Source organism: Paenibacillus sp. 22594 (genome assembly GCF_052044425.1).
Classification (GTDB): Bacteria; Bacillota; Bacilli; order Paenibacillales; family Paenibacillaceae; genus Paenibacillus_AQ.
In genome coordinates, this window is record NZ_JBQENA010000002.1 from 517,539 (window position 1) to 573,686 (window position 56,148).

The window sequence follows — 56,148 nt, forward strand, 5'->3', positions numbered from 1 at the left end:
TGCATACTGACCCGCATACTTGGGTAAGTCCGAAGTCAGCGCTTATCATGGCTGAGAATATAAAAGAAAGTCTTCAGTCCGTTGACCCTTCGCATAAGGATGGTTATGAAGAGCGTTATAACAAGCTTGCCGAACGTTTAGAGGCGCTGGATCGTAAATTCACCTCGGAGCTGACCAAACTTCCCAATCATGAGATTGTGGTATCCCATCAGGCCTTTGCTTATCTGGCCCGTGACTACGGTTTGACGCAGCATGCCATTATGGGGCTGTCGGCTGATGCCGAGCCGCGAAGTCAGGACCTGCTTAAGCTTGCTGATTTGGTGAAGAAGGAGGGTATCCGCTACATTTTTTTCGAGGAGCTGGTGTCTGATAAACTGGCGAAAACCCTCGCAGGGGAAGCTGGGGTATCCACTATGGTGCTCAATCCAGTCGAGGGACTGACAGAGGCGCAGGAGAAGAATGGGGACAACTACTTTACACTGATGGAGAAAAATTTGCAAAATCTGATTCTGGCCTTACAATAAAAAGGAAAGTACAAGTGAAAGGCGGTACTCACATGCAATCGGTATCCCTGGACTGCCATCAGCATATGATCGAAATACAGGATTTATCCTTTTCCTATGGAGAACAGAAAGTGATTACAGACCTCAATTATACTGTGAAGGAACGGGATTTCCTGGGCATTATTGGTTCAAACGGCGCCGGTAAAACCACTCTTCTGAAGATGATTGTCGGCCTGCTGCCTGCAACTAGCGGTGAAATCAAGTTGTTCGGACAGCCGGTCAGAAAGTTCAAGGATTGGGAACGGATCGGCTATGTACCGCAGAAGAATGCATTCAATCCTCTGTTCCCTGCGACGGTGCGGGAGGTAGTGTTGTCCGGACTATACAATAATAAAAACCTGATTCGCAGAGTATCCAAGGCACAGCAGCAGAAATGCGATGATGCGCTGGAAGTGATGCGGATACAGGACATTGCGGAGAAAAGAGTCGGTCAGTTGTCCGGCGGCCAGCAGCAGCGCGTCTTTTTGGCCCGGGCGCTGATCAACCATCCCGATCTGCTGATTCTGGACGAACCTACGGTCGGTATTGACGCCGAAACTCAGGCCGGATTCTTCGAATTGATTATGCATATGCATGCACATCACCACATGACATTCCTGATGGTGTCGCATGACATCGACATGATCAAGAATTATCTGGGTAAGGACCCTGTGCAAAAAAACGGCAAAATCAATTTCTACTGCCGTCACTCTCATGACGCCCAGGATTGCGCAGTAGATAACCTGCAGCATACACTTTCCTAGACCGTGTTCTTTTTCACAGGATAATCTTCTATGCCCAGGTCGTCCATAGTACAACATAGGACGACCTGGTCTTTATTCTAGTCTTTTGCATTTACGTTCTTAATCTTTAATTCAAATCTTTATGCTCTAATCTTTAAGCGCTATCTTTAAGCTCTTAGTTTTTACTCGAACCTAAATCCCGAATGGGTATAGCGTGTCCCGTTCAGGGACGAAAAGCGATCCTTCCTCTCACGTTCTAAGCACCATCTAACTGTTCACTTACGCCAGTTGCACTTAACCGGGTGTCCAGAGGGCAGAGCCCTTGGGGCCCTCCCTTGGAAGGGAGGGTTTGGGAGGGATCGAAAAGGGGTTTGAAACGCCTCATACGATATTCAGAGGAGATACTTATCTTGGACATTCTATTCAGTGATTTTTTTCAGCGGGCGCTTGCAGGCGGGCTCATGATTGGCATTACCGCTCCGCTCATTGGTGTGTTTCTGGTGCTGCGCCGCCTGTCCATGATCGGTGATACACTGGCGCATGTGACGATCGCCGGGGTAGCACTCGGGTTCTTGACTGGATTCTACCCGCTTGGAGCGGGGCTGATCTTTGCGGTTATGGCGGCATTCGCCATCGAGAAGCTGCGCAAAGCTTACAAAAGCTATGCTGAGCTATCGATCGCCATCATTATGTCAGGCGGTGTTGCGTTGGCCTCGCTTTTTTTCACCTTGGGCAAAGGGTATAATGCGGATGTGATGAGCTACTTGTTCGGCAGCATTTATACACTCGATAATACCGATCTCGTAGTAGTGGGTATTGTGACCCTTGCGGTGGTGGTTGTGGTGACCCTGTTCTTCAAAGAATTTTTCCTGCTTAGCTTTGAAGAGGATGCGGCCAGCGTGAGCGGTCTGCCTGTAAAGCTGCTTAATATGCTGATTACAGTTTTAACAGCGCTTGTCATCAGTACAGCTATCAAAATTGTCGGCTCATTGCTGGTGTCGGCCCTGCTGACCATTCCTGTGGCAATCAGCCTATTGCTCTCTCGGAGCTTCAAGTCCTCGGTTATGCTGTCGGTTATCATTGCTGAAATCGCGGTTGTGGGGGGGCTGGTGGTTGCGGGAATTTGGAATCTTGCACCTGGTGCGACGATTGTCCTGCTGCTGATTGCGCTGCTGACCTTGACCCTGATCGGTAAAAAAGGGCTGCCGGCGTAAACCAGCTTGTGAGAGTATCCGTTCATACGAAGTGACCCCTAACCCGGAAGGAGAGAAGCCACTTTGTCCAACCTGAATGCCGGAATTGCTTTTGCCGCTGGGGTTGCGTCGTTTATATCTCCATGCTGTCTGCCGCTATACCCGTCTTATCTGTCCTATATTACCGGTTTGTCCGTTCAGGAATTAAAAGCAGGCAGCAATACCCGGAAGGCCCGGTTCCGCACCCTAAGCCATACGTTGGCATTTATTCTTGGATTGTCTGCGGTGTTCTATACGATCGGTTTTGGAGCAGGTTTGTTTGGAGAAGTATTCCAGGAACAGCGCGACCTGATCCGTCAATTATCGGCTATTCTTGTGATACTGATGGGGCTGTTCCTATTGGGCATCTTTCAGCCGAAGTTTCTCCTCCGCGAACATAAACTTAATATGAAGTGGAAACCCGCAGGATATTTAGGTTCATTCATTCTGGGAATTGGCTTCTCGGCAGGCTGGTCTCCGTGCATTGGGCCGATCCTGACGCCAATCATTGCGCTTTCAGCCAGCGATCAGGGGGCCTGGTTTACGCTGATTACAGCCTATTGCATCGGGTTTGCGCTTCCTTTCTTTGTACTGGCCTTTTTCCTCGGGGGAGCCCGGCGGATTCTCAAATATTCCAATCTGCTTATGAAGTCAGGCGGTGGACTCATGATTTTCATGGGACTCCTGCTGTTCACGGATCAGATGTTCCGCATCACCATATGGCTGCAAGGAATCACACCTGACTGGTTGAAATTTTAGGTGAAATAATCGATCCCCGCTTCCGGAAAATGTTCAAAAATCCGCTCTGTGATAAATTCCCGCAGGGCGGTTTGCTGTTCATCGGGATAAACGTATTTATGCTGGCCCCAGCGGCCCCATTTCTTTTTGCGTTTCTCGATGTCCATTTCCAGTTTCGATTTCGGATAACGCTTCTCGATGACGGTCTTGGCCGTCTTGGTGAACCGGTGCTGAATCATCTCAAAAGTGAGGCCTTTGCCCGTCTCTGGCGGCAGCGTCTTAGCCAGCTTCTCAAGCAGTTCGGCATAGCCTTCCTGCCAGCCCTCATGCCAGATGATCGGAGCGATGATGAAACCAAGCGGATACCCTGCACGGGCGATTTTTCCGGCAGCTTCAATCCGTTCCTCGAAGCGTGAGGTCGCCGGCTCGAAATTTTTAATTACATAATCGGCGTTTACGCTGAACCGGACCCGGGTATGTCCGTTATGCTTCAAATGGAGCAACGGCTCGACATGCTGGTATTTGGTAACAAAACGCAATCTGCCCAGCGGCTCTTCTGCCATGAAGTTGATCAGTTCTGCAAGAGAACCTGTGATATGCTCAAGCCCCAGTGGGTCTGAGGTACATGCTGCTTCAAAAGAAGTAATCTCTGGAGCGCGCTCCTCAATATACTTTTTGGCAGCGCCGATGATATCCTCTGTATTTACATAGACACGGATATACGGCTTGGCGCCCAGCGTTGTCTGCAGGTAGCAGTAATGACAATGCCCCATACAACCGGTGGCAATAGGAATTGCATAGTCGGCAGAGGGCTTGGACTGGTCGAAGGTTAAGGTTTTACGGATGCCCACTACGAGGGTCCGTTTGGCAATTTTATATTGCTCGACCTCCGTTTCTCCCGGAAGATTCGTGATCCGGTTGTGTGAGGTAGTCATGCGGTATGGGATATTCTGTGATTTGACCCATTCCATAATCCGCGCGCCTTTGGGGAACTTTAGTGCCTCCGGCTCAAAAAAAACAAGTTCTGGAATAAACAGTCCGGTGGGCTTTCTTGGTTTCTTGGCGGAAGGGCGTTCAGGCACTGCTAAAGTCATGAATTCACGCTCCTTATGAATGAGGATATGATTATTGTGCCGAACAAGGGCCAGCGGAAACCGTGGTAAACTTCGCTAATGGTTGCGGGAACTGTGCCGCAGGACTTGCCAAGGAGCGGCAGAAACATGTATCATTGTTAGAGCAAGGTTGGCCCCCGCGCCACGCTCATTATAGAAAAGAGGTAAAGTTTAATGCCAACACCCAGCATGGAGGATTATTTGGAGCGCATATACAAGCTCATCGACGAGAAGGGTTATGCGCGGGTCTCGGATATTGCCGAGGGACTGGAAGTACACCCCTCCTCTGTGACCAAGATGATCCAAAAACTGGATAAGGACGAATATCTCATCTATGAGAAATATCGTGGGCTTGTCCTAACAAGCAAAGGGAAAAAAGTGGGAAAACGTCTCGTTGACCGTCACCAGCTGCTGGAGGAATTTCTCGGCCTCATCGGAGTGCAGCAGGAGCATATTTATAAGGATGTCGAAGGAATCGAGCATCATTTGAGCTGGGACTCCATTACGCGTATTGAGACGCTAGTGGAGTATTTTCGCCGTGATGAAGCGCGCCTGCAGACCTTATACGATATTCATCTTGAACTCGTCAGCGACTCATAAATGATGCAGTTTTTGTATGTATACCGCAACCTTTCCATTTTTTTTACGTCATAACGGGTACCGTTCTTTTTTTGTTTTCAGGACTCCGTTTGACAAGTGAAACGGCCGTCTCCCTTTAACAAGGACGAGAGGGCCGTTTTCTTTTTTATACAATAAATTTATATTATACCGGGGAGGAATTATGAACTACCGTAAATGGATGCTAGGAGTGTTAGTGTTGTTGTTGTGCCTGCCTATAGGGATGACTGGCGTTAGAGCGGCGGCCCTGCAAATCACGATTGAGCTGGATGGCGAGACGCTAAGCCCTGATGTGCCGCCTTATATTACATCATCGAATGTAACTATGGTGCCTGCAGGTGTAGTCAGCAAGGGGCTGGGTGCAGCAGTAGAATGGGATCAGAACACCAGGACGGCGACAATCAGCAAAGGGGAGAACGTGCTTAAACTGACCAGCGGCTTAAAGACTGCACTTGTCAATGATAACGCAGTAGGCCTGGATACCTCGGTACAAATTGTGCAAGGACGGGTAATGGTTCCTCTGCGCTTCGTGAGTGAACAGCTTGGGCTGCAGGTGGTATGGAATCAGGCTGCTAAACATATCGCGCTATATTCTAACGCTGAGATTGGCGGACCCTCCACACCGTCAGTACCTACAGTACCAACACCAAGCGTACCCACACCGACCGTGCCGAAACCGACGGTACCACCAACACCGGCGGTTCCTTCAATTCCTGGGGCGAAGACGTCCAAAGAAATGAAGGGTGCCTGGATCTCTACAGTGTTCAATCTGGACTGGCCGTCTACATCTTCAGCAGGCAATGAGACCAAGCAGAAGAAGGAATTCGACACTTTGCTGGACAAGCTGCAAAGTGCCGGATTTAATGCCGTATTCGTACAGGTTAGACCCTCTGGTGACAGCCTGTATCCTTCTGTGCTCGTTCCCTGGTCCAAGGTGCTGACCGGGACGCAGGGTAAGAATCCGGGTTATGATCCACTGGAATATATGGTCAGCGCCACCCACAGCCGAGGCATGCAGTTCCACGCCTGGTTCAATCCGTTCCGTGCGACTACAGATGCCAGCACGTCAGGCCTGGCCAGTAATCATGTGGCGAAAGCCCATCCGGAGTGGGTCGTCCCAGCAGAGAACAAGCTCTACATCAATCCAGGTATTCCTGAGGCGCGTCAGCATATCATCGATACCATAATGGAAGTGGTAAAAGGATATGACATTGATGGCGTTCATCTGGATGATTATTTTTATCCATCCGGTGTATCTTTTGCCGACGATGAGGCATTCAAGAACTTTAATCCCAAATCGATCAGCTCCAAAGGTGATTGGCGCCGGGATAACATCAACGATTTCATCAGCCGCCTGGGTCAAGCGATTCATGGAGTGAAGCCCAATGTCTCCTTTGGCGTCAGCCCGTTTGGGGTCTGGCGGAACAAGAAAGCTGACAGTACCGGTTCCGACACCACGGCAGGTGTATCTGCTTATGATGATATGTATGCAGATACGCGGACCTGGATACGCAGCGGCTGGATCGACTATATTGCACCGCAAATTTATTGGAGCTTGTCCTTCAGTGCCGCCCGTTATGATAAGCTGGTGGACTGGTGGGTGAATGAGGTGAAGGGTACGGGAGTCAAGCTGTACATAGGACAGGCCACCTACAAAGTAGGAACCGACAAAAGTGCTGAATGGCAAAGCGGAGAACAGATTATCAACCAGCTGAAATATAATGAGAAATATGATGAGGTAGCCGGCAGCATTATGTTTAGAGCGAATGATATTGTGACCCGTGATCCATTTGGGTTAGCCAGTTTACTGACCTTTTATTTCAAGTCATGAAAATTCCCCCGTGCTCATAGATAAGCTATAGGATCTATGGAACGGGGGATTGCTGTCTATGGAGATCAATGCCGTGTTTGAAGGCGGGGGTGTCAAAGGGATCTCGCTCGCTGGCGCGGTTCAGGCTTCTGAGCGGGCGGGGGCGGTGTTTAAGCGGGTGGCAGGAACCTCTTCAGGCTCCATCATCGCCTCGCTGCTTGCGGCAGGTTATGACGGGGAGGCGATGAGCCGGATCATAAAGGGAACTAGCTTTTCCTCTTTTCTGAAACGGGGAGCGCTGTACAATACGGCTTATGTGGGCCCTGCAGTGCGCGTGTTAATCAAAAAAGGGCTGTATTCCGGAGAGGTGCTGGAGTCGTGGATACGGGGGATTTTGAAGGAAAAGGGGCTTGTCACCTTTGGGGATTTGCCCCGCGGCAAGCTATCCATTATCGCTTCCGATATTACAAACGGGCGTCTTATTGTACTGCCTGACGACTTGGAGCAGTATGGCATATCACCGGAAGGGTTCGAGGTATCCAAAGCAGTGCGGATGAGCTGCAGTATTCCGTATTTTTTTGATCCGGTGAGGCTGAGGATGAACGGTGAAGCAGCCAAAGGAAAGCCATTTGCCGAGCAATTTGTCTATATGGTGGACGGGGGCCTGCTCAGTAACTTTCCGCTGTGGCTGTTCGATGAGAAAGAGGAAGGCTTCAAAAGCCCGGGACACAGAGTTCCAACTGTAGGTTACCAGCTGATCGGCAAAACAGAGCCGCAGCCTCATCGGATTACCGGGCCTTTCAGCATGCTGCAGGCGATGGTGGGCACTATGCTGTCCGCCCATGATGAACGATACATTGAAACTGAGAAATTCGTGCGTACGGTCAAAATCCCCACCTTGGGCATCTCGATGACTGAGTTTAATATTTCAACAGAGAAAAGTGACCAGCTTTATACCGCAGGGTACAAGGCTGGGGAGGATTTTTTCAAAAATTGGCGGCCGATTCCGAAGCCAACGATTTTCTAATAGGCTTATTTGTATAAAAAAAGGCCTTCCCACATTAGCTGTAACGTGGGAAGGCCTTTTGAAATCTATCTTTTAGCGGACGGCGGAGCTTCTAATGATATTTGGGGAGCTGCTCGTCGTTCTTGCCCTTACTGCCTTCAATCACCTGGAACGGATAGGTCTTGCGTTTACCAGTAGAAACTGGCTGTGTCTTGCGAAGACCGGCGACCTTGGCCATGGTTTTTTGTGAAGGTTTTACTTTGGTTTTGGATCTGCCAGGACCCTGTCCATAGCCCGCCTTAGCTGACCGGTAAGCATAAAACACAATTCCTAAAAGCAGTAACGGTATAATCAAAGACGTCAGTGCCCGGAAGCCAAACATCATAAACTGTGTTACTAGACCCAGTACCGCAAGTGATACTGTTATCCAAAAAATCAAAGCATGCTTGATCATAGACCACTCATCCTTTCGCAGGATCCAAAATTCCGCCTGACACATTTGCTTCCGTATATGCCCCTGCTTCGATTGCGGCATCCAGCTCCCGCATCCGGTTGAACGAGGCGATGGAGACTTCGACCATTTCATCTTTGGGTTCTTTGGTGGTGAGCAGCTGCAGCCACAATCCGGGATAGCCCAAATATTTCAGTCCCGGAATATCTCTTACGGCATTGGTTCCTTTCAGAACTTCAAAAGAGATACCAATTACGACAGGCAGCAGAACAATACGCTGTACTACACGTTCCACCAGGTTATCCCAAGGGAACACCGAGTAGATGATGACCCCCAGGATGATCGTCAGCATCATGAAGCTGCTTCCGCAGCGGTAATGCAGACGACTGTATTTCTGGACATTCGCTACAGTGAGCTCTTCACCGGCTTCAAACGCACTGATGACCTTGTGCTCGGCACCATGGTACTGGAACAACCGCTTGACCACAGGAGTCAGGGAAATGGCCCAGAGATAGACGAGCAATAGTATCAGTTTAATTCCGCCTTCTACGAGGTTGTGCAGAATGTAGTTATCAAATGCATCCTTAAACAAAAAAGTTTCTACAAAGACAGGAACAAGAGTGAAAATCAGCTTGCCGAAGAGGAATGATAAAATACCCATAACCGCTACGCCAAAAATCATCCCCAGGCTCCAGCCCTCTTCCTTCTTCTTGGCTTTCTTCTCTTGCTCAGCCAAATCTTCAGGCTCTGTCTCATCCTCTGCATAGGATTCTGCGGAGTAATTCAAGTGTTTGGAGCCTTTGGCGCTGGAATCTATAATACTGACAAGGCCGCGGAGAAGCGGAATCTTGCGCAGCTTGACAACCCAGCTCTTATCGCTTCTCGGCACCTCCAAAAATGTGATTTCCTGATTCTTCCTTCTTACGGCTGTTACGTTAATATGCTTGCCGCCGAACATAACGCCTTCAATGACGGCCTGCCCGCCGTAACTTGGAGTTTCCTGGGACAACCAATTCACCTTCCCGTATATTAATGTGATTTATATAATACATTGTAACTAATTTATGCTGACATTGCTAGTTGGATTGCCTTTTGCTGTACATACTAGGAACTGGGAGCAGAGAGACAGCAAAAGTATTTCATCCATTGAAAGTGAGGCAGTAGAATGAGCAAATCCTATACGCAAAAATCGGAGCATACCAACCTCTGGACTTTCTCCTTGGAACTGGGTTATTTCGCCGGACTGATCTGGGGAGGAGCGCGCTGGCTGATGTATGCCATGCATTTTACAAAAGTGCTCCCGGGATTTTTAGCCGAGCCTTTTTTTAAACATGATTTTTTGAAGACTTCGGCGGGAAATCTTATAGGGTATCTATTTTTTATTGCCTGTTCGGTTATAGCGACCCTGCTCTATGTACTGCTCTTCCGCAAGCTGAAGGGGCCGTGGCCGGGAATGATATACGGGGTGCTGTGGTGGTCGGCGATCTTCCTTGCCGGATCATGGCTGTTCCTGCAGCAGCGGCCATTTCGGCTGCCGTGGAACTCCGTAATCAGTGAGTTCTGCATCTTTTTACTCTGGGGATTGTTCATCGGATATACAGCGGCAATCGAGTATACGGATGAACGAAAACGTGAACAGCAGACAAAGCTTGCCTGAACGCCCGAAAAAACTTCTCAAGGGCATGACCCTATGTTAAAATACAATGTGGCTATTTCGAGAGGAGAATGAAAATGGGCAACAAGCGTGTCTCCAAGCTGCGGAAGGTTTTGCAGGAACAGGGATTGGATGCAATCTTAATAACCAGCGGCATTAACCGCCGCTATTTGAGCGGATTCACCGGTTCTTCCGGTTATGTTCTGGTTACCGGCGATGACAGCTATCTGCTGACTGACTTCAGGTATATGACACAGGCGGCGGAACAGGTAACAGGCATGAAGGTTGTTCAGCACAGTTCGAAGTTTATTGACACTGTCCGTGAGCTGCTACAGGGTGCAAATGTCCGTATCGGCTTCGAGCAGGATGATGTGACTTTTAGTGCCTATACAGCCTATGCGGCTGCATTGCAGCCAGCGGTGCTGGTACCGGTTACCAAGGCTGTAGAGAATCTGCGGGCGTTCAAGGATGAAGACGAACTGGCGGTTATGCAGCGTGCTGCCGATCTGGCGGATGCTACGTTCAGCCACATCCTAAATGTGATCAAGCCCGGCATGACCGAACGTGACGTGGATCTTGAAATGGAATTCTACATGCGCACCCACGGCGCAACCTGTTCTTCGTTCGATACGATTGTCGCTTCCGGTGAACGGTCGGCGATGCCGCATGGTGTGGCAAGCAGCAAGGTCATTCAGAACAATGAATTCGTAACCTTCGATTTCGGTGCGCTGCTGGACGGCTACTGCTCAGACGTAACACGTACCATAGCTTTGGGCTCTCCGGACCCCAAGCTGAAAGAAATTTACGACATTGTGCTTGAAGCTCAGCTACATACGCTGGCAAATATCAAGCCGGGGATGACCGGACGGGAATGCGATGCATTGGCGCGTGATATTATCACCCGCTATGGCTATGGGGAATATTTCGGACACAGTACAGGGCACGGTTTGGGTATGGAGGTTCATGAATACCCTCGTTTGTCCAAGCTGGCTGATGAAATTATGCAACCGGGCATGGTCGTGACTGTGGAGCCGGGCATTTACTTGTCCGGACTTGGCGGTGTGCGGATCGAAGATGATATCGTAATCACCGAGAGCGGCATTTCGCTGCTGACTCACTCTTCAAAGGATTATTTGGTGCTGTAAGAATGCTTTAATCGGGTAAATTATTGATTCCAGGAGGGATTTTTAGTGATTTCAGTTAACGATTTCAAAACAGGCTTGACCGTAGAAGTAGAGGGTGATATTTTTACTGTCATCGATTTCCAGCATGTTAAGCCAGGTAAAGGTGCCGCATTCGTGCGCTCCAAGCTTAAGAACCTGCGCAACGGTAACACCGTTGAGCGTACCTTCCGTGCCGGTGAAACCATTGGCCGCGCCATCATCGAAAACCGTGGAGTACAATATCTGTATGCAAGCGGATCGGAACATGTATTCATGGATAATGAAACCTACGATCAGTTCGAGCTGTCCGCCAAACAATTGGAATGGGAGCTTAACTTCCTCAAAGAAAATATGACCGTAAATATCGTCAGCTTCAAAGGTGAAATCCTCGGCATTAACCTGCCTACCAGCGTTGAACTGAAGGTTACAGAAACAGAACCGGGCGTTAAAGGGAACACAGCTCAAGGCGCAACCAAAGCGGCTGTGCTGGAAACCGGCCATACGGTTCAGGTTCCTCTGTTTATCAATGAAAACGATGTTCTGCTGGTTGATACACGTGAAGGCAAATACATTTCCCGCGCGTAGAATTTGCCGGAGCAGTGATGCAATTTTTCTACACCAGCCTCCCCGCATATGCGGCGGGGCTTTTTTGGTACTTTTCGGTTCGCCAGAAACTATATTGAGATTATAATTTTTGTGAAACCATTAACGCATGAGGTGTTTTTCGTATTATACTGGTTTAAAGCACGAAATTAATTCTAGGCTGTTACATAGACCGAAATAGGGAGTGAAATGGACTTTGTCACTTTATGTCATGAAATTCGGAGGCAGCTCCGTCGGCGACATTGAACGAATGAAACGCGTTGCGGGGCGCATCGCAGCCAAACAGGATGAAGGTCACCGATGTGTTGTGGTTGTATCCGCTATGGGAGATACTACGGATGAACTGATCGATCAGGCCAAGCAGCTGAACGGGCAACCGCCTGCACGCGAAATGGATATGCTAATGACCACCGGAGAACAAATCTCTGTAGCACTGCTCTCCATTGCCCTGCATGGGATTGGCCGCAGCGCTGTATCCTATACGGGATGGCAGGCAGGCTTTCGGACGGACGAGACACATGGCCGGGCACGGATTAATGAAATCGTTCCACGCCGCGTTCTGGAGTCTCTGGAGCGTGAGCAGATCGTAATTGTGGCCGGTTTTCAGGGGATGACCCTGGACGGAGAGATTACCACACTGGGCCGTGGAGGCTCGGATACCACAGCGGTAGCGTTGGCCGCTGCCATCAAAGCGGATGTCTGTGAAATCTACACGGATGTGGACGGCATTTATTCCACAGATCCGCGTATTGTGAAGACAGCGCGCAAGCTGAAGGAAATCTCTTACGACGAGATGCTGGAGCTGGCCAATCTGGGAGCAGCTGTGCTGCATCCGCGGGCTGTAGAATATGCAAAGCGATATCAAGTGAAGCTGGTCGTCAGATCGAGCTTTAATCATAATGAAGGTACTGTTGTGAAGGAGGAAGCAAGCATGGAGCAGGGTGTGGTAGTTAGCGGAATAGCTTATGACAAGAATGTGGCGCGGATTAGTATTTTGGGCGTGCCCGATGAGCCTGGTGTGCTGGCCCAGGTCTTCGGCAAGCTTGCCGAAGAAGGGGTGGACGTCGATATTATTGTACAGAGCGGTGTTCAGAACGAGAAGGCTGACTTTTCCTTCACCGTCGCACTGAGCGAGCTGGCGCATGCTAAAGAGGTGATCGAGGGGCTCCACAGCGTGCTTCCTTACCGCGAAGTCACCTCTGAGGATAATCTGGTCAAGGTATCGATTGTTGGCGCGGGTATGGTCAGCCATCCTGGTGTAGCCGCGCAAATGTTCGAAGTGATCTCCAAGGAAGGTGTGAGCATCAAGATGGTCAGCACCTCCGAGATCAAAGTGTCGTGTGTCATTGAGTCCAGCAATCTGCAAAAGATCATCCAGGCGCTACACACCGCCTACAATCTGGATACAGAAGAGCAGGCATTTGTGGGTGGACCCAAAGACCGCCGCTAAAAGCCTTACTCATATGAAATGCCCCGAAGCCTAATTGGCCTCGGGGCATTTTTTTTATCCCAATCTTCTGAACCGGCCAACGATCTCTACGGTCTCCAGCACGTTGACGAACGATTTGGGGTCTGTCTCAAGGATCGTTTTGCGCAGCTCAGCTAGTTCATAGCGGGTGGTTACGGTCATGAGCATGGTGTTGCCCTCGTGGCTGTATCCGCCTTCCGCATTGACTACAGTGACGCCATGGGGCAGACAAGTGAGACGGCTCAGCATCTTTTCGCGCTCCTTGGTGACAATGAAGCAGGTTAGCTTGATATGGCGGATATGGATCATATCGACTACACGGCTTTTAACGAAGATACAGAGCATGGCGTACAGGGCGGAGTCCCAGCTTTTGAAGAAGCCCAGGCTCAGTATGACCAGTCCATCCATTACAAACAGTACTGTGCCCATCGGAATATCGCGTTTGCGGGTAATGATGGAGCCCAGGATATCAAATCCCCCGGAAGATCCTCCGGCACGAAGTGAGAAGCCTACCCCTCCTGCGATGATAACTCCGCCAAAGATACTCGCCAGAATAGGGTCTTTGGTCAGCTTGATTAACGGAATAATGTTGAGAAACCACGTGGTCGATACGACCGACAGCAGACTATAGCAGATGTATTTTTTTCCCACAGCAACAAAACCCCAAATCAGGATGGGAAGATTGATGGCGAAATAATACAGCGAAATGTACTTTGGATGGGTCAGATAACCGATGACGGATGCCGTTCCCGCAACCCCGCCGCTCAGTAGCTGATGCGGAATGAGGAACAGGCGCAGCCCGCTCGCTAACAGAAAGGCCGAGAATATAATGATGGCGACTTCTTTGACTTGCTTGGCTACGGGCCCTGAAACGAGCGGCACTACAACATTGCGAACTTGCATGACATAAATCCCCTTTTCTTCTGATGTCTTAATAGTCTGTCCAACAACCAACACATGTATTTTCCAAATGAACCTGTTCAAAACGTGCAAAATTTATTTTATCATACCGATGATATTTTTTTATAGAGGGGTACACTATGATTTCTTTCACACTTGGATTGGTATAGTGTCCATTTCTTCTTGTCTAAAGCGAGCCCGTCCCGCATATCCATGGATAACAGCACGAAATATCGCGAGAATCCTAGAAAAGTTTTTTTGAAAGGAGTGAAACGGGTTGGACAAGTATGTGAGCTGGATGGCAGCGCTGCGGCTGTTCTCGGGCAGTGTGGAAATCGCGGCGGCCCTGATCATGCTGAAGCTGAACCAGGTGGACAAGGCACTGGCGGTCAATTCCGGATTGGCTCTCGTAGGGCCAACCATTCTGATTCTGACTACGGCGGTCGGTTTGACGGGGATGGCGCAGGAGCTGTCGTGGGGCAAGCTGGGCTGGATTGGCTGCGGGGTAGCCTTTCTCTTAATCGGAATTCTAAAAAAATGATAGATGATAGTCATAAAGCTCGCGTACAAGCATAAGTATGGATTAAAGCTATTAAAGAAGAGGACAACTTGGGGGTACTCTGTATGGCTAATGAATGGCTGCTATTGTTTCCTGAAAAAGTAAGAGCGCTACTGAGAGGCTTGCCTGCTCAGCTGCTTCAAAAAGTAGAAGAGATCCGCGTCCGCGAAGGGCGTCCGCTGGAAATCAATTATTCCGGGGGTAAATACCATTTTCTCGGTGCAGGCGGAAGCCTGACGCTGAACCCCGAAGAAGCGTACAAGCCGGACCGGGAAGATGCGCACCGGCTGCTGGACCTGATCAGCAATCATTCGCTCTATACGATGGAAGAGGAGCTTCGCAAGGGGTTCATTACGATCCCCGGGGGACACCGGATAGGATTAGCCGGGCGGACCGTGCTAAGCGGCGGGGGGGTGGAGCATCTGCGGGACATTACCGGCTTCAATGTACGGATCGCACGGGAGGTGCCGGGGATTGCCGACGGCGTTCTGCCTTACCTGCTCGATAAGGGACGGCAGCGGATCATGCATACGCTGATTCTCTCACCCCCGCAGCATGGCAAAACCACCCTGTTGCGCGATCTTGCCAGACAGATCTCAGCAGGTGGAAAGAACATGAGAGAGGGCAACCGGCCCGGCCTGAAGGTCGGCATCGTTGATGAACGCTCCGAAATCGCCGGCAGCCGCCGGGGCATCCCTGCTTTTGATGTTGGGCCCCGAACAGATATCCTCGACGGGTGTCCCAAAGCCGAAGGCATGATGATGATGATCCGGTCGCTCTCGCCCGATGTGCTGATCGCCGATGAGATCGGCCGCCTCGAGGATGCCGAAGCGGTGACCGAAGCGCTGCACGCGGGCATCTCGGTTGTTGCTTCGGCCCACGGCAAGGAAGTGTCCGAGCTGGCCCGGCGGCCCGGCCTAGGCGCACTTTTGGAGCACCAGATGTTTGAGCGCTATGTCATCCTGCACCGGACAGAAACGGGGTTGACCTTCCGGATATTGGATGGGCAGAAGCGCAGCCTGCTGCTGGTCTCGCCTGGGGAAGCGCTGGGCGGTGAGCGCCATGCTTAAGCTCTTCGGAGCGGTGCTTATCGTCCTGGCAGGCACGCTGGCCGGCTTCAAGCGGGCTGCACAGTATGCAGACAGGCCGAGGCATATCAGAGGCCTGATCGCAGCTTTGCAGCGGCTGGAGACCGAGATTCAGTACGGCTATACTCCGCTGCCGGAAGCGCTGCGCCGGATCGGGATGCAGTCGAAGGAGCCGCTGAAAGCTTTTTTTGCCACTGCGGCCGTGGAGATGAGCCCCCCGCTGGACCGCAGTGCCGAAGAAGCGATCTCGAAGGCGATGGAGGAGCACTGGAAGGCGGCTTCGTTGAAAGGCACGGAGAAGGAAATACTCCGGCAGCTCAGCTGCACGCTGGGCACAAGCGACAGATCGAATCAGAGCACTCACATCGCGCTGGCTTTGCAGCAGTTGAAACAGGAGGAGACAGTGGCCAGAGAAGATCAGGGCAAATATGAAAAAATGAGCAAAAGCCTGGGTCTGCTGCTTGGAGCATTGATCGTCATATTGATCTTTTAGCGAGGTGCCAGGAATGAATATTGAAGTCAACGCAATCTTCCAAATAGCCGGCATCGGCATCATTATCGCCATGATCCACACGGTGCTAAAGCAGATGGGCAAGGAAGACATCGCCCACTGGGTAACCATTGTCGGCTTTATCATCGTGTTGTTTATGGTTATCCGCATGCTGGACGGCCTGCTCCAGGAAATCAAAACGATTTTTCTTTTTCAATAGGCCAAGGCTATGGAAATCATTCAAGTGGTGGGAATTGGGCTCTTGTCGACGGTCCTGATACTCGTACTGAAGGAACAAAAGCCGATGTTCGCCTTCCTGCTGACCACTGCCGCAGGCATTCTGATCTTCCTGTTCCTGATCGGCAAGATTGGAACGATTCTGGGGACGCTGGAGCGGGTGGCGGAGTCCTCGGGAATGGAAATGATCTACATCAAAACTGTATTCAAAATTATCGGGATTTCCTACATCGCAGAGTTTGGGGCGCAGATTGTGCGCGACGCCGGGCAGGAATCCATTGCTTCCAAGATTGAGCTGGCCGGCAAGGTGCTCATTATGGTGCTGGCTGTGCCGATCATCAGCATTATCATCGAGACGGTGATGAAGCTTCTGCCGGCATGAGCAAGCACATGGACGGCAGGAAAAGTTAGAAGCAGAGCGGGGGAAAGGGTATGCGTGCGCGCAATGTTTTTCGGCCACCAAAACTAAAAAAAATCCTGCTCCTCTTGCCCTGCCTACTACTGCTGTGGTGCTCAGGAATGGCCTTCGCAGCCCAAACAGCACCTTCATCTTCACCTTCGCCGCAGCCCTCAGCTCAGGGAGGTTCTTCCGCAGTAGACCACTGGGTGAAGGGGCAGGTGCAGAATCTGCCGACAGGCGAGGTAGAGTCGTACTGGAATCAGCTGATGAAGGACTATGGGGGATTTTTTCCGGAAGGCAAAACGCCTTCGCTGATGGATATGCTGCTGCCGGGAGACAACGGCCTAAGCTTCAAAAGCGTAATGTCCGGACTGACCTCCTACATGTGGCATGAGGTGCTTTTCAATGGCAAGCTGCTGGTAACGATCGTTATGATCAGTGTCCTGAGCATGATTCTCGAGACGCTGCAGACCGCTTTTGAACGCAAATCGGTTAGCAAAATCGCCTATATGCTCTGTTACATGGTTGTGCTGGTCATTGCCGTGAACAGTTTCAACGTAGCTATAGGATATGCAAAGGATGCCATCGACCACATGACTGACTTCATGATGGCCATGATTCCGCTGTTGTTCGCGCTGCTGGCGTCCATGGGTAATATCGTGACAGTCTCCGTCACCCATCCGCTGATTGTATTCATGATCCATACCGTGAGCACGCTCATTCATACCGTGATTTTCCCGCTGTTCTTCTTCTCGGCGGTGCTGCATCTGGTGAGCGCGATGTCGGAGAAATACAAGCTGACCCAGCTCGCCAATCTGTTGCGTAATGTCGGTGCCGGACTGCTGGGCGTGCTGCTCACTGTGTTCCTCGGAGTCATCTCGGTCAGGGGAATTACGAGTTCAGTGACGGACGGAGTGACTCTTCGCGCTGCTAAATACATTACAGGGAATTTTGTGCCGGTCATCGGCAAAATGTTCGCGGATGCCACCGACACGGTGATTTCTGCATCGCTTCTGGTGAAGAACGCCATTGGGCTATCAGGTGTCATAATCATTTTGTTCCTTTGCGCATTTCCGGCCATTAAAATACTCGTGCTCGCCCTCATCTACAACGTGGCTGCGGCCGTAATGCAGCCCTTGGGCGAGACCCCGATTGTAACTTGCCTGCAGACGATCGGCAAAAGCATGATCTATGTGTTCGCGGCACTGGCCGCCGTATCGCTCATGTTCTTCCTGGCCGTCACGATCATGCTGACCGCCGGAAATGTCACCGTCATGATGAGGTGAGGTACAAACTATTAGGAGGAAAGACAATGACCTGGTTGGGTGGTTGGCTTAGGGAACTTATTCTGGTGGTGCTGCTGGCCGCTTTTGTGGAAATGCTGCTGCCTAGCAAATCCATGGAGCGGTATGCCAGGCTGGTTCTCAGCCTTCTGGTGCTGCTGACCCTGCTTAGCCCGATTGTGGCCCTGCTGAAGGGGGATGTCACCGGAGAGCTTAGCCTGGCCATGAATCAGCAGGAGAAGGAAGGAGGAGTGTTCTCGGAAGCCGGAAAAGGAGCCGGTTCTCTGGAGAAGATTCTGGCAGACGGCCGGGTGCTGGCGGCAGGAGCGCAGGAGCAGAGCCTGAAGCTAGCTGCTGAAGAGGTAGCCGGGCAGATGCGTAACCAGATTGCCGGGATCACCGGTGTGCAGGGTGCCAAGGTTACGGTGACGCTGGGGATGGGAAAAGCCTCTGATACCACTCAGGGTGAAGCTGTGCCGGTGATAGCTTCGGTGAAGGTTTCCTTTCCACCTGCTGCCTCTGGCGCAGGAACTGGCAGCGGCGGCGGGCCAGCGGCGGGCACAACAGCAGGTTTACCCTCGGAGCCGATTGTTATCACGCCAGTGGAGCCGGTACAGGTTAGCTTGGGCTCTGATTCCGATGAGGATTCCTCCGCTGCATCCGCGACATCCTCACCTGACATACCGGAGGGTGGCAGTGCCGCTGCGGGAATCGGGACGGACAAAGAAGAAGCCGAGTCGATCATCAAGCTGTTGGAGCAGAACTGGAATCTGAGCCGGGATGTCATTCAGGTGCAGAAGAGCAGTGCCGGAGAAGCAAAGCTGTAAACCTAACCAATCACGCAACTGCAGGAGGGATAAGGGATGGGCAACTGGCTGAAAAAACTGGAGCAATGGGCAGGAGGCGGCGGTTCAGGCAGTCCGAAACGGAGTCATACTTTCCGCTGGCTGATCATTCTTGGGCTGCTCGGCGCGGCGATTATGCTGTTCAACTCCTTTGTGAATGTGAAGAAGCTGGACAGCGAGAATACGGGGCGTGAGCCGCCGCCAATCGAAAGTTCACAGGCGACCCTGCAGCAGGGGGATGGAGCAGGTTCCGATTCTTTTGACAGCATTGAACAGGCGATGGAGAACCGCACCAAAGAGATTCTGGAGAAAATCGTCGGTGTCGGCACAGTGGACATCATGGTTACCGTGGATTCTACAGAGGAAATCGTAGTACAGCGCAATATGAACGATTCGCAGCAGCAGAGCGAAGAAACGGATGCCAGCGGCGGCAAACGTCACACCACACAGTACACAAGGGATGGCGAAATCGTCACTTACAGCCAGTCAGGCGATGAAACCCCCATTATTACCAAGCGGATTAAACCCCAGGTGCGTGGTGTGCTGGTTGTCGCCAAAGGCGCAGAGAACAAAATTGTCAGGGGTCTGATTGAAGAGGCGATTGAGAAAGGCCTGAACGTGCCAAGCTACCGTATTTCCGTAGTTCCGCGCAAGCAGGAATAGCCGATTCATTCGTACTGAAGTTCATGCTAACAAAACTAAGCGTATGCTTCCGGAGTGAGGTTTTGTACAAAGGGAATCCAGGGAGTAAATACTAACAAAACTTTTAGGAGGAATTTAAAAATGAAGGGCAAACGACAGACAATTTGGTTGGTTTCCATGCTCAGTTTGATGGTGGTTCTCTCCGCTTACTATTTATTCACGGAAGACTCGGGAGTCTCCGTTCCTAAGGAAACCGCTGGCAGTATGCAGGTCGATAATATTAAAAGCGGAGCCGATGGAGCCCAGTCTCCTGCTCTGGACAGCGGACTGGTTATCAACGAAGTATCTACGCAAGGGGTTACCGGGGATGCAGGAAATGCCTCAGTGAAGGAAGACAGCAGCACAGCTGCCGTTACAGATGACAGTGACAAGGTTGCTACATCGAATGATAAAGAAAAGGCAGCCACTGCTGTAACCGATGAAGACAGCAAATCCGCAGAAAAAGAAGTTACAGCAGAAGCCGATAAGACACCAGGTCCGACTTCAGACCAAACTGCAAATAGCTCCAAAACAGACAAAAATGACACGAAAGCAGGCAAAGACACCGCAGCCGCCAATACGGAGAAGACGCCAGCCAAAGACGACGCCGCAATCCTTGACGAAGTAGCCTCACAAAGTGTGTCGGCCAGCAGCCTGTTCACCAATTACCTGTATGAACGGGAGCAGAAGAACCTGAAAGATCAGAACGATCTGCTCGCCACGATCAATGACATGGATAAGACCCCTGCAGAGAACGCGGCGGCCAATGAGCAACTGAACAAGCTAGAGGAAAAGGAATCCAAAATTACCAGCATTGAAGGTCAGCTGCAGCAAAAGTACGGTGAAGCTATCGTCAAAGAAGAATCGGCTGATACCTATACTGTGGTTGTCCTCAGCGACAAGCTTGATGTGAAGCAAGCGGTTGGAATTGTAGACCTTGTCATGAAGGAACTGAGCGTCACACAGGATAAGATCAGAGTCCAATATGTATCCGAGCAATAATATCCACTTGAGAATAATAACAGAAAATGCCGAAAGAGCTCGGGTTATCCCGGGCTCTTTCCATTTCTAGCGTTTGTGATATAATACATAAAGTTATCTTGGAATATAAGAAGAATAAGTGACACATTGTTTTTCTTTATTATATTTCTTGCAAGAAGCGGGTATCTGAAAGCGTTTCGGGTAAAACTGCATGTCATTTGAAGCATACGCTTCCTGAGAAGAACGGAGAAGCCTTTTTTGCTTGTGGCTTCGAGAGAAAGCTGAAGGAGTGAACTATTGAATGTTCAAGTTAAGCGAGATTAAGGAATTAATTAAATTGCTGGACCAAACTTCCTCCGTACACGAACTGGAGATTGAAAGCGAAGGAATGAAGCTTGCTATCCGCAAACCGGATCGCTCTGAAGCGGATGGAATGGCGATTCAGGCGACTCCTTACGTCTATCCTTTTACGCCAGCCCCTCAGCCGCAAAGCCAGCAGTATGCTGCACCTGCGGCAGTGACCGAAATTCCGGCAGCACCTCAGCAGCCGGTCTCTACGGAAGGCACACTGCATAAAATTGTCTCTCCGATGGTAGGGACCTTTTATAGTGCCGCTTCTCCAGAAACCCCATCCTTTGTCAATGTAGGCGACCGGGTCAGTGAAAAGTCAACGGTCTGCATCATTGAAGCCATGAAGCTGATGAATGAGCTGGAAGCGGAAGTCAGAGGCGAAATCGTGTCCGTACTCGCGGAGAATGGCCAGCTTGTTGAATACGGCCAGCCGCTGTTCCTGGTGAAACCGGAGTAACAGCTGCGAGAATCATGAGGAGCTAGCAAGCTTCGTTAAACTTTGGGAGGAAACGCATGAACATTCAAAAAGTGTTGATTGCCAACCGCGGTGAAATCGCGGTCCGCATTATCAGAGCTTGCCGTGAACTGGGCATATCCACCGTTGCGGTATACTCGGAGCCTGACCGGGATTCATTGCATGTCCGGCTGGCTGATGAAGCGTACTGCATTGGCCCGATGCCAGCCAAGGACAGCTATCTGAACTTTACCAATATTATGAGTGTGGCCACATTGACGGAATGCGACGCCGTTCATCCCGGTTACGGATTTTTGGCCGAGAATGCGGATTTCGCAGAGATTTGTGAATCCTGCAATATCACTTTTATCGGACCTTCGCCGGATGCTATCACCCGCATGGGTGACAAGGCTGTGGCTAAGGAAACGATGAAGCTGGCAGGTGTTCCGATTATTCCGGGCTCTGACGGTCTTGTGGGTGATGTGGAGGAGGCAGTCATGCTGGGCCGCGATATCGGCTACCCGATTATCGTCAAGGCTACTGCAGGCGGCGGAGGCAAGGGCATCCGCATTGCCGAGGATGAGGAATCCCTGGTGAAGCAGATTACAGCTGCCCAGCAGGAAGCGCAAAAGGCCTTCGGCAATGCCGGGGTTTATCTGGAGAAATTCCTGACGGGTATGAAGCATGTGGAGATTCAGATTATTGCCGACAACCATGGCAATGTAGTGCATCTGGGGGAACGGGACTGTTCTGTGCAGCGCCGGCGTCAGAAGCTGATTGAAGAAGCACCTTGCTCGGTTCTGACTCAGGATATCCGCGATGCTATGGGCCAGGCTGCCGTACGTGCTGCACAAGCCGTGAATTACTCGGGTGCGGGCACACTCGAATTCCTGCTTGGACCGGATGGCCAATTTTATTTCATGGAAATGAACACCCGGATTCAGGTTGAGCATCCGGTAACAGAAATGGTCACGGGTGTCGACCTGATCAAAGAGATGATTTCTGTTGCGGAAGGCAACCCGTTGTCCTTTACCCAGGAAGACATTCATATCAATGGCTGGTCTATTGAATGCCGGATCAATGCGGAAGATCCGGAGAAGAACTTCATGCCTTCACCGGGCAAAATCGGCTTTTATCTGCCGCCGGGAGGTTTGGGTGTACGGGTGGACAGCGCAGCATATCCGGGGTATACAATCTCCCCTTTTTATGACTCGATGATTGCCAAGCTTATTGTATGGGCTCCGACCCGCCAGGAAGCCATCGCCAAGATGAAGCGGGCGCTCTCCGAATTTGCTGTGGAAGGCATACATACAACGATTTCATTCCACCAGAAATTGCTGGAGCACCCGGTGTTTTTGGACGGTAATTTTGATATAAAATTCCTGGAGGAATATGAAATTTAGGACGACTTTGCTTTGTTTGTCATAAAGTTCGCCAAATGATATAGTATGTTTAATAAGAGACGTGCTTTGCGCTTGAAATATTGAACAACTTTTTTTTGAAAGGTGTGAGTCCACAATGAGTACATTGCCGACAGAATACGAACGTACGGAAATCGGTGAAATCCAGATCGCTCCAGAAGTGATTGAGGTAATCGCAGGTTTGGCAACCGTGGAAGTTAAAGGCGTGGCAGGCATGAGCGGCGGTTTTGCCGGAGGCATCGTTGAACTTCTTGGCCGCAAGAACCTCTCTAAAGGTGTAAAGGTAGAGGTTGGGCAACGCGAAGCTGCAGTGGATGTGTCCGTGATTATTGAGTACGGCAACCGTCTCCCGGAAGTGGCTGCAGAAATTCAGCGCAACGTGAAGCGTTCGATCGAGACCATGACCGGTCTGACCGTAGTTGAAGTGAATGTGCATATTCACGATGTTCAGTTCCGCAGCAACACTGCTGTAGACAAGAACGAAGAAACGGACGCGGTTCTCCGCGTGAAATAAAGCCAGCTTTCTTCCATAAACCCCCGACAGCACCGTCGAGGGTTTACTCTAATTTAAGGAGGTTATGAGACTCGTGGCAAAAATTTTGGACAGGCTCCTGCTGTTCCTCTACAGCCTATGCATCGGAATATTATCTGTAATTGCCATCCTCCTGTTAAGCGGTGCAATTCCGGACTCCTTTGAAATGCTGGACAGACCTGAGGCATATATTGCTGCCATAGCTGTTGCAGTCATTTTGTTCCTGCTCAGCATCCGTTTCTTCTACATTTCACTGCGCCGTGACCGGGCATCCTTGCCTTCGGTCGATCAGCGCACGGAGTACGGTGATATTCAAATCTCCATGGAAACCATTGAGAATCTGAGCCTGAAGGCTGCCGGCAAAGTCAAGGGCATCAGAGATCTGAAGTCGCGAATCCGGGTTTCACAGGCTGGCCTTGAGATCATGATCCGCGCAGTTGTGGACGGGGAGCATTCCCTGCCGCTGCTGACTACCGAGGTTCAGCGCCAAGTGCATGATTTTGTGCAGGAAACGACCGGAATTCCGGTAGCGGACGTCTCGGTATACATTGCTAACCTCACACAGTCTCCAAGCTTCAAAAGTCGAGTGGAATAGAGGTGAGTTTCCCTTATGTTGTGGAAAGCAGTATGGGAAAGTCACGGGGGTAGAATTGCCGGAGTCACCTTCGGTGTCGTTCTCGGGTTGATTTATTTGATTAGCGGTTTTTGGGATATGCTGTTCTTTGCACTGGTTGTGTTCATAGGTTATACGCTTGGCAAGAGAAAGGACACCGCTCAGCCCCCGCTGTTTCAGTGGCAGGAGCTGGTAGGACGGTTGTCCGGACGCTGGCGTCCCTTCAAATGAACCGCGATAGTTTTTCTTCCGGAGCCTGGAACCCGTACGTATGAGTTGCCTGATGCTTGGAGGAAGGGCTGCGCGGTTTTTTTTGCAGTTGCTGCTCTCTGAGAGGATAGAACCTGCTCCATTAAGCTTACAATAGTTGCAAGAAGAAACAATGAAACACCCAATATAAGCAAACAAGATATGTTTGTAGGAGGAACACATGAAAAGACGTTTAGCAAGAGAAATTATTGTCCAAAGCCTGTACCAGATGGAAATGAATGAAGTGGAAAGTGCGGAAGCGGTGGAAATGCTGATAGCCGAGGCTTCGGAAGAAAATGAGACCGAACGAGTAATTACAGATGAAATTGAGCTGAAAGCTTATGTAGTAGCGCATGTAAACGGTGTGTGGGAGCATAAGATGGCCATTGACGATATGCTGGAACATTACCTGAAAGGCTGGCAGATGAGCCGGCTCTCGCGGGTCGACCGCCAGATTCTGCGTCTCGCCACTTATGAGATGGTCTTTGCGAATGATGTGCCAGCTAAGGTTTCTGTCAATGAAGCCATTGACCTGGCCAAACATTTCGGCACCGAAGATTCCGGGAAGTTCGTTAACGGTGTGCTCGGTAAGATGATTCAGGAGATTGATACGCTTAAAACAGATCTGTAAGAGTTATTTTTTTGAAATATAGTTTATAGGTTTCACGTTTCAACCAAACTTTCAAAGCAGATAAAAGGGGAGAGAATTACATGACAGCAGCAATTATCAGCGGTAAACAAGTATCTGACGAAATTCGTATCGACATTGCCCGGGAAGTTGCCTCATTAGCCGAACGGGGCGTAAAGCCTGGTCTTGCTGTTGTGCTCGTTGGTGAAGATGCTGCATCTCAGGTCTATGTACGCAATAAAGAGAAATCCAGCACCGAACTGGGCTTCCATTCCGAAGTGCACAGACTGGATGCTGCGACAAGTCAGGAAGATTTGCTGGCGCTTGTAGCTGAACTGAACCGCAGAGATGAAATTGACGGTATCCTGGTTCAGCTTCCGCTTCCAAATCACATTGACGAGAAGGCTGTAATTAATGCCATTGCTGTGGAAAAAGATGTGGACGGCTTCCATCCGATTAACGTCGGCAATCTGGTTATCGGGGATGACAGCCTCTTGCCCTGCACGCCTGCGGGTGTGATCGAACTGATCAAACGCACAGGCACCGGAATGTCCGGCAAGCATGCGGTCGTGATTGGACGGAGCAACATTGTCGGCAAACCAGTATCCTTGCTGCTTCAACGCGAGAATGCTACGGTAACGATGTGTCACTCGCGGACCGCGAACATGGCTGAACTTAGCCGTCAGGCAGATATTCTGGTTGTTGCTATTGGCCGGGCCAACTTCATTGATGGCTCTTTTGTGAAGCCAGGCGCGGTGGTTATCGATGTCGGAATGAACCGTCTGGATAACGGCAAGCTAGCCGGAGATGTGGACTATGAAAGCGCGAAGGAAGTTGCCGGATACATTACTCCGGTACCTGGTGGCGTAGGACCGATGACCATTACCATGCTGATGGCCAATACGCTGACTGCAGCCAAACGCCGCCGCGGCCTGGATAAGGAATAGGTAGCGCCCATGGCGGCAGAACGGCAGGTTTATTCGATTAAAGAGCTTAACCGTTATATCCGCATGAAGCTCGATTCGGATGTAGTGCTTTCCGATGTATGGGTTCGCGGGGAAATCTCGAATTTCACCCACCACGGCAGCGGTCATATGTATTTTACCCTTAAGGATGAGAGCAGCCGGATTAAGTCCATCATGTTTGCTTCCCATAACCAGCGGCTGCCCTTTGTGCCGAAGGAAGGGACCAAGGTGATCGCAAGAGGCAATGTGACCGTCTACGAACGGGACGGGCAGTACCAGTTTTATGCCACGCATATGCAGCCCGATGGTATCGGCAGTTTGTATCTGGCATATGAACAGCTGAAGAATAAGCTGGAGCTGGAAGGCCTATTCGCGTCGGCACGCAAACGGCCGCTCCCGCGGTTTCCCCGCTGCATCGGGGTGGTGACTTCCCCGACGGGTGCGGCCGTGAGGGACATTATCATCACGCTACAGCGGCGGTTTCCGCAGGTTGCAGTTGTGCTGTATCCAGTCCTGGTACAGGGGAAGGGTGCAGGGCCTTCCATTGTGAAGGCCATCGAGAACCTGAATGCCATGGGCGAAGCCGATGTGCTCATCGTCGGCCGCGGGGGCGGCTCCCTGGAGGAGCTGTGGGCCTTCAATGAAGAGGCCGTAGCCCGCGCAATTGCGGCCTCCCGTATTCCGGTCATCTCGGCTGTCGGCCACGAGACCGACTTCACGATCGCCGACTTCGCCGCCGATCTTCGGGCGGCAACCCCGACGGCGGCGGCCGAGCTGGCCGTGCCGAATGCCGCGGAGCTGGCGGTGCAGCTCCGCACAGCGCAGCAGCGCCTGCGCCAGGGGCTGCTGCGCCGCTCGCAGCGCGGCGGCGAGCGCCTGGCCTCGCTGCAGCGCTCGCTGGCGCTGGTCGGCCCACGCCGCCAGCTGGCCCAGCACGCGCAGCGGCTGGACATGCTGCGCGGGGGCCTTCTCCGCGCAGCGAGAGACCGGCACGGCCGCGCGCGGGAGCGCCAGGCCGTGCTGCACCACAGCCTGCAGCGCTTCCACCCGCAGGCGAGTGTCAGCGCTGCGCGGCGGCGCACCGAGAGCATCACCCGCGAGCTTGCGGGTGCCATGCAGGTGCGCCTGCAGGAGAAGCGCTCGCGCTTCGCTGCCGAGCTGCGCCATCTTGATGCGCTCAGCCCGCTTAAGGTGATGTCGCGGGGGTACAGTCTCGTCTATGACGAGAAGGAAGAGCACTTAATCAAATCGCTGAGCGAAGTAGAGCTAGGCGATATGGTCAACATAAAGCTGAATGACGGACAGCTAAGCTGCCAGGTATGGGGAATGAAGGAGGATGGCATAACGAATGGCGAAGGAAGCTGAATTAGACTTTGAAGGAGCCATGGAGCGGCTGGAAGAAATCGTGCGTGAGCTGGAGCACGGCGACGTTCCCCTGGAAAAGGCAATCGATTTGTTTCAACAGGGCATGAAGCTCTCGCAGCTCTGCGGAAGTAAGCTGGAGCAGGTGGAGCGGAAAATCGAAATGATCACCGAGATGGATGGAGAACTGCGCAAGAAACCGTTCGGTGCCCGGCTGGAAGGTGACGGCGATGAATCGCTTTGAGCCCAAACAGGCAGCAGAATTTGCGGGGGATCTGCAGCGTCAGCCACTGAGTGAATATATTACGGAGATCAGCGGCCTGGTTGTGAAGGAGCTGGAGGCGGCCTTGCCTGAGCATTGGAAGGTCCCTGGCAATCTGAAGGATGCGATGAACTATTCACTGCAAGCCGGTGGCAAACGTCTTCGTCCGCTGCTGGTGGTCGCCGCCTGTGAGGCACTGGGAGGCAGCCGTGAAGCGGCTCTGCCGGTAGCAGCTGCTATCGAGATGGTACATACCTACTCGCTGATCCACGATGATCTGCCCGCTATGGATAATGACGATTACCGGCGCGGCAAACTGACGAACCACAAGGTGTTTGGCGAGGCTACGGCGATTCTGGCCGGGGATGCGCTGCTAACACATGCCTTTTTCAGCGTTGTCCAGTCTTCACGGAGACATGGAATTTCAGCGGACAGAGCCCTTTCCGTTGTTGAGGATCTGGCAGAAATGGCAGGCCCGCGGGGCATGGTTGGAGGACAAATCGCCGATATGGAGGGCGAACAGGGGCTTACCGATCTCCAGCAGCTTCAGTACATCCACCAACATAAGACAGGGGATCTGATCATATTCTCCCTTGTGGCAGGCGGACGTATCGCAGGGGCAGACAGCAGACAGCTTGAAGCATTGCGTGATTTCGGGACACATATCGGACTGGCCTTTCAGATTCAGGATGATATTCTTGATCTGGTCGGGGACGAAGGCAAGCTCGGCAAAAAAACAGGCAGCGATGTCAAGCAGCAGAAGGTGACTTACCCGTACTTTATCGGGCTGGATGCCTCCCGTGAAGAGGTCCGGCGGCTGACAGAAGCCGCTCGTAATGCTGTACTTGAAGGCGGTTTTCAGGACAGTACACGCCTCATGGACATTGCGGAATACCTCATGAAGCGTGATCACTAGCATGAACTCCGGAACGGCTGTGTTTCGGCAGCCGTTTCGTTTGTGTTATAATGGGGTTTATATATATTTTACAACATCTAGGAAAGCGGGGAATACTCGTGCTGCTTCCACAAATAAATGATCCTCAGCAACTTAAATCTTTGTCAGTCGAGGAGCTGGCTACCCTTGCGGAGGAAATCCGCCGGTTTCTGATCGAGAAGCTTACTCTAACCGGCGGGCACCTTGGCTCCAACCTGGGGGTAGTGGAGCTCACGCTGGCCCTGCACTACTGTTATGATAGTCCCCGGGACAAAATGATATATGACGTAGGGCACCAGGCATATGTCCATAAGATATTGACCGGCCGCCAGGACCGTTTTGACACGCTGCGCAAAAAAGATGGACTGTGCGGCTTTGTTAAGCGTTCAGAGAGTGAGCATGATGTCTGGGAAGCCGGGCACAGCAGTACTTCTCTGTCAGCGGCAATGGGGATGGCTATGGCCCGTGATCTGAAAGGCGAAGACAACAAGGTTATCGCTGTGATCGGGGACGGAGCACTGACCGGTGGGATGGCGTTTGAAGCGCTTAACCATATCGGCCATGAACGCCGCAAGCTGATGGTTATTCTGAATGACAACGAAATGTCTATTGCGCCGAATGTGGGGGCAATGCACAACTATTTGAGCAAAATCCGTTCGGACCGCCATTATCTGCGTGCTAAGGATGAAGTCGAAGGACTGCTGAAGAAGATTCCTGCCATCGGTGGAAGGCTTGCCAAGACGGCCCAGAATGTGAAGGACAGTCTTAAATATATGATGGTTCCCGGCGTGTTGTTCGAGGAGCTTGGCTTCACGTACCTTGGACCGGTCGACGGCCATGACATGGAGAAGCTGATTGACACCTTCCATCAGGCGGATAATGTATCCGGTCCTGTACTGGTGCATGTTCTGACTACTAAGGGCAAGGGGTACAAACCTGCTGAAACCGATTTCTACAAATCACATGCCATTTCTCCTTATAAAATAGAGTCCGGCCAGTCCCTGAAAGCAGTCGGGAATCCTATGTATACTGAAGTGTTTGGTCAGACGTTAATCGAGCTTGGCCGTCAGGATAAGCGGCTAATCGCAGTGACTCCGGCGATGCCTGGCGGCTCAGGGCTGTTCCCGTTCGCCAAGGAATTTCCCGACCGGATGATTGATGTCGGCATTGCCGAGCAGCATGCGGCTACTTTATGCGCAGCTTTGGCGATGGAGGGAATGAAGCCGGTGTATGCAGTGTATTCTACCTTTATGCAGCGGGCTTATGATCAGATTGTGCATGATATCTGCCGTCATAACGCCAATGTTATGTTTGCTATCGACCGTGCAGGCTTTGTCGGTGCAGACGGTGAGACACATCAAGGGGTATATGATATAGCCTTTATGCGCCATATTCCGAATATGGTGATGATGATGCCGAAGGATGAGAACGAGCTGCGCCATATGATGAAGACAGCACTTGAATATAATGACGGGCCGATCGCTTACCGGTATCCACGGATTGACGGCACCGGGGTGGAAATGGATGCCGAGCTACAGGTGCTTCCAATTGGTTCCTGGGAGCGGCTGCGTCCGGGCGATGACTACGCTGTACTCGCCTGCGGACCTATGGTTCAGGTGGCTGAAGAAGCGGCGGAGCAACTGAAGCGTGAAGGCATTCAGCTAAGTGTTGTTAACGCCCGCTTCCTGAAGCCGCTTGACAGCTCCATGCTGCTGGATCTGGCTCATGCGGGCACTGGCATGATTGTACTGGAAGAAGCCAGCCAGGCGGGAAGTCTGGGCAGCGCGGTGCTTGAATTTTATGCGGAGCATGAAATTTATGATGCCCGGGTTCATTTGATGGGCGTGCCGGATATCTTTGTAGAGCATGGCTCAATCAAAGAACAGCGCCAGCAAACCGGATTGACCGTTGAAGCAGTAGTCAGCCGGATCAAGACGATGAAGGCATCGAGCTCATTTGCCTATAAGACGACTTCAACCTCCTGAACAGGACAGTTGGAGCGGCAAGCCTAAGAACAATCGGGAGATGACCATGGAACACCCTAAGGAACGGATCGACGTATTGTTAGTGGAACAAGGATTTTACGAGAGCCGTGAGAAGGCCAAGGCTGCTATCATGGCCGGGCTGGTGCTTGCGAATGAGGAACGGATTGAGAAGGCCGGGATGAAGGTGCTGCGCACAGCCGTCCTGAGGGTGAAAGGTGCGGTGCACCCTTATGTCAGCCGTGGCGGGCTGAAGCTGGAGAAGGCGCTGCGGCAGTTTGGCATTGACCTGAATGGGCGCATCATGCTGGATATCGGTTCTTCTACAGGAGGCTTTACCGATTGTGCACTCCAGAACGGAGCGAGCCATGTCTACGCTATTGATGTAGGCTATAATCAGCTGGATTGGAGTCTGCGTAATGACGAACGGGTAAGTGTGATGGAGCAGACGAACTTCCGCTATATGACCCCACCCGATCTGCAAGGCCCCGTTCCCGATTTTGCCAGCATAGATGTATCATTTATTTCTTTGAAGATTATTTTGCCGCCGCTGATGGCGCTTCTTGAACGCCCTGCAGATATTGCCGCGCTGATCAAGCCGCAGTTCGAAGCCGGGCGGGAAAAGGTTGGCAAATCCGGCGTGGTCCGCGAACCGGCTGTCCACAAAGAGGTGCTCATGAACGTTCTCGGCATGGCTGCAGAGCTGGGCTACCGGCTGAACGGCTTAACCTTCTCCCCCATCACCGGCGGTGAAGGCAACATCGAGTTTTTGGCCCACTGGAAGCTCCTGCCTGAAGCAGTGGAGTCCGGCGATGAACAGTCTTCAGAAGAACTACAGCCGGACAATTTCGCAGCGCTCGCCGAGGCCGTGATCAAGGAAGCGGCAGCAACCTTCAAAGTCAGCAAATCCGGAAACTCATCTAAGTGATGAGTTTCTTTTTGAAAATATAAGAATATATACGTTTAGCACAATAAATTATCCTTATATTTCACTGAAACGGCTACTATCCTTAAAAGGACGGCGTAGCCGTTTCTACTTGCTGTACTAAAGCTTTTTTGCAATATACTGAGGAATAAGGTAGTCTAGCCTTATATTTCCCCTAATGTGGAATTGCTACAATCACTTTCAGCCGCGATTTGGGCGGTCAAAGCAGGATTTTAGCGGGCTTCACGCGAATTAATCACCGAGGTGATGAAGTTGGCGGGCTCTGATAAAGCCGTAATGGTGCTAATTGGACTGGCAGTCGCAATATTTATCATTTATCGGATTTACATATGGCTGCAAAGCTCTCCGCGTTCGTTCATTAAGGACAGGCTGCCGTTGAATAAAGTCATTTTGCCTCATCCTTCCATTGATTTGCTGGAAGCAGCGGGCTACGAAGTGATTGGAGGCAAACTGAAGATTCCGCTGTCTTTTAATGTAGACGGGGCATCCATGTACAGCAGACTGTTCATTGATTATGTTGCGAGTAAGGAAGAGGACTCCTACTATTTGGTCATTCTATCCCGCCCGCGCAAAACGCTCGACTTTACCGGAAGCAGCCTCCGGGATTCACTTTTGCCGTACCTGCTGATTTATCCGGACTGCAGCGGAGTGCTATATGTCAATACCGTCACTTCCGTGATTCATGAGATCAGGCTTGGCAAAGATGACGGCGAATCCACTTAGAAAGTTAACTTAACCATACGGGAGGCAATAATGAAGGGTCACAGGCACATTAAGATACGTGAAATCATTACACAACAGGAAATTGAGACGCAGGACGATTTAGTGGAAGCACTGCGCGAGGCCGGTTTTCAGGTTACCCAGGCTACGGTGTCGCGGGATATTAAGGAGCTTTTGCTGATAAAAGTTCCTATGGACGATGGGAGATATAAATATTCCCTGCCTACAGATCAACGCTACAACCCGACACAGAAGCTGAAGCGTGTGCTGGTGGACAATTTTGTGCATATTGATTCCTCCGCAAACCTTGTGGTGATGAAATGTCTCCCGGGAACGGCTAACTCTGTCGCAGCCCTGATCGATAATATTGATTGGCCGCAGATTATGGGCACCATTTCCGGTGACGATACGATTCTCATTATCTGCCGCCAGCCGGAGAACAGCAAAGACGTAATTTCGCAAATCATGGGATATATATCCTAGAATCATAGATGTCGCAATCATCTTTTCGGAGGTGCTGTATTTGTGTTAGACACATTGTCGATCCGTAATCTTGCCGTTGTTGAAGCGGTGGATGTGCATTTTTATCCCGGTTTTCATGTGCTTACAGGGGAGACCGGTGCAGGGAAATCAATCATTATTGATGCGCTTGGGCTTGTCGTTGGAGGCCGTGGCTCAGCCGATTCCATCCGTTATGGCACGGACAAGGCCGAGATGGAAGCGCTCTTCAGCCTGCCTACTTCGCATCCCGTATGGGAGACGCTGGAGCGTCTTGGCATCACGGCAGACCCGGAGGAGCATTTGATTATCCGCCGTGAGATTACCTCTCAGGGCAAAAGCACCTCGCGTGTCAACGGGCAGATGGTGAATCTCAGCATGCTACGGGAAATCGGTGAACAGCTGGTTAATATTCACGGACAGCATGAGCATCAGAATCTGCTGAAGGCGGAGCGCCATCTGGGCTTGCTGGATACTTACGGCGAAGCTGTTATCGGACCGCTCAAGGCCAACTATCAAGAGAAATATACCGCCTTTGCCAAGGTGGAAAAAGAACTCCGCGAGTTGCAGGAAACCAGCCAGAAGGCCTATCAGATGCTGGATTTATATCGTTTTCAGCTGGAGGAAATTTCTTCCGCAGGACTAAAACCGGGGGAAGATGAATTACTTGCGGAAGAAAGGGTCAAACTATCCCACAGCGAGAAAATGATGGATTCCGTATCAGGCGCATACGAGCTGCTGTATGACAGGCAGGGGCTGGAATCCATCGGTAATGTGATTTCCCGGCTGGAGGATGCGGTGCGATACGATGAAAAGGGTCTGAAGGGTGTGCTTGACCAGCTTCAATCCTCCTATTACCAGCTGGAGGATGCCGCCTTTCAGCTGCGGGATTACCGTGAGGATATTGAGTTCAACCCGGCACGGCTCGAGGATATTGAGAACCGGTTGGATCAGATCTCCGGACTTCGGCGCAAATATGGAGACAGCGTAGAGCAGATTCTGGCTTATTATGAACAAATTAGCCGGGAGACCGATTTGTTGGAGAATAAGGACGAATATATTGAGAAGCTGACCGTTAAGCGCAACGGACTCCTGAACACACTAATGGAAGCAGCCGAAGCACTCAGTGATGCCCGCCGGCAGTGTGCAGCAGATTTGGCTACCCAAGTTGAAAGTGAACTAAAGGACCTGCAGATGGAACGGACCTCGCTTCAGGTTAAAATGGATATTCTGGAAGACCCCCGCGGTGTGGAATATCAGGACCGCCGCTACCGGCTGACCCGGCAAGGGATCGACAGTGCAGAGTTCATGATCTCTCCGAATCCCGGCGAACCGCTTCGCCCGTTGGGCAAAATCGCTTCCGGCGGTGAGCTGTCGCGGATTATGCTGGCGATGAAGAGTATTTTTGCCCGGCATGATGCGATCCCAGTACTCATTTTTGACGAAGTGGACACCGGAGTCAGCGGAAGGGCTGCCCAGTCGATTGCAGACAAGCTGTATAAGCTTTCAGCCACCTGTCAGGTGTTCTCCATTACCCATCTGCCTCAGGTGGCCTGCATGGCCGATCATCAGTACTTAATCCGCAAAAAGGTCGAGGACGGGCGCACGATGACCGAAGTGGAATCGCTCCCTCTGGAAGGCCGGATCATGGAGCTGGCCCGAATGCTGGGCGGTGTGGAAATTACCGAAAAAACCTTGCACCACGCACAGGAAATGCTCGGTCTGGCTGAGGCCAGTAAGGCGGCTGTAGGGTAAGCGGGACAATGATTGACAGTAATAAAAGCCTGGGGGCAAGGTTATCTTATAGGTACGCAATTGGCGACCACCTTTTTCGTCAAGCGAAAGAAGCAAAAGGGAGCGTGACAGCCATTGAAGCCGAACCTCAGGAAGTTAATGCCCGGCCTTTTATTTGCCTTCTTTCTCAGCTTATCAGGCATAACGGGATCTCATCAGAGCTATGCTGCAGCGCAGGATACCCAGCCGGACAAGACCGTTTTGGGGGAAACCCGTGATCTCAAGGTGATCCCGGGGGGGCAAACGATTGGTGTGAAAGTAAAGTCAGCAGGCGTGCTTGTTGTAGGACATCATTTAATTGAAGTATCAAAGCAGTCCAAACTTTCCCCTGGAGAGAACAGCGGTTTACTACCCGGGGATTTGATGATCTCCATCAATGGGGTGAAGCTGGACGAGGTGTCCAAGGTTTCTAAGCTGGTGGAGCATGCAGGCAAATCTCATCAGCCCCTTACCATTGTGTACAAACGTGCCGGCAAAGAGCATACAGCTAAGCTGACACCGGCGTATGACCGCAATGACAAGGTTTGGCGCCTAGGCCTCTATATCCGCGATTCTGCGGCGGGTGTCGGGACCTTGACCTTTTATGCGCCGGAGCAGGGAGTGTATGGTGCACTGGGCCATGTTATTACCGACATGAACACCGGGACCCCCATTGTCGTTGGCAGCGGACACATTGTGCAATCCAGCGTGACCTCTATTTCCAAGAGCCAGGATGGCGATCCAGGTGAGAAACGGGCACATTTTCTTAAGGAGAGTCAGGTCCTTGGGAATGTGGAGAGTAATACGGATTTCGGAATCTTCGGTAAAATGACCCGTAATCCGGAGCATAGCCTATACGAGGAACCGATTCCAGTGGCTATGAGCGATGAGGTGAAGGAAGGTCCGGCGCAAATTCTGACGGTTGTGGATGGACAGCAGGTGGAACGATTTAATGTAGAGATCATTCATGTGGCACGTCAGGATACTCCAGCGACTAAAGGCATGGTGCTTCGTATTACCGATCCCCGTCTGATCGATAAGACTGGCGGCATTGTACAAGGCATGAGTGGCAGTCCTATTGTACAGAATGGGCGTTTAGTCGGTGCGGTAACCCATGTATTTGTCAACGATCCCAAATCAGGCTATGGCTGTTTTATCGAATGGATGCTTCAGGATTCCGGTGCGGCCCTGCAAGAACATACTTTTCCCTACAATCTTAAGGCGGTTTAGCCTTAAGATTTTTTTGTCGAAGACCAGCGAACAAGATCGAACCATGAAATAAAATAATTAATTATAATCCAACTCTAAAAAAAAATAAAGAAAAATAATTTTCGACAGAAGGATATTGAATCAGTATGTCGAAACTGTAAGGGAGCGAAGATAAATGATTATTTTCGAATAACAGATATAAATAAGGAGGAAGCAGCCAGTGCAGAACATTGAAGTGTTGTTGGCCGATGACAACAGGGAGTTTACGAATTTGCTTGCCGAGTACATTACGGAACAAGAAGATATGACCGTGACGGGCATCGCCTATAATGGGGAAGAAGTACTTCAAATGCTGAGCGAAGCACGCAAAATTCCCGATGTCCTTATTCTTGATATCATCATGCCTCATTTGGACGGATTGGGTGTCCTGGAGCGCCTGCGCGATATGGATTTGAAGCCGGAACCAAAGGTCATTATGCTGACCGCCTTCGGTCAGGAGAACATCACTCAGCGTGCTGTGCAGTTAGGCGCATCTTATTATATTCTGAAGCCATTCGATATGGAGGTTCTCGCCAACCGTGTGCGTCAACTCGCCGGTACACAAGGCAGCATGAGCACTTCATCCAGCATGTCCAATTATTCAGGCTCCAGAGGAAGCAACGTGGTGCCACTCTCCAAGGGCAAGAACCTGGATGCCAACATTACCTCGATTATTCATGAAATCGGCGTACCTGCGCATATCAAGGGTTATCAGTATCTGCGTGAAGCCATTACCATGGTATATAACAACATTGAGATCCTGGGCGCAATCACCAAGACCTTGTACCCGGCAATAGCCGAAAAATTCAAGACAACGCCGTCTCGTGTAGAGCGCGCCATCCGCCACGCCATCGAAGTGGCCTGGACCCGTGGCAACATCGACAGCATCTCCCACCTGTTCGGCTATACCATTAATATCTCCAAATCCAAGCCGACTAACTCGGAATTTATTGCCATGGTAGCCGACAAGCTGCGCATTGAGCATAAGGTTTCTTGAAAGGGTAAGGATTAGGATACGTGAGGGATTTAAGAAGGTTGGAAACAGCATCCAGACAGAACAATTTTGGCGGTAAACATCTGAGATCAGCCGCTTGAAGCCAACTAACTTCTATACGATAAGTGTATAATACCGTTGTTTATTGGGTTGTCAAAACCTAATGAACAACGGTATTTTTTATTATGACAGACATCAATTTCATTTGGACAACTTTATGCTTTATTGTTCATCCAAAAATTCGTCACGTAAAACACTCTCTTGAACAAACATTAAAGTTTTTATGCTGTATCTTTAAAGTGAATTTCAAATCGAAGAAGTCAAGAAAATTCAAACGGGACGAATGAGACACTACATCAAGTACTTAAGGGAGCGCGGTAAATACACAGTAGTTGCCGCATCAAATTTAAAACTAATGACGTTGATTAACGCCTCTAACAGAATGACATATGAATGCTTAAGGGGAATGGATATGATTAACTGATGCTATAACTGTGCCAAAAGAAACACCGCAAGGATATTTCCAAATGGTATATGTCAAAATAATTTTATATTTATTTTGATACGGTAAAAGAGGGGAGATGAAAGTGGAATTATCAATAAATGGCACAAATCTGTTAATGAAGAATGGTATTATCAATATAGAGAAAATAAACCTAATTTTATAATTCAGAAGCAGTAGTAATTTTAATATCATTTAGCTGAGGTGGAAGAAATGAAGGTTTCTACAAAAGTGGTCATAGGAGTATTTGTCGTAGTTTTAGGTATTCTTGTAGGGAGCGGGTTGAATGGAGTGGGCACTCTGAACGAGGATCAACAAACAACAGCAAAAAAAGATCCATTCAAAGAACTACGAAGTGATGGAAAGCATACTGATCAAGAAAAAATAATAAAAGATAAAGTTGACAAATATATGTACGAGAACTTTGGGGGGACATTCAAGACTACATGGTTTGATTCAGTATCAGCTAGCGGTGCTGTAATCAATGAGTATGGAAAGGTCTTTATAGTAGTATCAAAAAGGGATGATAAGAAAGCGATTAATTATGTTGGCGGTCTTTTGAGTTTCTTCAATGATAAAACGATTGATAAAGACTATAAGGTAGCTAAGATTGTGCTTGTGGATGAAGAATACAAAGTGATTAAACAAGTAAATACAATAGAATGGTAGCTGCTTATCGAACTGGACTAGTGAGGCAAGTGAAGTGCTAGAGAGAGTCTTTATAGGGATTGAACATGGAAGTATATAGAGGATGCGGTTTTTCCTAGACCCGGGGTACGTAAATGTCAGAAATTGCTCTTTAATACAAAAATATACCATTTTATGTTCTACCGCGATCTGACAAATTCATTGAGCGTGCTGCCTAGTGGAAAATTTCCACTACCTCCAAATCATAGATATGGATAGATAGACCTACTTCAGAGAATTTGAGTTCAAGATCAAGTATTTTCGTTGTTGTAAACATAAGAAAACAATATTTGTATATAAAAGTGGAGAAAGAAGTATAATTGGTTCTTCATTCTGTAAATACCCTGGTGGAAGATTTCCTCTAGGGCGTTACAATTGATTGAATACCGATTGTAAAGGAAATGGAAAAAATGCTGTCTAGGAGGAAAATGGAGAGGTTGATGAATCAGCATAAAGGAAGTCAATAGATTCCTCTTATCTTTTTGGTTGCTTTTGTTAATCAGCTTCATGTGTCATACTCCATATCGTTATTTAACTTATAGAGATTTCTCAGTTAACCACAACTGGCTAGATAGAAAACAAAGGTTTTAGACAAGTGGAATGAGTCAAACTGATCATAAGGAAGTAGATGAATAAATGACAAAAAAAGAGGAAAAGCTACCGAATGTCTATGCCTTTGTTACAAGTAACTACTATAAAAATTGGAAGTCCTATCTTCTAAAAATACTTAAAATCAGTAGATCAAGTCGTTTTCAACGTTCGACTGTTCATGGTGTTTCTTTGCAGATTGCAATTTTAAGAACCCTCACTGAGTTAGAAACAGCTATAGGTGAACAACTTAAGAGCGGAAGTACGAAATACGATTTGAAAGTTCTGTATATTCAGAGGTTGAGAGAAATAATAAAAGACATAGCGGATGGGTACGCATGGAGGGTCTTAGGCTTTAACAGACCGCTAATGAGATTTCTATCACAGAATAAATCTTCAGGTTATATAGGTTCTGCCATTTCAAATGAGGATTTAGTTGCTGCTAATATTAGTATGGAAGGAAAGAATGTACTTATCCATGATATTACTAATATATTGCGTATTGGTGACCTAACCGTTTTGGAATCCAATGGGTTTCCACACATCGTCGAATTAAAGAGATCAGGGAAGAAAATATGGACTTATGATGAATACTTACGAATATTAAAAAAAGGTGGGGAGCTTTCTAATCAAGGAGCTAAAATTGTGGAATTAAATAGTGTAATCCGCAACGGTCAAATAACTGTTGGCAGCTCAAACGTTAATCTTGGTAGAGCAGTGTTTCCGGTTGAGACTTATTTAGAAACTGTTCAAGAGGTTATTAAACGATGTCAGATAAATGAAAGTGGATTTTGTGAAAGGCATATTGATGATGTGATGTTTGTTAGAGCCATACATACTCCAAGATTAAATAAGCAGTTATCAGTGCCGTTTAAGAAGACAACGGATAAAACATATTTTTCGAATGTAGACACATACTTTATGAAAAATGCTGAAGTCTTCAGAAACAAAGTTCCATACTCTGTTTTCCCGTTTCATGAAAATGATGTGATTCAATTACTCTCTGGTGAAATTATACTTGAAAGTTTTATCGATTTTACAGCTCTAAAGAAGTCATTTGAAAGCTTTGGGTGGAAAGTTCGAAGAATACAGTTCAAAGAGAATAATGAGCTTAACAGTAGCAGAGGGACCTTCTATAAGGGGAGCAAGTTGTTTCCTTCTGACTACAATACAACCATGTTCGTGTTATCAAAGGATGGATTTAATATAGAAATTGGAATGGAAATGATAGGTGCTATATATCATGATTTTCTAAAACCAAGTTATATACATCATATAGCCAGTATTTTAAAGAATATCAGTAGAGAAAAGCGTCAGGAAGAGTATTGGGGCTTAAATATTGCTGGAGAGGAACTAGTATGGAAATAATGAGAATTTTAAATTATTGAAAATGACGAAAAACTCTCTCAGCTAAATACTGTTTTTCTTAAGTAAATTAATGGGCAACCGAAGATGGTTGTCTTTTTTTATGTCGAAAAATCCAATAAATTGATTTATTTCCAAGGAAGATATGGTATGATTTTACTGGATGTAGTTCTCAAGAGCTATGTTTTTAGAATTTTTTACTGAATATTGGATTCCCTAATAATATGGAGGATGATTCAATGAAATTGGCTGAGTTAGTAATTGAAAACTATCGTGGCATTGGTTCAACAGAGGTTAGAGTGAAAATTGACGATATTATTGTACTTACTGGTAAAAACAATGTAGGGAAAACAACTATCTTGTCAGCATATGAAGCTTTTGCATCAACAGGGGCAGCTTTGAGTCTCAGAGATTTCCATAATGAAGATGAAAGTAAAAAGCCAAAGATAACTGGGGTTTTTGTAAATGTGACTAAAGAAGAACTTGCGGAAAAGTGGATACATGATGATGAAACTCTAGGATACAAAAACTGTATTAAGGCACAGTACCAGTGGGCTTCTCCTAACACGAAAGGTGAGAAGTATGCATTCAATCCTGAAACCCAAAGAATTTGAAAAAGGAGGGCTTGGTGGGATTGATAGTATATTAACAAAGAGAATTCCTACTCCATTGAAAATTTCACCCTTAGATGATCCTCTCTCATTAGAGAAGAAAATACTTGAGATTTTAACTGAAGCTATCAAGAAAAGTACCAAAAAGGATAATTCTAAGGTTGTGCAACTTTTAGATAACATAAAACAATTAGCTGAAGATGTTCAAAAAGAGATAGAAGAAGATTTGAATGCTTCATGTGCCATGGTTTCAGCGGAGATGGTAAAAGTTTTTCCAGAAGCCTCCATAATTATGTCGTGTTCACTGATCGTGAAGGTGTAAGGAATGTTGTGCAAGCAAAGCGGTATCATGTTGGCAATCCAGTGGGCATCAGCGCTGTACAGGAGGTCTACTCATGCACGGTACTACAAAGCTAAGAGAGCCATTGTGATCGCTACAGCCAAGTTCACGGAGCCTTGTGAAACGCTGGCTGGCATCAACCATGTCAAGCTGCTAGATCGAACTGACTTGATGGAAGTCATTGAGGCGTTCAGAAGAGATGACCTCGTCACACTGCGTGACATCATAGAGGGAGAGCCAAGGATGATACTGGAGTCCTGGTTAGAAGCGAATCACGGCATGCTGAACGAGATTCGGAAGGATTACAAGGCTGAGAAGTACGTGAAGAAGATTATGTAGTAAAGATAAGGGATGGTAATATAAAAATGGAATTTGATTATACTCCACTTGAAAACGAAGGAAATCAAAAGTATCGTGAGCAGTTAAGTATAGTAGTAGAGGAAATTCAAGAAGAACTTAAAAAGAGTGCATACGAGTACTATTCGGTAGGTATAAGGTTATATAAGGATTATTTAGAGGATGAAACGTCTCTGTATTTATTTGGTAGAAAAAAGAACGAGCAAGTAATTATTGGAAACCTGTGCATATCTATAGAATTGATGCTTAAGGCTATAATTGCACAAGAAGCATTTATTTTTCTATACTCAGGATTACCAGATGAAATTGCGATGGCTCTTACTTATCCTGATAAAGTAAAAGCATATAATTTTGCGAGTGAACTAACTTCTTTTAAGAAACCTAAAAGTATAGAATTTAATGAAGCGATTACACGCTTCTATAAGCTGTATCCAGAAAGGAAAAAAGAGTTTTCGGGCTATTTAGATAATATTTCTGATATTAGGAATAATAGCGTTCATACATATTTGCCTAAATATTACAAACATCAATTAGATCGAATTGTATATACCACAATTAAAGTTCATGATTTCTGTTGTGAGATTAAAATGTATTTCGATCAAATTTTAGGTAAAGACAATTTCGAAATGAAGTTTATGGAGGAATACAAGAAAAGTAGAGTAGAAGAGTATGAAAAAAAAATCGGAGATGCAAAAAATAAAACAAAATCAACTGGCTTAGATGCTCAAAACAACTCAATATTTAGTGACGAATGGAATAAAATCCAAGAAACATGTCCGATTTGTAAATCTAAAGCTATTTTACATGGTGAAACTGTATTTCTTCAGGAAGAAGAACTAATTGAAGACTTGTGGGATAACTCTAAGATAATGATTCTTGAATATTTGAAGTTTAATCCTGCCTCGTTTGAGTGTTCAGTTTGCGGGTTATTACTAGAGGATATTATCGAACTAGAATTCGCATCTCTTGATGTGGCAATTGATAGATCAGAACTTATGGAAGATTGGAAAAAGGAGAAAAATATAAAAGATAACGATTTATTGGAAGAATAGAATTATAAAATTCGAATTTTACGGAGTCGTGGGAGACGCTGTTGAAGCTGTTTGGAGGCGTTGAAGGATGGTTTGGTGGGAGTTTGTTCTACTAAGGCATACGAACCCATTGTAGTGGACAGAAGAGCTAGAAAAGAAGCAGCTCAGTCATTGTGTGAAGTGATTCTTTTATTTACTTTGTCAAAGGTGCCTATCATGTCATATAAAATTCGGTATACCATGGGGAACTTAATCTGTATTTCTTGTTTGCAACAAGGCTTCGATTGCTTCAATTGTGGTTTGCTTATCAGCAGTTTCTTCGTAAACGCGGATGTCAGCAGAGTTAAAAAGCTGCAATGGTTCAGCAGAAACAGCTTATGAATACGACAACAAACCATTCTATGCAGGTTATAGTTTGGTCAACGCCCAATCACTGGAACGGCTCATGCTGTGCAACATGAAGTTTCTCATAATTATGGGTTGGGCTATGATCCAACAGCGCCAAAACCAATCTGTATAATGAATTATGATACATTGTACTCTACTACATGGCATTCTACCCACCATGATGAGTTGAGTACTCATAAGCTTTGGTCGGAACTACTGTGAACTAAAAATTATTGTGCTATAGGCTATATTTATCCTATGGCACAATAAACCTGAGGTGAAATCAATGAAAAGTAAATTGGCCATTTTCAATATTGTCCTTCTTTTCTTGATTGGTTGTTCAAACAACTCTACTCAAAACACTCCAAAGGGAGATGACCCCGCATCTTGGATAAATTTTGAGGGTAAAAAGTACGATTTTTACAAAACAAATGTCTCCATCGGTGATTCTCTTGTTTCAACAAATGAGCAAACGGATTCGGATGATGGAACTGAAAGTGGCTTAGAAATATTCAAAGTAGATAACGATAATGGTTTGAGTTTGTTTATTCAAGATCCGATTAATCGAGAATGGGTTGAATATAGAATTAAATGATTTTTCTAACATATTGGAAATCGTAATAATACAAGGGGGAAAATACCAATGAGAATTTTAGGCAAAAAAATAATTATCATATTGTTTGTTTCCATGTTACTTTCAATGCTTAATTCTTTCAATTCTGCTTCAGCTTGGTCTGGAAATGTTAAAATCACTTCCGTATTTCAAAAAGATGTAGATACTCGTATATCTAGTCTTTATAAAAAAAATCCAAAAACATTAAATCAAACAGATGCGAAAAATCTAAATTACCTTTTGAATTTAGACCGCAAACTGCTCTTACATGCATTAGCAGAATCTGCTCCCAGCTCTAAAGCTTCCGAAACTAGTGCAATAGACTTTTTTTCGAAATATTTAATGAAAAACTTTATTCTATTCATGAACGAAACTGAACCTCAAGCTAAGTCAAATTCACCTAAGAGTCAGGCAGCTTATCGGATAATTGTGTCTGTTGCAAATGTGGAACAGCTCCCTTTACTTGGTAAAGAAATGGAAGTGAATAAAAATTTTATAGTTAGAAGTACTATATTAGATTTGTTTAGAGATAAATACGGGAAAGCTGCTATCGACTTCATCACGAAAATTATACCTACTGAACCAAACATAGGAGTAAGAGCTAAAACGATCAGTCTAGCTTTTGACCTTGGAGACACATATCCGGATCTCCTCCCTGTAATTTGTAAACCATACATAAAAGTCGGTGGTACAACTGCAAAAAATGTATACATTAATTTATTGTCGATGATTTCTAACGAACAAAGAAAAACCAATTGGGTTGAATATTTAATTTTTAATCAGGATGATCCATCTGCAGCAAAACTTTGGAGTGACCTGCAGTCAAAATCCTATGATTTCCAGTATTTTCAGCTATTAGATAGATTTAAAAATAATCCGACTGTATTTAAACGCCTAGAGGAAATGGATCCAAAAACGGCGGAGATTTGGAAAAAGGCACAATTACAACTATAGTGAAGTTGAAAAAGGGTGAATAGGATGGAATGTGTGATTTTTATCGGAATTCAAGCCTCTGGGAAGACGACGTTTTATCAGCAGAACTTCTTGAAAACACATATGCGAATTAACCTGGACATGCTGAAGACTAGACATCGGGAAGACCTGTTCCTGACGGCTTCGCTCACAGCGGTACAGCCATTCGTAGTGGATAATACAAATCCAACCCCTGCGGACAGGCGCAAATATATTGAACTGGCTAAAAAGCATAAATTTAAAGTCGTAGGTTATTACTTCGAGCCTGAATATGAGCTATCTCTCGCGAGAAATGAGAAGAGACTGGGTAAAGAAAAGGTGCCGGAGATCGGAATTAAGAGTACTATGGGTAAATTACAGAAGCCTTCTCATTCTGAGGGGTTTGACGAATTGTTTGAGGTAAGAACAGCAGAAGAGAAGTTTGTAGTGGAAGTGATGCCGTTGCTCTGAGAATAAAACAACCGCTAAAGCACAGGAAATGATGTCCAAAGTGCCGCAGCGGTTATTTGATGTAGAAGCTATTTTATGTATATTCTCCTGTTCTTGAAATCCTAAACCCGAACATCAATCGAAGGTGAACCAGAGGATTTGTCGTTTGCCTGACCTGATACGCCAGTGGCCTCAGCGGTGCTGGTTTTCTTTTGGCTAGCCGAGGAATGGTCGTGATCGTCCTTCTCTGCACCTTCGGGATGTAAAAGCGATCTGGGGAGCTCTTTTCTTGTTTCTGCCGTTTTGTCGTTGTCTTTCAGTTCGGATACTACATCTCCAATCTTGCTGTCTATGCCGCGAACAGTGGATTTGATATCCTGCACCCTGTCTCTTTTGGCTTGAAGGACTGTGCGTTCCGCATTTTCCAGCATAGAAGCTCTTCCGGCATCATGGGTTGGGTTATTGGATAATCGGACTTCCTCCAGCTTTACCTCACCCTCCAAAGGCTTGATTTCACCTTCCACCTTCTTGCTAAGGCCCACCAGCATGCCTAGACGGTCATAAGTGGTATGATTCTGCAGTAGGACATGCATGGATTCAGCGGTAATATCCATTGCGGAGTCCGTTTCAGGCTTTTTAGTTTCGGTTTTATTGGGCTTGCTGTTCTCTATCTTTTCCTGCATTTCCTCGGCTTTAATCTGGGCGATCTGTGCATCAATTTCCTGTATGGATGTTTTCAGGGCCTGTACCCGTTCCTGCTTTAGTTTTTTATCCATGTTCTCATTGGATTTTACGGCTTCAATTTGCTCGTTGAGTCTGGATTTCTGGTCGATCAGGCCTTGAATTTCTTTGTCTCTGGAATTGGAAATGGCTTGATGGCTGGTATTTTGAATAGGACTGGTGTTATTAGATATAGATGAGATCGATGCCACGAGGATTTCCTCCTAAATGAAAGAATTATTTACCATTTAAAAGCTATATCGGTAATAGGACAAGGGAAAATAAGTAAAACCGGCTTCTACAGCCAAAGTTTTTCAGGTATTAATTGTTATAATGAAACACAAAGTGTTATGTTGTGTTATGATATAGGTAGAGGTGACTCCTATGAACGATTTCGATAACTATCCCGATGAGCTGGGGAACTTCATCCGGCACTTCAGAAAAACCCGTGGGTTGACCTTAAGAGGGCTGGAGGAGAAGAGCGGTATCAGCTACTCCCAGCTCAGCAAGATTGAACGAGGCGAAAGTATTCCGCTAAAAGATAATCTGGATAAGATTATTGAGGCGCTCGGAGCAGATCTCAAGAACCGGATGTACCATCTGGCGGATTATATGCCTGACCTTGAATATATCAAGACCCTCAAGCAGGGATATAAGCACCCGCAGCACAATCAGTCGCAGGATTACATCTATGAGACAGCTTTCAACAAGCTGAAGGAATTCCGGGCGAAGGAAGGCAAGGAAACCTCCTATGTATCGTTCGACTCAAACGAGGTGATCGTTTATGAAACGGAATATGGGGCAGGAATGGTAATAGAAAAAATTGAGAAGTATAATCTTAACGATGTACTGAATGATAAATTTGAAGGCAGTCTGGACTCCCTGCGCAAGCAGCCCCGTAAAGGCAGACAGGCGTACATGTTCGGAGAGTGGCTTCGGGAATGTATCTATGAGCTGAAGGAAGACGAGCAGGATCAGGTCATTCAAGCCCTTAAGGAATTTACTCAATTTAAAGTGCAGCAGGTTAACGGAGCCTTCAAATAACAGCTGACCTCATCCGTTTTCAATAATGAATAATGTTGCCCTTTCTTGCAGCCATCTATTCATCTTGAACCATATAGCAACCAACAAAAAATGGTATGACAGAAAAGGGGAAATCCTAATGAGAGTTAATATGAAATTTACCAGCAAGGGAAAAGCCGCGATTGAGAATTTCAACAATGAAGAGCTGCTTGAGATCTTTGCCAGATATATCAAAACATTGACCAAGAAGTATGACATTGAAGTAGATGTTCCTCTTGAAGTGAACCAGAATATTGTGAGTGACGGAACGGTTATAGCCATGGCACAGAACGTGAAGTGTGATGTGGATACTTTTTTCAAGGAGCTGGGCCGGGATATTAAGGTTCCCCTGAAAAAAAGACTGGGCGGCAAGCTGGAGAACGTCTTCAAAACGGAGTTCATCGAGTAGTCTTTTGCCATGTATCTCATAAAGAAGCCAGCTCCACTGAATAGTGAGGCTGGCTTCTTTGCTGTCTGTTGCAGATCATACATCATGTGTTCATAAGATATATGTAGGAGTGCTGAAAAATTAACGGTCAATCTTCGGAACGGTCAAAGTCACCCATGTTTCTCCCGGTCAGAACAGTTTCGATGATCTCAATGAAATCAGGCGAGGCTTTTGCCTCTACCGCCAATTCGTAGATATTCAACAGTTGTTCGTCAGATAATAGTTCCAGGGATGAGGGGCGCGGAGAAGGATGAAAATAATAATCCATTAGATTCCTCCATCGGTTATTTTGGTAGATTGAGAAAATACTGCGAATCTATTTAAATGGTACCATTTGGAAGGTAACCCGTCTCCTGTCATTCGCCCTGTGAATTGGCCTTTACAACTGATGCATCATATGGGATAATATTTAATTTTTTCGGTGGAAATAAAAAACCATCTCGAAACCAGAGGTTGTCGGGATGGTTAATGATGCTTTTTATAGGCTGATGTTATGATTCTTATGATTCAGAGGTATCTTTCCGTGAGGCCAAAAATCGTTTGAGCCTTGTTTCATTTGGTTCTGATACTGTAGCGAATTGTTCTCCCTCTTGAAACGTAACAATCTTACGTTCCGAATCATAACTTTCAATATTACTTAGACTAACTACATTGCTGCGGTCAAGACGCTCGAAGCCTTTGCCCTTATAAGCAGCCAAGAGATCGGAAAGTGTGGTAGGGAGAACAAACTCGCCTTCTTTCGTATGGACGAATATTGTATTCTTATAGCTGGAGAAATACAATATATCTTCTTCCCGGATATCCCGGGAGGACCCGTCGTTTAACAAGACCCGCATGTTCTCCCCATCCTTGTAAATTACTTCCGCAATTCTTTAGGTGCTTCTGGACTGTGAATCAGTGGTTTCAAAATAGCAACGAACAACACAGACATTCGTGCAAGTGATGCAGATGCATGTTTAGCTAAAGTCTTTTTCATCCAATCTCCTCCTCTTAAAAGTGATAATAGTAAGGGATTGCGTAAGAAAAGCCAACCCAATTACCTCAGATCCAATAAAAAAATTGCACCCTACAAGCAGAACAGAGATGACTTTAAGCAGTGGTGCAGAGGTTGCCGAAATATTGACGTTAACATCAGGATTAGGTGCAAAGATTAGCATGGTTAGAAAATTAAAACAGTTAATAGCTATAAGTGTTTGATCTGAGAATCCTGTCAGGTGAGGAAGTGTTGCACAGATGAAGATAGATACACTATTGCAAGCAAGCGCCGTTTTGAGATGAAAACCGCCTGAGCACATCCGGAGAATCGCAAAACTGAAAAAAAAGATTAAGGTTTCTACTAATTTGTCTGTAAACCAGCCAATCATGAGAGAGACAGTAAAGCTGAAAAGGGTGTTAAGCAGAATACTCAAAGAATATTGCATGATTTCTATTGAGTGTGTCTGTTCGGGATTTGCGCGTTTGATGGCAACTGCCATTTTATTGGCTAAAGTGTTCATAGCTGCTCCGGTCCTTTTGGTAGGATAGATGCAAATAAGTATATAAGATTAGAGCATATGTAACTGGAACTAAAATGAAAAATCTTGATAGATTCTGAATGAAATACATTGTGGACATCACGATCGCGACAGATGGGATATTCAGTGCAAAAAGAATTTTATCGCGTGTATGAATTTGGACTTTGCCCTCCTGCTTATCGGGGACGAAATCAAAACCCAAGCGCTTTTTACCAATATAAATTGCAGCTGAAATAGCAGTTAGAGCCGATATAATTTGTAGTACAAAAGTCATAATATTCATAGAGTAAGGTGATTTAAGTGAGAACACGCCTAATTGTTCCATAATAAAAAAGCACATGGTCTGGATAAAGGAATAAGCCTGGTAGGTAATTCCCGTTATAATCGTGGCATAAAATAGATGAATCCTTAATAAAAGCCACAAAAAGCAGGTTAACAAAACGAATTGCAACAGCACATCCAATTCAATGAGGTTATACTCATCTCTTAAGACGAAAGAAAAGAATGCCATTATCAAACTCGAGAAAATAATCTCTTTGTTGAAAATATCAATTTTAAAAGTCCTAAGTGCTAAATAGAACATGGCATAAGTTTCTAACGTCGAAAACACAATATACTGCACAAATTCCAGCATGCTTACACTCCCGAAGATCAGGTTCACTCAACTTCTATTCTTGCAAATATTATACATAATGGACTAAAATACAACAACAGCATTTGACACTTTTCGGTAAATATTTCTTTATGAGAGAGGGTTATTTATGAATCAGCGTCCTGAACAAAAGGAGTACAGCGAATTTCCGGCCCGATACATTGCATTGGTGCCTCCTGAAGGGGATCTTGTGGAAATTCTAAGAGAGCAATCCAGCCTGATGTGTGAACTGCTGGATGGGCTGAGTGAGGAGCAGGGGAGCTACCGCTATGCGGAAGGGAAATGGAGTGTCAAGCAGCTGCTGGGGCATCTGACTGACAATGACCGCATCATGTCCTACCGTCTGCTCGCCATTGCAAGAGGAGAAAAGGCTCCACTGCCGGGGTATGAGGAGAATGATTATGCGGCGGCAGGAGAGTTTGACCGGTTCACGCTGAGTGAAATGGTGCAGCACTATAAGTTGGTTCGCAAGTCTACCATTGCCCTGCTGGAGAGTCTGCCTGAGGAAGCCTGGACCCGGATAGGGACAGCCAGTAATCATCCGATTTCCGTCAGAGCAATAGCTTGTGTCATCATTGGACATGAGCTGCATCATCTGAATGTTCTGAACGAACGCTACTTGAAGTAAGGTATAAGATGCAAGGAAGACAGTGTGAAAGGGAGGAGGAAGCAGCGGGTGGGTTTATTCAAAGGTATACTGCATTTCTTCATTCCAAGAGAACGCACGCTGGTGTTCACGACGTTTGATCAAGCTCAATATTTCAGAGCCAAAGGCCGCCTTACTGCGGCAGGCATTCCCCATCGCTCCAAAATCAATGGAGGAATGCAGGCTACGGTCCAGCGCGCCCAATATGGCGGCAAAGCCTCCGTTCAGCATGATCTCTATGTCCGCAAGGAAGATGAGTACCGTGCAGCACATGCAATCCATTAACGTAAGGCTTCCGCTCTCCATACAAAAAGCACACACTCTATGCGAAGGTCGGCCATTGCAGCAGAGTGTGTGCTTTTACGTTTTTTTAGAGCGGCGGATTCTTGTGGCATTTGCGGCATACCGGGTAGTAGGCTTCATTGCCGCCGATCTGAATTTGTTTACCACTGTATACAGGCTTGCCGTTCTCGACGCGCAGCGCCATCGTGGCCTTGCGTTCACAGAACCAGCAGATCGTTTTCATTTCTTCGATTTTGTCTGCATAGATCAGCATATATTTACTGCCTTCGAACAGATTGTTTTGAAAATCATTTTTAAGCCCAAAAGCCATGACTGGTATGTTCAGCTCGTCGACAATCCGCACCAGCTGGAGGATACAATCCTTGGTCAAAAATTGGCATTCGTCGATCAGCACACAATGAGGTTTGGGCAAATTGCTGCTGACAATGCTGTATATATCCGTATTCTCGTCGATCGCGATGGCTTGCTTGCGCAGCCCGATTCGGGAGGAGATATATCCGACTTCGTCCCGGTCGTCAAGGGATGGAGTGAAAATGAGCACCGACTTCCCCTGCTCCTCGTAATTATGCGCAACCTTGAGTATCTCAATGGATTTGCCGCTGTTCATTGCTCCATACTTGAAAAACAACTGTGCCACGTCCATCTATCCTTTCGTTAATCAGCCTGATGAATCCTCATCTTTAAAAATGCGACTTTATTAGAGTAGCATATTCTCAGTAAATGTAGCCAGTGAAATCATTTCGGGTAATGGTTAAAGAATGTTATAATGATCGCGGTTATGTGTATTTATTCAGAAGAACGTTTACAGAAAGAAGGCTTACAGTTGACGGACAAAATGGAAGGTTACAAAGAGAAGATAGCTGCTCTGCAAGAAAACGGGGAGCTGTCACCCGGAACGTTAAGCTTGCTGACAGAGATGCTGGATGAGCTGGCGGAAATGAACCGAAGCAACAAGGCGCTGCGCCGGGTGATTTTGAAGGGACAATCTTCATCGATGTCCACCCGCCTGCGTGAAGCGCTCTACGAATAGACAAATGGGGTAACGCTGATGAACATCATTTTTTCCTATCTCAACAAATACAGGGTAGCTGCAATCGCCGCGCTTGTGATGATGGTGATCGAACTGGCGGTTGAGCTGTCCCAGCCCCTGCTGATCTCCAAAATTATTGATGACGGAATCAGGGAACAGGATAACCGGGTCGTCTGGCTATGGGGCGGTGTGCTGGTAGTAAGCGCAGTTTTGGCGTTTATTGCGGGCGTGCTCAGCTCTTTTTTTGCGTCTCATGCCAGCCAGGGGTTTGCCTTTGATCTGCGGGATAAGTTATATGAGAAGGTTCAGTCTTTTGCCTATGCCGTCTTCAGCCGTTTCCCCACATCATCTCTAATCACCCGTCTTACGGCGGATGTGTCGCAGTTGCAGGATACGATTTTTATGGGACTCCGCTTCATGACTCGTGTGCCGCTCGTTGTTGTGGGCAGTGTGGTGATGGCGTTAGTCGTACATGTGAAGCTGGGGCTGCTGCTGGCAGTTACGCTTCCGGTACTCATTGTGTTTCTGTTCTGGGTGATGAGAAAGGCGGCGGTATTGTTCCGTAGCGTGCAGATCCGGCTGGATGGAGTCAACAGTGTAATTCAGGAGAACCTTACCGGTATCCGGTTGATTCGGGTGTTTGTGCGTATGAGTCATGAGACTTACCGTTTCGCATCATTCAGCAGGGAACTGATGAACTCCACTATAGCTGCGCTGCGGCTGACGGAGACCTCGGCTCCACTTATTATGCTGATTGTGAATGCGGGTATTATGCTGGTGCTGTGGTTCGGACGTATCGAGATTTCCGCCGGAGACGCAACCCTTGGACAGACTGTAGCAGTAATAAACTATTCCCTGCGTACGATCGGAGCCTTGTCAGCACTATCCTGGATTATGGCGACCTTTTCCCGGGCCAAGGCTTCTTCGCAACGGATTCAGGAAGTCATGTCGGCAGATCATTTGGAAGCTAAGGATGCAGTGGCGGCAACTATAAGAAAGACCGCACCTATTCAGGGTAAAGTAGAGTTTCAGCACGTTAGCTTCCGTTATCCGGAGAGTGATATTGCTGTGCTGGAGGATATTTCGTTTACGGTGCAGCCGGGAGAACGGGTGGCAATTATGGGAGCAACCGGTTCAGGCAAATCATCTCTGGTAGGTTTGATTCCCCGTTTGTATGAGCAGAACAGCGGTGTCATCCGGATCGACGGGACAGCAAGTTCAGAGATGGAAATGTCCAGACTGCGCGGAGCCATCGGATATGTACCCCAGGAGGTCCTGCTGTTTACCGGATCGGTGCGGGAGAACATGGTCTGGGGCAAACCGGATGCCACCCAGGAAGAGATTGAACAGGCAGCTGCAGCCGCGCAAATACATGATACGGTAAAAGAATTGCCGCACGGCTATGACACCATGCTGGGACAGCGGGGAGTCAATCTCTCCGGGGGGCAGAAGCAGCGGCTGACGATTGCCAGAGCACTGGTTAGAAAACCCGCGGTTCTGATTCTGGATGACAGTACCAGTGCACTGGATGCGGTTACCGAAGGCCGGCTGCTGGCTGAACTGAAAAACATGTCCTGTACCACATTTCTTATCACGCAAAAAATCAGCTCGACCGTCTCTGCTGACCTTATATTACTGCTGGATGAAGGCCGGCTGATTGCGAAGGGGACACATGATGAGCTGATGAAGGATTCGGAGCTGTACCGGAAGATCAATGAATCCCAAGACAGGGAGGTGGCGCAGCATGTTCAAAGCTTTACTTGACCCTTTTCGCCACCCGAAGCTGAATGTCGGACTTGGTGAAGCGGCAAGCTTCGGTTCGCCGGGAGGACGTAAACCTAAGGAGAAAGCTAGGAACTGGTCGGCCACACTACGGAGAATCTGGAGCTATCTGGCGAAACGCAAGGCCAAGCTGGCGCTTGTACTGGTGATGGTGTTTCTAAGCTCTGGTCTTGCACTACTCGGACCTTATTTGATCAGCAGAGCGGTGGACCACTATCTGGAGGGGAGTGGAGGCAGAACCTGGGGATTCTTCCTGATCACGCTTGCCGCCGTATATCTGCTTAATTCCCTGACCTCATGGCTGCAGAACATCTGGATGATCGAGATTGCCCAGGAGACCGTATTCCGGATGCGGACCGATCTGTTCGCGCACCTGCACCGGCTGCCGATTCCGTTCTTCAACCGCAGGCAGCAGGGTGAAATTATGAGCCGTCTGACCAATGATATTGAGAATATCAGTTCCACGTTAAACAGCTCGGCGATTCAGATTTTCTCAAGTGTACTGACACTGCTGGGCACGGTGGGTGTGATGCTGTGGCTAAGCCCGCTGCTCACGTTGCTGACCTTCATCGTAGTACCGCTGATGATCCTCGGCATGCGCTGGATAACACGGCGGACCGGTCCGCTGTTCAAGGAACGCCAACGCAATATGGGCGAGCTTAACGGATTTATTGAGGAGACGTTGTCCGGCCAGAGAATCATCAAGGCTTTTTCGCAGGAGGAGCGGGTTATTGCGGGCTTTCGTGAGCGTAATACGCGGATTATGCTGTCGGGCTACTGGGCTCAGGCGATTTCGGGATTTATTCCCAAGCTGATGAACGGCCTGAACAATCTGAGCTTTGCCATTGTAGCCGGAGTCGGCGGTCTGCTGGCTATCCGGGATTTAGTTACCGTAGGCGTTATTATCGCATTCGTGGAATACACGCGCCAATTCACGCGGCCGCTGAATGATCTGGCGAACCAGTGGAACACACTGCTGTCGGCGATTGCCGGTGCAGAACGGGTATTTGAGGTGCTGGATGAAGGAGCCGAAGCCAAGGATGAAGGAACAGCGGGAGCGCTGGATCATGTGGAGGGTGCGGTGAAATTCTCCGGAGTGTCCTTCTCGTATGATGACGGAACCGATACGCTTCAGGATATCAGCTTCGAGGCCAAGCCCGGCGAGATGATTGCACTAGTTGGGCCAACCGGGGCAGGTAAAACCACGTTAATCGGCTTGCTGTCCCGCTTCTATGATCCTGACAAGGGCAGCATTACGCTGGATGGCAGGGACCTGTCTTCGATCCGCCGTGAGAGCTTGCGGAGCCACATGGCCTTTGTGCTGCAGGATTCATTCCTGTTCAAGGGGACGATCCGTGACAATATCCGCTACGGCCGGCTGGATGCCAGCGACGAGGAAGTGGAGGAAGCGGCGAAGCTGGCGAATGCCCATTCATTTATTATGCGGATAAAAGGTGGCTACGAACGGATGCTGTCCGTGGACGGCACAGGGATCAGCCAGGGACAAAAGCAGCTGCTGGCTATAGCCCGCGCGATTCTTGCCAATCCGTCCATGCTGGTGCTGGATGAAGCGACAAGCAGCATCGACACTGTAACGGAGATCAAGATTCAGGAGGGGCTGCAGGCGTTGATGAAAGGCCGGACCAGCTTCGTGATCGCCCACCGTCTGGGGACGATCCGTGCGGCAGACCGTATTCTGGTGCTTCATGGCGGACGGCTTCTGCAGCAGGGATCGCATAAAGAACTGCTGCAGGAGGGCGGATTGTACAGTGAGTTGGTACGGGGGACTTCGGATTCAGCGACGGGGTAGATTATAAAAAAAGGCAGTCCCGAAATTCTTCGGAACTGCCTTTGCTCTTTATAAGGGGAACGACTGTGCTATTCTCACCAGTGATTATTACCTCTTAGCTGGAGGCATCCGGTGAAGGGGGCTGCTGGGTCTTTTGCTTCTCCTTGAAACGGGGACCGACGTAATTGCGCTTCCGGTCACGGGTCAGAATCCAGCCGCCGAGGAAGCTCATTCCAGCCAGGAACAGCAGCAGCCCTCCGCCAAAATGCAGCCAGGCAAAAACAGGAGTTGCCTTATCGTCTCCATGCATGGAAATATAGTTGAAAATATCGTCTTTCATCATCAGGAAGCCTTTCATCGCGAGGAGGCCGGGAATAACCAGAATCAGGATGGCAATGAAGCGTGTGGTGAGCAGTTTCATGATTTCCTCCTTTTCCACTTGTATCCCATTGAATTCACCCATATGATAACGCTTCAACGGGTAAAAGTCCATGTATATATGACGTTTGTAAGCTTTGTTATGGGGATAAAAGAGAGTACAATGTAATAGGTTAATTTAGAACTTACAAGTGATGACTGGAGGATACATATATGACGATTTCATGTGACGTGGCCATTCTTGGCGGAGGTACCGGAGGTTATGTGGCGGCGATCCGCGCAGCCCAGCTCGGGAAATCTGTTGTTGTCATTGAAATGGACAAACTGGGCGGAACCTGTCTGCATCGTGGCTGCATTCCAAGCAAATCGCTGCTGCGCAGTGCCGAGGTATACGCTGAAATACAAGAGAGTGAGAGTTATGGCATCGAGACTACGGGGGTGCAGCTGGTATTCCCGAAGGTGCAGGCCCGGAAGGAAGCTGTGGTCGAGCAGTTGCATCAGGGTGTGCAGTTTCTGATGCGTAAAAATAAAATCCAGGTGCTGAAGGGAAAAGGACGCATTATTGGCCCTTCGATTTTCTCTCCGCGCAGCGGGGCCGTGGCAGTGGAGCTGGAGAATGGCGAGATGGAGACTGTGGTTTCCGGCAATCTCATTGTGGCAACCGGCTCGCGTCCACGCGTGCTGCCCGGTCTGAAGCCGGACGGCAAGGTTATACTGAGCAGCGAGGAAGCATTGACACTGGAAGAACTGCCAGCCTCGATAATTATTGTGGGCGGCGGAGTCATCGGTGTGGAATGGGCTTCGATGCTGGCTGATTTTGGCGTGCAGGTCACTGTGGTCGAAGCGGCAGGCCAATTGCTGCCTCTCGAAGACGAGGAGATCGCCCACGAACTGCTGCGGCTGCTCAAGAAACGCGGCGTGAAGGTGCTGATCGGGACTACTGTAGATGCTGAGACCTGTGTAGTTTCGGAATCGGGAGTCACCATTGAAGCACGTAAGGGTGAACAGAGCCAGACCCTGACTGCGGAGAAGCTTCTGGTATCTGTAGGCAGAGTAGCTAATATTGAGAATATTGGTATGGAGAATACCGACATCCATTTTGATAAAGGTGTAATTGAAGTTAATGCCAACATGCAGACCAATGAACCGCATATCTATGCGATCGGCGATTGCATCGGCGGACTCCAACTGGCCCATGCCGCGAGTCATGAGGGAATACGTGCAGTGAACCATCTGGCGGGGGAGACGCTTCATCCCTATCATCCGCACCTGGTTCCGCGCTGTGTCTACACGCGTCCTGAAGTGGCGAGCGTAGGATATACGGAAAAAGAGGCCAAGGCGCTTGGAGCGGATGTGGTCACCGGCAAATTCCCGTTTTCGGCCATCGGAAAAGCGATAGTCTACGG

General features: G+C 48.3%; 65 protein-coding genes (2 of these 65 running past the window's edge). 54 read left to right on the forward strand and 11 right to left on the reverse strand.

Annotated elements, in window-relative coordinates:
* The 4 genes from ACTJKB_RS09040 to ACTJKB_RS09055 all read left to right on the forward strand — a co-directional run.
* Window positions 1–524, forward strand: the 3' portion of a protein-coding gene (locus tag ACTJKB_RS09040) for a metal ABC transporter solute-binding protein, Zn/Mn family (RefSeq protein WP_440833374.1). The gene continues 451 nt to the left of window position 1, outside the view; only the last 524 of its 975 coding nucleotides appear in the window; its start codon lies beyond the left edge, outside the window; it ends in the stop codon at window positions 522–524.
* A gap of 32 nt (window positions 525–556) precedes the next feature.
* On the forward strand, window positions 557–1,306 hold the full coding sequence (locus ACTJKB_RS09045; RefSeq protein ID WP_440833376.1) for a metal ABC transporter ATP-binding protein: 750 nt from the start codon (window positions 557–559) through the stop codon (window positions 1,304–1,306).
* Between the two features lie 389 nt (window positions 1,307–1,695).
* Window positions 1,696–2,499, forward strand: coding sequence for a metal ABC transporter permease (locus tag ACTJKB_RS09050; protein ID WP_440833378.1), 804 nt, complete (start codon window positions 1,696–1,698; stop codon window positions 2,497–2,499).
* Window positions 2,500–2,562: 63 nt separating this feature from the next.
* Window positions 2,563–3,276: a cytochrome c biogenesis CcdA family protein gene (locus tag ACTJKB_RS09055; protein WP_440833380.1), complete on the forward strand. Its 714-nt coding sequence runs from the start codon at window positions 2,563–2,565 to the stop codon at window positions 3,274–3,276.
* On the opposite strand, the gene splB is transcribed toward ACTJKB_RS09055, so the two are convergent.
* Window positions 3,273–4,349 carry a spore photoproduct lyase gene (gene splB, locus ACTJKB_RS09060; protein ID WP_440833382.1) on the reverse strand — a complete coding sequence of 359 codons (1,077 nt, stop codon included), beginning with the start codon at window positions 4,347–4,349 and terminating at the stop codon, window positions 3,273–3,275. The genes ACTJKB_RS09055 and splB overlap by 4 nt on opposite strands.
* 192 nt (window positions 4,350–4,541) lie before the next feature.
* On the opposite strand from splB, the gene mntR reads away from it, so the two are divergent.
* From mntR to ACTJKB_RS09075, 3 genes are all read left to right on the forward strand, one after another.
* Window positions 4,542–4,967, forward strand: coding sequence for a transcriptional regulator MntR (gene mntR, locus ACTJKB_RS09065; protein ID WP_019909637.1), 426 nt, complete (start codon window positions 4,542–4,544; stop codon window positions 4,965–4,967).
* 181 nt (window positions 4,968–5,148) lie between these two features.
* Window positions 5,149–6,816 (forward strand): family 10 glycosylhydrolase, encoded by a 1,668-nt coding sequence (locus ACTJKB_RS09070; RefSeq protein WP_440833384.1) that lies wholly within the window; start codon window positions 5,149–5,151, stop codon window positions 6,814–6,816.
* A 58-nt stretch (window positions 6,817–6,874) separates the two neighbouring features.
* On the forward strand, window positions 6,875–7,822 hold the full coding sequence (locus ACTJKB_RS09075) for a patatin-like phospholipase family protein (RefSeq protein ID WP_440833386.1): 948 nt from the start codon (window positions 6,875–6,877) through the stop codon (window positions 7,820–7,822).
* 91 nt (window positions 7,823–7,913) lie between these two features.
* On the opposite strand, the gene ACTJKB_RS09080 is transcribed toward ACTJKB_RS09075, so the two are convergent.
* Window positions 7,914–8,255 carry a hypothetical protein gene (locus ACTJKB_RS09080; RefSeq protein WP_440833387.1) on the reverse strand — a complete coding sequence of 114 codons (342 nt, stop codon included), beginning with the start codon at window positions 8,253–8,255 and terminating at the stop codon, window positions 7,914–7,916.
* A gap of 7 nt (window positions 8,256–8,262) precedes the next feature.
* On the reverse strand, window positions 8,263–9,210 hold the full coding sequence (locus ACTJKB_RS09085) for a DUF1385 domain-containing protein (RefSeq protein WP_440833877.1): 948 nt from the start codon (window positions 9,208–9,210) through the stop codon (window positions 8,263–8,265).
* A gap of 207 nt (window positions 9,211–9,417) precedes the next feature.
* On the opposite strand from ACTJKB_RS09085, the gene ACTJKB_RS09090 reads away from it, so the two are divergent.
* The 4 genes from ACTJKB_RS09090 (at window position 9,418) to ACTJKB_RS09105 (ending at window position 13,122) form a co-directional block, all read left to right on the forward strand.
* On the forward strand, window positions 9,418–9,909 hold the full coding sequence (locus ACTJKB_RS09090) for a YqhR family membrane protein (protein WP_440833389.1): 492 nt from the start codon (window positions 9,418–9,420) through the stop codon (window positions 9,907–9,909).
* A 74-nt stretch (window positions 9,910–9,983) separates the two neighbouring features.
* Entirely contained in the window at window positions 9,984–11,051 is a 1,068-nt protein-coding gene (locus ACTJKB_RS09095; protein WP_440833391.1) for a M24 family metallopeptidase, read from the forward strand.
* Window positions 11,052–11,096: 45 nt separating this feature from the next.
* Window positions 11,097–11,654 carry an elongation factor P gene (efp, locus tag ACTJKB_RS09100; RefSeq protein ID WP_074085298.1) on the forward strand — a complete coding sequence of 186 codons (558 nt, stop codon included), beginning with the start codon at window positions 11,097–11,099 and terminating at the stop codon, window positions 11,652–11,654.
* A 214-nt stretch (window positions 11,655–11,868) separates the two neighbouring features.
* The gene (locus tag ACTJKB_RS09105; protein ID WP_440833393.1) at window positions 11,869–13,122 is read left to right on the forward strand and encodes an aspartate kinase; all 1,254 of its coding nucleotides are present in this window, start codon (window positions 11,869–11,871) and stop codon (window positions 13,120–13,122) included.
* Between the two features lie 54 nt (window positions 13,123–13,176).
* On the opposite strand, the gene ACTJKB_RS09110 is transcribed toward ACTJKB_RS09105, so the two are convergent.
* A complete protein-coding gene (locus ACTJKB_RS09110) occupies window positions 13,177–14,043 on the reverse strand; it encodes a YitT family protein (protein ID WP_074085296.1) in 867 nt (288 codons plus the stop codon).
* A gap of 274 nt (window positions 14,044–14,317) precedes the next feature.
* Here ACTJKB_RS09110 and ACTJKB_RS09115 point away from each other — a divergent pair, with 274 nt between their 5' ends.
* From ACTJKB_RS09115 to ACTJKB_RS09285, 35 genes are all read left to right on the forward strand, one after another.
* Window positions 14,318–14,581, forward strand: coding sequence for a YqhV family protein (locus ACTJKB_RS09115; protein WP_440833394.1), 264 nt, complete (start codon window positions 14,318–14,320; stop codon window positions 14,579–14,581).
* An 83-nt stretch (window positions 14,582–14,664) separates the two neighbouring features.
* Window positions 14,665–15,669: a stage III sporulation protein AA gene (gene spoIIIAA, locus ACTJKB_RS09120; protein ID WP_440833396.1), complete on the forward strand. Its 1,005-nt coding sequence runs from the start codon at window positions 14,665–14,667 to the stop codon at window positions 15,667–15,669.
* Entirely contained in the window at window positions 15,662–16,180 is a 519-nt protein-coding gene (gene spoIIIAB / locus ACTJKB_RS09125; protein WP_440833398.1) for a stage III sporulation protein SpoIIIAB, read from the forward strand. The genes spoIIIAA and spoIIIAB overlap by 8 nt, the downstream gene beginning before the upstream one ends.
* A 13-nt stretch (window positions 16,181–16,193) precedes the next feature.
* Window positions 16,194–16,397 (forward strand): stage III sporulation protein AC, encoded by a 204-nt coding sequence (spoIIIAC, locus tag ACTJKB_RS09130; RefSeq protein WP_020426549.1) that lies wholly within the window; start codon window positions 16,194–16,196, stop codon window positions 16,395–16,397.
* A gap of 9 nt (window positions 16,398–16,406) precedes the next feature.
* Entirely contained in the window at window positions 16,407–16,796 is a 390-nt protein-coding gene (spoIIIAD, locus tag ACTJKB_RS09135; protein ID WP_039875230.1) for a stage III sporulation protein AD, read from the forward strand.
* A gap of 50 nt (window positions 16,797–16,846) precedes the next feature.
* On the forward strand, window positions 16,847–18,100 hold the full coding sequence (gene spoIIIAE / locus ACTJKB_RS09140) for a stage III sporulation protein AE (RefSeq protein WP_440833401.1): 1,254 nt from the start codon (window positions 16,847–16,849) through the stop codon (window positions 18,098–18,100).
* Between the two features lie 26 nt (window positions 18,101–18,126).
* Entirely contained in the window at window positions 18,127–18,924 is a 798-nt protein-coding gene (locus tag ACTJKB_RS09145) for a stage III sporulation protein AF (RefSeq protein WP_440833402.1), read from the forward strand.
* A gap of 36 nt (window positions 18,925–18,960) precedes the next feature.
* Window positions 18,961–19,605, forward strand: coding sequence for a stage III sporulation protein AG (spoIIIAG, locus tag ACTJKB_RS09150; protein WP_440833404.1), 645 nt, complete (start codon window positions 18,961–18,963; stop codon window positions 19,603–19,605).
* Window positions 19,606–19,725: 120 nt separating this feature from the next.
* Window positions 19,726–20,625, forward strand: coding sequence for a SpoIIIAH-like family protein (locus ACTJKB_RS09155; RefSeq protein ID WP_440833406.1), 900 nt, complete (start codon window positions 19,726–19,728; stop codon window positions 20,623–20,625).
* A 280-nt stretch (window positions 20,626–20,905) separates the two neighbouring features.
* Entirely contained in the window at window positions 20,906–21,412 is a 507-nt protein-coding gene (accB, locus tag ACTJKB_RS09160) for an acetyl-CoA carboxylase biotin carboxyl carrier protein (protein ID WP_440833407.1), read from the forward strand.
* Window positions 21,413–21,468: 56 nt separating this feature from the next.
* Complete coding sequence (gene accC / locus ACTJKB_RS09165) at window positions 21,469–22,812, forward strand: acetyl-CoA carboxylase biotin carboxylase subunit (RefSeq protein ID WP_440833409.1); 1,344 nt, start codon at window positions 21,469–21,471, stop codon at window positions 22,810–22,812.
* A 115-nt stretch (window positions 22,813–22,927) separates the two neighbouring features.
* A complete protein-coding gene (locus ACTJKB_RS09170) occupies window positions 22,928–23,344 on the forward strand; it encodes an Asp23/Gls24 family envelope stress response protein (RefSeq protein ID WP_074085287.1) in 417 nt (138 codons plus the stop codon).
* A gap of 73 nt (window positions 23,345–23,417) precedes the next feature.
* Window positions 23,418–23,957, forward strand: a complete 540-nt coding sequence (gene amaP, locus ACTJKB_RS09175) for an alkaline shock response membrane anchor protein AmaP (RefSeq protein WP_074085286.1) — start codon at window positions 23,418–23,420, stop codon at window positions 23,955–23,957.
* A gap of 15 nt (window positions 23,958–23,972) precedes the next feature.
* Window positions 23,973–24,206, forward strand: a complete 234-nt coding sequence (locus ACTJKB_RS09180; protein WP_074085285.1) for a DUF2273 domain-containing protein — start codon at window positions 23,973–23,975, stop codon at window positions 24,204–24,206.
* A 199-nt stretch (window positions 24,207–24,405) separates the two neighbouring features.
* A complete protein-coding gene (gene nusB, locus ACTJKB_RS09185) occupies window positions 24,406–24,855 on the forward strand; it encodes a transcription antitermination factor NusB (protein WP_440833411.1) in 450 nt (149 codons plus the stop codon).
* Window positions 24,856–24,935: 80 nt separating this feature from the next.
* Window positions 24,936–25,799: a bifunctional methylenetetrahydrofolate dehydrogenase/methenyltetrahydrofolate cyclohydrolase FolD gene (gene folD / locus ACTJKB_RS09190; protein WP_440833413.1), complete on the forward strand. Its 864-nt coding sequence runs from the start codon at window positions 24,936–24,938 to the stop codon at window positions 25,797–25,799.
* A gap of 9 nt (window positions 25,800–25,808) precedes the next feature.
* Window positions 25,809–27,182, forward strand: coding sequence for an exodeoxyribonuclease VII large subunit (gene xseA, locus ACTJKB_RS09195; protein WP_440833414.1), 1,374 nt, complete (start codon window positions 25,809–25,811; stop codon window positions 27,180–27,182).
* The gene (xseB, locus tag ACTJKB_RS09200; RefSeq protein WP_074085281.1) at window positions 27,166–27,423 is read left to right on the forward strand and encodes an exodeoxyribonuclease VII small subunit; all 258 of its coding nucleotides are present in this window, start codon (window positions 27,166–27,168) and stop codon (window positions 27,421–27,423) included. The genes xseA and xseB overlap by 17 nt, the downstream gene beginning before the upstream one ends.
* Entirely contained in the window at window positions 27,410–28,357 is a 948-nt protein-coding gene (locus tag ACTJKB_RS09205) for a polyprenyl synthetase family protein (RefSeq protein WP_440833416.1), read from the forward strand. The genes xseB and ACTJKB_RS09205 overlap by 14 nt, the downstream gene beginning before the upstream one ends.
* Window positions 28,358–28,455: 98 nt before the next feature.
* Window positions 28,456–30,360, forward strand: coding sequence for a 1-deoxy-D-xylulose-5-phosphate synthase (dxs, locus tag ACTJKB_RS09210; RefSeq protein ID WP_440833417.1), 1,905 nt, complete (start codon window positions 28,456–28,458; stop codon window positions 30,358–30,360).
* Between the two features lie 46 nt (window positions 30,361–30,406).
* Complete coding sequence (locus tag ACTJKB_RS09215; protein ID WP_440833419.1) at window positions 30,407–31,285, forward strand: TlyA family RNA methyltransferase; 879 nt, start codon at window positions 30,407–30,409, stop codon at window positions 31,283–31,285.
* A 294-nt stretch (window positions 31,286–31,579) separates the two neighbouring features.
* Entirely contained in the window at window positions 31,580–32,026 is a 447-nt protein-coding gene (locus tag ACTJKB_RS09220; protein ID WP_143186210.1) for a hypothetical protein, read from the forward strand.
* 30 nt (window positions 32,027–32,056) lie between these two features.
* Complete coding sequence (ahrC, locus tag ACTJKB_RS09225) at window positions 32,057–32,506, forward strand: transcriptional regulator AhrC/ArgR (protein WP_440833421.1); 450 nt, start codon at window positions 32,057–32,059, stop codon at window positions 32,504–32,506.
* A 42-nt stretch (window positions 32,507–32,548) separates the two neighbouring features.
* Complete coding sequence (recN, locus tag ACTJKB_RS09230; RefSeq protein WP_440833422.1) at window positions 32,549–34,276, forward strand: DNA repair protein RecN; 1,728 nt, start codon at window positions 32,549–32,551, stop codon at window positions 34,274–34,276.
* A gap of 114 nt (window positions 34,277–34,390) precedes the next feature.
* On the forward strand, window positions 34,391–35,524 hold the full coding sequence (spoIVB, locus tag ACTJKB_RS09235; protein WP_440833424.1) for a SpoIVB peptidase: 1,134 nt from the start codon (window positions 34,391–34,393) through the stop codon (window positions 35,522–35,524).
* Between the two features lie 199 nt (window positions 35,525–35,723).
* Window positions 35,724–36,539, forward strand: coding sequence for a sporulation transcription factor Spo0A (gene spo0A / locus ACTJKB_RS09240; protein WP_074085273.1), 816 nt, complete (start codon window positions 35,724–35,726; stop codon window positions 36,537–36,539).
* A gap of 712 nt (window positions 36,540–37,251) precedes the next feature.
* Window positions 37,252–37,707 carry a hypothetical protein gene (locus tag ACTJKB_RS09245; protein ID WP_440833425.1) on the forward strand — a complete coding sequence of 152 codons (456 nt, stop codon included), beginning with the start codon at window positions 37,252–37,254 and terminating at the stop codon, window positions 37,705–37,707.
* 654 nt (window positions 37,708–38,361) lie between these two features.
* Window positions 38,362–39,681, forward strand: a complete 1,320-nt coding sequence (locus ACTJKB_RS09250; protein WP_440833427.1) for a hypothetical protein — start codon at window positions 38,362–38,364, stop codon at window positions 39,679–39,681.
* Between the two features lie 236 nt (window positions 39,682–39,917).
* Window positions 39,918–40,292: an AAA family ATPase gene (locus ACTJKB_RS09255; RefSeq protein ID WP_440833428.1), complete on the forward strand. Its 375-nt coding sequence runs from the start codon at window positions 39,918–39,920 to the stop codon at window positions 40,290–40,292.
* Window positions 40,261–40,611: a hypothetical protein gene (locus ACTJKB_RS09260; protein ID WP_440833430.1), complete on the forward strand. Its 351-nt coding sequence runs from the start codon at window positions 40,261–40,263 to the stop codon at window positions 40,609–40,611. Before ACTJKB_RS09255 ends, ACTJKB_RS09260 begins: the two co-directional genes overlap by 32 nt.
* A gap of 3 nt (window positions 40,612–40,614) precedes the next feature.
* Window positions 40,615–40,968: a restriction endonuclease gene (locus ACTJKB_RS09265; RefSeq protein WP_440833432.1), complete on the forward strand. Its 354-nt coding sequence runs from the start codon at window positions 40,615–40,617 to the stop codon at window positions 40,966–40,968.
* A 26-nt stretch (window positions 40,969–40,994) separates the two neighbouring features.
* A complete protein-coding gene (locus ACTJKB_RS09270; protein ID WP_440833433.1) occupies window positions 40,995–42,038 on the forward strand; it encodes a hypothetical protein in 1,044 nt (347 codons plus the stop codon).
* A gap of 652 nt (window positions 42,039–42,690) precedes the next feature.
* Entirely contained in the window at window positions 42,691–42,999 is a 309-nt protein-coding gene (locus ACTJKB_RS09275; protein WP_440833435.1) for a hypothetical protein, read from the forward strand.
* 48 nt (window positions 43,000–43,047) lie between these two features.
* Entirely contained in the window at window positions 43,048–43,971 is a 924-nt protein-coding gene (locus ACTJKB_RS09280; RefSeq protein ID WP_440833437.1) for a hypothetical protein, read from the forward strand.
* A gap of 24 nt (window positions 43,972–43,995) precedes the next feature.
* Complete coding sequence (locus ACTJKB_RS09285; protein WP_440833438.1) at window positions 43,996–44,439, forward strand: AAA family ATPase; 444 nt, start codon at window positions 43,996–43,998, stop codon at window positions 44,437–44,439.
* Between the two features lie 101 nt (window positions 44,440–44,540).
* Here the strand turns inward: ACTJKB_RS09285 and ACTJKB_RS09290 are convergent, their stop codons facing one another.
* Complete coding sequence (locus ACTJKB_RS09290; RefSeq protein WP_440833440.1) at window positions 44,541–45,350, reverse strand: FlxA-like family protein; 810 nt, start codon at window positions 45,348–45,350, stop codon at window positions 44,541–44,543.
* Between the two features lie 172 nt (window positions 45,351–45,522).
* On the opposite strand from ACTJKB_RS09290, the gene ACTJKB_RS09295 reads away from it, so the two are divergent.
* Both ACTJKB_RS09295 and ACTJKB_RS09300 read left to right on the forward strand, forming a co-directional pair.
* Entirely contained in the window at window positions 45,523–46,182 is a 660-nt protein-coding gene (locus ACTJKB_RS09295) for a helix-turn-helix domain-containing protein (RefSeq protein ID WP_074085270.1), read from the forward strand.
* A 118-nt stretch (window positions 46,183–46,300) separates the two neighbouring features.
* Window positions 46,301–46,609 (forward strand): hypothetical protein, encoded by a 309-nt coding sequence (locus ACTJKB_RS09300; RefSeq protein ID WP_074085269.1) that lies wholly within the window; start codon window positions 46,301–46,303, stop codon window positions 46,607–46,609.
* 127 nt (window positions 46,610–46,736) lie between these two features.
* On the opposite strand, the gene ACTJKB_RS09305 is transcribed toward ACTJKB_RS09300, so the two are convergent.
* From ACTJKB_RS09305 to ACTJKB_RS09320, 4 genes are all read right to left on the reverse strand, one after another.
* The gene (locus ACTJKB_RS09305; RefSeq protein ID WP_440833442.1) at window positions 46,737–46,916 is read right to left on the reverse strand and encodes a sporulation histidine kinase inhibitor Sda; all 180 of its coding nucleotides are present in this window, start codon (window positions 46,914–46,916) and stop codon (window positions 46,737–46,739) included.
* Window positions 46,917–47,148: 232 nt separating this feature from the next.
* The gene (locus tag ACTJKB_RS09310) at window positions 47,149–47,484 is read right to left on the reverse strand and encodes a LytTR family DNA-binding domain-containing protein (protein WP_440833444.1); all 336 of its coding nucleotides are present in this window, start codon (window positions 47,482–47,484) and stop codon (window positions 47,149–47,151) included.
* Between the two features lie 120 nt (window positions 47,485–47,604).
* Window positions 47,605–48,123 (reverse strand): accessory gene regulator ArgB-like protein, encoded by a 519-nt coding sequence (locus tag ACTJKB_RS09315; protein WP_440833446.1) that lies wholly within the window; start codon window positions 48,121–48,123, stop codon window positions 47,605–47,607.
* Between the two features lies 1 nt (window position 48,124).
* Window positions 48,125–48,796, reverse strand: a complete 672-nt coding sequence (locus ACTJKB_RS09320) for a hypothetical protein (protein WP_440833448.1) — start codon at window positions 48,794–48,796, stop codon at window positions 48,125–48,127.
* A 127-nt stretch (window positions 48,797–48,923) separates the two neighbouring features.
* Between ACTJKB_RS09320 and ACTJKB_RS09325 the strand changes: the two genes are divergently transcribed.
* Together ACTJKB_RS09325 and ACTJKB_RS09330 are read left to right on the forward strand one after the other, a co-directional pair.
* Window positions 48,924–49,442 (forward strand): DinB family protein, encoded by a 519-nt coding sequence (locus ACTJKB_RS09325; protein WP_440833450.1) that lies wholly within the window; start codon window positions 48,924–48,926, stop codon window positions 49,440–49,442.
* Between the two features lie 48 nt (window positions 49,443–49,490).
* Window positions 49,491–49,745, forward strand: coding sequence for a hypothetical protein (locus ACTJKB_RS09330; protein ID WP_440833451.1), 255 nt, complete (start codon window positions 49,491–49,493; stop codon window positions 49,743–49,745).
* Between the two features lie 85 nt (window positions 49,746–49,830).
* Here the strand turns inward: ACTJKB_RS09330 and ACTJKB_RS09335 are convergent, their stop codons facing one another.
* The gene (locus tag ACTJKB_RS09335; protein WP_074085406.1) at window positions 49,831–50,400 is read right to left on the reverse strand and encodes a thymidine kinase; all 570 of its coding nucleotides are present in this window, start codon (window positions 50,398–50,400) and stop codon (window positions 49,831–49,833) included.
* 186 nt (window positions 50,401–50,586) lie between these two features.
* Here ACTJKB_RS09335 and ACTJKB_RS09340 point away from each other — a divergent pair, with 186 nt between their 5' ends.
* The 3 genes from ACTJKB_RS09340 to ACTJKB_RS09350 are packed head-to-tail and all read left to right on the forward strand — an operon-like array spanning window position 50,587 to window position 54,385.
* Window positions 50,587–50,793, forward strand: coding sequence for a hypothetical protein (locus ACTJKB_RS09340; protein WP_440833453.1), 207 nt, complete (start codon window positions 50,587–50,589; stop codon window positions 50,791–50,793).
* Between the two features lie 18 nt (window positions 50,794–50,811).
* Window positions 50,812–52,557 carry an ABC transporter ATP-binding protein gene (locus tag ACTJKB_RS09345; protein WP_440833455.1) on the forward strand — a complete coding sequence of 582 codons (1,746 nt, stop codon included), beginning with the start codon at window positions 50,812–50,814 and terminating at the stop codon, window positions 52,555–52,557.
* Window positions 52,538–54,385, forward strand: coding sequence for an ABC transporter ATP-binding protein (locus ACTJKB_RS09350; RefSeq protein ID WP_440833457.1), 1,848 nt, complete (start codon window positions 52,538–52,540; stop codon window positions 54,383–54,385). Before ACTJKB_RS09345 ends, ACTJKB_RS09350 begins: the two co-directional genes overlap by 20 nt.
* A 94-nt stretch (window positions 54,386–54,479) precedes the next feature.
* Here ACTJKB_RS09350 and ACTJKB_RS09355 read toward each other — a convergent pair whose 3' ends face one another.
* Window positions 54,480–54,785: a DUF2627 domain-containing protein gene (locus ACTJKB_RS09355; protein WP_440833459.1), complete on the reverse strand. Its 306-nt coding sequence runs from the start codon at window positions 54,783–54,785 to the stop codon at window positions 54,480–54,482.
* A 170-nt stretch (window positions 54,786–54,955) separates the two neighbouring features.
* On the opposite strand from ACTJKB_RS09355, the gene lpdA reads away from it, so the two are divergent.
* Window positions 54,956–56,148, forward strand: the 5' portion of a protein-coding gene (gene lpdA, locus ACTJKB_RS09360; RefSeq protein WP_440833461.1) for a dihydrolipoyl dehydrogenase. The gene runs 229 nt beyond the window's last position; only the first 1,193 of its 1,422 coding nucleotides appear in the window; the start codon lies at window positions 54,956–54,958; its stop codon lies off the right edge, out of view.

Excerpts from the sequence above, each read along its gene's own strand:
- ACTJKB_RS09045 (WP_440833376.1), top strand. The coding sequence starts at position 557 with ATGCAATCGGTATCCCTGGACTGCCATCAGCATATGATCGAAATACAG.
- splB (WP_440833382.1), bottom strand. The coding sequence starts at position 4,349 with ATGACTTTAGCAGTGCCTGAACGCCCTTCCGCCAAGAAACCAAGAAAG.
- mntR (WP_019909637.1), top strand. The coding sequence starts at position 4,542 with ATGCCAACACCCAGCATGGAGGATTATTTGGAGCGCATATACAAGCTC.
- ACTJKB_RS09070 (WP_440833384.1), top strand. The coding sequence starts at position 5,149 with ATGAACTACCGTAAATGGATGCTAGGAGTGTTAGTGTTGTTGTTGTGC.
- ACTJKB_RS09075 (WP_440833386.1), top strand. The coding sequence starts at position 6,875 with ATGGAGATCAATGCCGTGTTTGAAGGCGGGGGTGTCAAAGGGATCTCG.
- ACTJKB_RS09080 (WP_440833387.1), bottom strand. The coding sequence starts at position 8,255 with ATGATCAAGCATGCTTTGATTTTTTGGATAACAGTATCACTTGCGGTA.
- ACTJKB_RS09085 (WP_440833877.1), bottom strand. The coding sequence starts at position 9,210 with ATGTTCGGCGGCAAGCATATTAACGTAACAGCCGTAAGAAGGAAGAAT.
- ACTJKB_RS09090 (WP_440833389.1), top strand. The coding sequence starts at position 9,418 with ATGAGCAAATCCTATACGCAAAAATCGGAGCATACCAACCTCTGGACT.
- ACTJKB_RS09095 (WP_440833391.1), top strand. The coding sequence starts at position 9,984 with ATGGGCAACAAGCGTGTCTCCAAGCTGCGGAAGGTTTTGCAGGAACAG.
- ACTJKB_RS09110 (WP_074085296.1), bottom strand. The coding sequence starts at position 14,043 with ATGCAAGTTCGCAATGTTGTAGTGCCGCTCGTTTCAGGGCCCGTAGCC.
- spoIIIAA (WP_440833396.1), top strand. The coding sequence starts at position 14,665 with ATGGCTAATGAATGGCTGCTATTGTTTCCTGAAAAAGTAAGAGCGCTA.
- spoIIIAB (WP_440833398.1), top strand. The coding sequence starts at position 15,662 with ATGCTTAAGCTCTTCGGAGCGGTGCTTATCGTCCTGGCAGGCACGCTG.
- spoIIIAC (WP_020426549.1), top strand. The coding sequence starts at position 16,194 with ATGAATATTGAAGTCAACGCAATCTTCCAAATAGCCGGCATCGGCATC.
- spoIIIAD (WP_039875230.1), top strand. The coding sequence starts at position 16,407 with ATGGAAATCATTCAAGTGGTGGGAATTGGGCTCTTGTCGACGGTCCTG.
- spoIIIAE (WP_440833401.1), top strand. The coding sequence starts at position 16,847 with ATGCGTGCGCGCAATGTTTTTCGGCCACCAAAACTAAAAAAAATCCTG.
- ACTJKB_RS09145 (WP_440833402.1), top strand. The coding sequence starts at position 18,127 with ATGACCTGGTTGGGTGGTTGGCTTAGGGAACTTATTCTGGTGGTGCTG.
- spoIIIAG (WP_440833404.1), top strand. The coding sequence starts at position 18,961 with ATGGGCAACTGGCTGAAAAAACTGGAGCAATGGGCAGGAGGCGGCGGT.
- ACTJKB_RS09155 (WP_440833406.1), top strand. The coding sequence starts at position 19,726 with ATGAAGGGCAAACGACAGACAATTTGGTTGGTTTCCATGCTCAGTTTG.
- accB (WP_440833407.1), top strand. The coding sequence starts at position 20,906 with ATGTTCAAGTTAAGCGAGATTAAGGAATTAATTAAATTGCTGGACCAA.
- accC (WP_440833409.1), top strand. The coding sequence starts at position 21,469 with ATGAACATTCAAAAAGTGTTGATTGCCAACCGCGGTGAAATCGCGGTC.
- ACTJKB_RS09170 (WP_074085287.1), top strand. The coding sequence starts at position 22,928 with ATGAGTACATTGCCGACAGAATACGAACGTACGGAAATCGGTGAAATC.
- ACTJKB_RS09180 (WP_074085285.1), top strand. The coding sequence starts at position 23,973 with ATGTTGTGGAAAGCAGTATGGGAAAGTCACGGGGGTAGAATTGCCGGA.
- nusB (WP_440833411.1), top strand. The coding sequence starts at position 24,406 with ATGAAAAGACGTTTAGCAAGAGAAATTATTGTCCAAAGCCTGTACCAG.
- folD (WP_440833413.1), top strand. The coding sequence starts at position 24,936 with ATGACAGCAGCAATTATCAGCGGTAAACAAGTATCTGACGAAATTCGT.
- xseA (WP_440833414.1), top strand. The coding sequence starts at position 25,809 with ATGGCGGCAGAACGGCAGGTTTATTCGATTAAAGAGCTTAACCGTTAT.
- xseB (WP_074085281.1), top strand. The coding sequence starts at position 27,166 with ATGGCGAAGGAAGCTGAATTAGACTTTGAAGGAGCCATGGAGCGGCTG.
- ACTJKB_RS09205 (WP_440833416.1), top strand. The coding sequence starts at position 27,410 with ATGAATCGCTTTGAGCCCAAACAGGCAGCAGAATTTGCGGGGGATCTG.
- ACTJKB_RS09215 (WP_440833419.1), top strand. The coding sequence starts at position 30,407 with ATGGAACACCCTAAGGAACGGATCGACGTATTGTTAGTGGAACAAGGA.
- ACTJKB_RS09220 (WP_143186210.1), top strand. The coding sequence starts at position 31,580 with ATGGTGCTAATTGGACTGGCAGTCGCAATATTTATCATTTATCGGATT.
- ahrC (WP_440833421.1), top strand. The coding sequence starts at position 32,057 with ATGAAGGGTCACAGGCACATTAAGATACGTGAAATCATTACACAACAG.
- ACTJKB_RS09245 (WP_440833425.1), top strand. The coding sequence starts at position 37,252 with ATGAAGGTTTCTACAAAAGTGGTCATAGGAGTATTTGTCGTAGTTTTA.
- ACTJKB_RS09250 (WP_440833427.1), top strand. The coding sequence starts at position 38,362 with ATGACAAAAAAAGAGGAAAAGCTACCGAATGTCTATGCCTTTGTTACA.
- ACTJKB_RS09255 (WP_440833428.1), top strand. The coding sequence starts at position 39,918 with ATGAAATTGGCTGAGTTAGTAATTGAAAACTATCGTGGCATTGGTTCA.
- ACTJKB_RS09260 (WP_440833430.1), top strand. The coding sequence starts at position 40,261 with ATGCATTCAATCCTGAAACCCAAAGAATTTGAAAAAGGAGGGCTTGGT.
- ACTJKB_RS09265 (WP_440833432.1), top strand. The coding sequence starts at position 40,615 with ATGTTGTGCAAGCAAAGCGGTATCATGTTGGCAATCCAGTGGGCATCA.
- ACTJKB_RS09270 (WP_440833433.1), top strand. The coding sequence starts at position 40,995 with ATGGAATTTGATTATACTCCACTTGAAAACGAAGGAAATCAAAAGTAT.
- ACTJKB_RS09275 (WP_440833435.1), top strand. The coding sequence starts at position 42,691 with ATGAAAAGTAAATTGGCCATTTTCAATATTGTCCTTCTTTTCTTGATT.
- ACTJKB_RS09280 (WP_440833437.1), top strand. The coding sequence starts at position 43,048 with ATGAGAATTTTAGGCAAAAAAATAATTATCATATTGTTTGTTTCCATG.
- ACTJKB_RS09285 (WP_440833438.1), top strand. The coding sequence starts at position 43,996 with ATGGAATGTGTGATTTTTATCGGAATTCAAGCCTCTGGGAAGACGACG.
- ACTJKB_RS09295 (WP_074085270.1), top strand. The coding sequence starts at position 45,523 with ATGAACGATTTCGATAACTATCCCGATGAGCTGGGGAACTTCATCCGG.
- ACTJKB_RS09300 (WP_074085269.1), top strand. The coding sequence starts at position 46,301 with ATGAGAGTTAATATGAAATTTACCAGCAAGGGAAAAGCCGCGATTGAG.
- ACTJKB_RS09305 (WP_440833442.1), bottom strand. The coding sequence starts at position 46,916 with ATGGATTATTATTTTCATCCTTCTCCGCGCCCCTCATCCCTGGAACTA.
- ACTJKB_RS09310 (WP_440833444.1), bottom strand. The coding sequence starts at position 47,484 with ATGCGGGTCTTGTTAAACGACGGGTCCTCCCGGGATATCCGGGAAGAA.
- ACTJKB_RS09315 (WP_440833446.1), bottom strand. The coding sequence starts at position 48,123 with ATGGCAGTTGCCATCAAACGCGCAAATCCCGAACAGACACACTCAATA.
- ACTJKB_RS09320 (WP_440833448.1), bottom strand. The coding sequence starts at position 48,796 with ATGCTGGAATTTGTGCAGTATATTGTGTTTTCGACGTTAGAAACTTAT.
- ACTJKB_RS09325 (WP_440833450.1), top strand. The coding sequence starts at position 48,924 with ATGAATCAGCGTCCTGAACAAAAGGAGTACAGCGAATTTCCGGCCCGA.
- ACTJKB_RS09345 (WP_440833455.1), top strand. The coding sequence starts at position 50,812 with ATGAACATCATTTTTTCCTATCTCAACAAATACAGGGTAGCTGCAATC.
- ACTJKB_RS09350 (WP_440833457.1), top strand. The coding sequence starts at position 52,538 with ATGTTCAAAGCTTTACTTGACCCTTTTCGCCACCCGAAGCTGAATGTC.
- ACTJKB_RS09355 (WP_440833459.1), bottom strand. The coding sequence starts at position 54,785 with ATGAAACTGCTCACCACACGCTTCATTGCCATCCTGATTCTGGTTATT.